Source organism: Nitratireductor luteus (assembly GCF_026162365.1).
GTDB lineage: Bacteria > Pseudomonadota > Alphaproteobacteria > Rhizobiales > Rhizobiaceae > Chelativorans > Chelativorans luteus.
In genome coordinates this window covers 55,443-112,419 of sequence record NZ_JAOANW010000015.1, presented here as the reverse complement: position 1 = coordinate 112,419, position 56,977 = coordinate 55,443, and the positions used below count along the sequence as shown (strand labels likewise).

General features: G+C 61.0%; 50 protein-coding genes and 5 pseudogenes (2 of these 55 only partly in view). 32 read left to right on the top strand and 23 right to left on the bottom strand.

The window, feature by feature from the left end; genetic code table 11:
- Positions 1 to 851, bottom strand: partial view of a zinc-dependent alcohol dehydrogenase family protein gene (locus N1058_RS19740; RefSeq protein WP_265519343.1) — the 5' portion only. The gene continues 136 nt to the left of window position 1, outside the view; 851 of the gene's 987 nt are visible here — the first part of the coding sequence; its start codon is at positions 849 to 851; its stop codon lies beyond the left edge, outside the window.
- A gap of 85 nt (positions 852 to 936) precedes the next feature.
- Entirely contained in the window at positions 937 to 1,587 is a 651-nt protein-coding gene (locus tag N1058_RS19735) for a BON domain-containing protein (RefSeq protein WP_265519304.1), read from the bottom strand.
- A gap of 208 nt (positions 1,588 to 1,795) precedes the next feature.
- Here N1058_RS19735 and N1058_RS24285 point away from each other — a divergent pair, with 208 nt between their 5' ends.
- From N1058_RS24285 to N1058_RS19690, 9 genes are all read left to right on the top strand, one after another.
- A complete protein-coding gene (locus N1058_RS24285) occupies positions 1,796 to 2,281 on the top strand; it encodes a host attachment protein (RefSeq protein WP_420848022.1) in 486 nt (161 codons plus the stop codon).
- A 168-nt stretch (positions 2,282 to 2,449) separates the two neighbouring features.
- Complete coding sequence (locus N1058_RS19725; protein WP_265519302.1) at positions 2,450 to 2,779, top strand: hypothetical protein; 330 nt, start codon at positions 2,450 to 2,452, stop codon at positions 2,777 to 2,779.
- 56 nt (positions 2,780 to 2,835) lie between these two features.
- Positions 2,836 to 3,141, top strand: a complete 306-nt coding sequence (locus tag N1058_RS19720; RefSeq protein ID WP_265519301.1) for an XRE family transcriptional regulator — start codon at positions 2,836 to 2,838, stop codon at positions 3,139 to 3,141.
- Between the two features lie 273 nt (positions 3,142 to 3,414).
- Positions 3,415 to 3,942, top strand: a complete 528-nt coding sequence (locus tag N1058_RS19715; protein WP_157016687.1) for an Hsp20/alpha crystallin family protein — start codon at positions 3,415 to 3,417, stop codon at positions 3,940 to 3,942.
- A gap of 52 nt (positions 3,943 to 3,994) precedes the next feature.
- On the top strand, positions 3,995 to 4,228 hold the full coding sequence (locus tag N1058_RS19710; RefSeq protein WP_265519300.1) for a hypothetical protein: 234 nt from the start codon (positions 3,995 to 3,997) through the stop codon (positions 4,226 to 4,228).
- A gap of 13 nt (positions 4,229 to 4,241) precedes the next feature.
- On the top strand, positions 4,242 to 4,709 hold the full coding sequence (locus N1058_RS19705) for an EF-hand domain-containing protein (protein ID WP_265519299.1): 468 nt from the start codon (positions 4,242 to 4,244) through the stop codon (positions 4,707 to 4,709).
- A 31-nt stretch (positions 4,710 to 4,740) separates the two neighbouring features.
- On the top strand, positions 4,741 to 5,109 hold the full coding sequence (locus tag N1058_RS19700; protein WP_265519298.1) for an SHOCT domain-containing protein: 369 nt from the start codon (positions 4,741 to 4,743) through the stop codon (positions 5,107 to 5,109).
- 216 nt (positions 5,110 to 5,325) lie between these two features.
- On the top strand, positions 5,326 to 6,102 hold the full coding sequence (locus N1058_RS19695; RefSeq protein ID WP_265519297.1) for a Crp/Fnr family transcriptional regulator: 777 nt from the start codon (positions 5,326 to 5,328) through the stop codon (positions 6,100 to 6,102).
- Between the two features lie 75 nt (positions 6,103 to 6,177).
- On the top strand, positions 6,178 to 6,606 hold the full coding sequence (locus tag N1058_RS19690) for a DUF2267 domain-containing protein (RefSeq protein WP_265519296.1): 429 nt from the start codon (positions 6,178 to 6,180) through the stop codon (positions 6,604 to 6,606).
- A gap of 389 nt (positions 6,607 to 6,995) precedes the next feature.
- Here the strand turns inward: N1058_RS19690 and N1058_RS19685 are convergent.
- From N1058_RS19685 to N1058_RS19675, 3 genes and pseudogenes are all read right to left on the bottom strand, one after another.
- Positions 6,996 to 7,244 (bottom strand): annotated as a pseudogene (locus tag N1058_RS19685) (SDR family oxidoreductase); the annotation flags it as partial.
- 37 nt (positions 7,245 to 7,281) lie between these two features.
- The gene (locus N1058_RS19680) at positions 7,282 to 15,627 is read right to left on the bottom strand and encodes a glycoside hydrolase family 94 protein (RefSeq protein ID WP_265519295.1); all 8,346 of its coding nucleotides are present in this window, start codon (positions 15,625 to 15,627) and stop codon (positions 7,282 to 7,284) included.
- A gap of 122 nt (positions 15,628 to 15,749) precedes the next feature.
- Positions 15,750 to 16,781 (bottom strand): universal stress protein, encoded by a 1,032-nt coding sequence (locus tag N1058_RS19675; protein ID WP_265519294.1) that lies wholly within the window; start codon positions 16,779 to 16,781, stop codon positions 15,750 to 15,752.
- Between the two features lie 508 nt (positions 16,782 to 17,289).
- Between N1058_RS19675 and N1058_RS19670 the strand changes: the two are divergent.
- The 7 genes and pseudogenes from N1058_RS19670 to N1058_RS19640 form a co-directional block, all read left to right on the top strand.
- A pseudogene (locus N1058_RS19670) lies at positions 17,290 to 17,670 on the top strand (NAD(P)-dependent oxidoreductase); the annotation flags it as partial.
- A gap of 37 nt (positions 17,671 to 17,707) precedes the next feature.
- Positions 17,708 to 18,094 (top strand): DUF302 domain-containing protein, encoded by a 387-nt coding sequence (locus N1058_RS19665; RefSeq protein ID WP_265519341.1) that lies wholly within the window; start codon positions 17,708 to 17,710, stop codon positions 18,092 to 18,094.
- Between the two features lie 148 nt (positions 18,095 to 18,242).
- Positions 18,243 to 19,838, top strand: a complete 1,596-nt coding sequence (locus N1058_RS19660; RefSeq protein ID WP_265519293.1) for a bifunctional aminoglycoside phosphotransferase/ATP-binding protein — start codon at positions 18,243 to 18,245, stop codon at positions 19,836 to 19,838.
- A 464-nt stretch (positions 19,839 to 20,302) separates the two neighbouring features.
- On the top strand, positions 20,303 to 21,010 hold the full coding sequence (locus tag N1058_RS19655) for an ABC transporter ATP-binding protein (RefSeq protein ID WP_265519292.1): 708 nt from the start codon (positions 20,303 to 20,305) through the stop codon (positions 21,008 to 21,010).
- Positions 21,011 to 21,015: 5 nt separating this feature from the next.
- Entirely contained in the window at positions 21,016 to 23,379 is a 2,364-nt protein-coding gene (locus N1058_RS19650; protein WP_265519340.1) for an ABC transporter permease, read from the top strand.
- A gap of 4 nt (positions 23,380 to 23,383) precedes the next feature.
- A complete protein-coding gene (locus N1058_RS19645; protein ID WP_265519291.1) occupies positions 23,384 to 24,580 on the top strand; it encodes an efflux RND transporter periplasmic adaptor subunit in 1,197 nt (398 codons plus the stop codon).
- Between the two features lie 94 nt (positions 24,581 to 24,674).
- Positions 24,675 to 25,121 (top strand): pyridoxamine 5'-phosphate oxidase family protein, encoded by a 447-nt coding sequence (locus tag N1058_RS19640; RefSeq protein ID WP_265519339.1) that lies wholly within the window; start codon positions 24,675 to 24,677, stop codon positions 25,119 to 25,121.
- 199 nt (positions 25,122 to 25,320) lie between these two features.
- Here N1058_RS19640 and N1058_RS19635 read toward each other — a convergent pair whose 3' ends face one another.
- Genes N1058_RS19635 through N1058_RS19620 form a run of 4 tightly spaced genes read right to left on the bottom strand, consistent with a single transcriptional unit; the run spans position 25,321 to position 31,119 of the window.
- A complete protein-coding gene (locus N1058_RS19635; RefSeq protein WP_265519290.1) occupies positions 25,321 to 28,590 on the bottom strand; it encodes an efflux RND transporter permease subunit in 3,270 nt (1,089 codons plus the stop codon).
- On the bottom strand, positions 28,587 to 29,585 hold the full coding sequence (locus N1058_RS19630; RefSeq protein ID WP_265519289.1) for an efflux RND transporter periplasmic adaptor subunit: 999 nt from the start codon (positions 29,583 to 29,585) through the stop codon (positions 28,587 to 28,589). Before N1058_RS19630 ends, N1058_RS19635 begins: the two co-directional genes overlap by 4 nt.
- An 8-nt stretch (positions 29,586 to 29,593) precedes the next feature.
- Positions 29,594 to 29,797: a YgaP family membrane protein gene (locus tag N1058_RS19625; protein ID WP_157016669.1), complete on the bottom strand. Its 204-nt coding sequence runs from the start codon at positions 29,795 to 29,797 to the stop codon at positions 29,594 to 29,596.
- Positions 29,798 to 29,829: 32 nt separating this feature from the next.
- Positions 29,830 to 31,119 carry an NAD(P)/FAD-dependent oxidoreductase gene (locus N1058_RS19620; RefSeq protein WP_265519288.1) on the bottom strand — a complete coding sequence of 430 codons (1,290 nt, stop codon included), beginning with the start codon at positions 31,117 to 31,119 and terminating at the stop codon, positions 29,830 to 29,832.
- Between the two features lie 244 nt (positions 31,120 to 31,363).
- Here N1058_RS19620 and N1058_RS19615 point away from each other — a divergent pair, with 244 nt between their 5' ends.
- Positions 31,364 to 31,615 (top strand): ArsR/SmtB family transcription factor, encoded by a 252-nt coding sequence (locus N1058_RS19615; RefSeq protein ID WP_235911859.1) that lies wholly within the window; start codon positions 31,364 to 31,366, stop codon positions 31,613 to 31,615.
- A 358-nt stretch (positions 31,616 to 31,973) separates the two neighbouring features.
- On the opposite strand, the gene N1058_RS19610 is transcribed toward N1058_RS19615, so the two are convergent.
- The gene (locus N1058_RS19610; protein WP_265519287.1) at positions 31,974 to 32,837 is read right to left on the bottom strand and encodes a nucleotidyl transferase AbiEii/AbiGii toxin family protein; all 864 of its coding nucleotides are present in this window, start codon (positions 32,835 to 32,837) and stop codon (positions 31,974 to 31,976) included.
- A complete protein-coding gene (locus tag N1058_RS19605; protein WP_265519286.1) occupies positions 32,834 to 33,661 on the bottom strand; it encodes a type IV toxin-antitoxin system AbiEi family antitoxin domain-containing protein in 828 nt (275 codons plus the stop codon). Before N1058_RS19605 ends, N1058_RS19610 begins: the two co-directional genes overlap by 4 nt.
- A 413-nt stretch (positions 33,662 to 34,074) precedes the next feature.
- Here N1058_RS19605 and N1058_RS19600 point away from each other — a divergent pair.
- Positions 34,075 to 34,378 (top strand): annotated as a pseudogene (locus tag N1058_RS19600) (ArdC-like ssDNA-binding domain-containing protein).
- A 277-nt stretch (positions 34,379 to 34,655) separates the two neighbouring features.
- On the opposite strand, the gene N1058_RS19595 reads toward N1058_RS19600, so the two are convergent.
- From N1058_RS19595 to N1058_RS19585, 3 genes are all read right to left on the bottom strand, one after another.
- Positions 34,656 to 34,778 carry a hypothetical protein gene (locus N1058_RS19595; protein WP_420848021.1) on the bottom strand — a complete coding sequence of 41 codons (123 nt, stop codon included), beginning with the start codon at positions 34,776 to 34,778 and terminating at the stop codon, positions 34,656 to 34,658.
- Between the two features lie 78 nt (positions 34,779 to 34,856).
- Entirely contained in the window at positions 34,857 to 34,997 is a 141-nt protein-coding gene (locus N1058_RS19590) for a hypothetical protein (protein WP_265519285.1), read from the bottom strand.
- Between the two features lie 53 nt (positions 34,998 to 35,050).
- Entirely contained in the window at positions 35,051 to 35,224 is a 174-nt protein-coding gene (locus tag N1058_RS19585; RefSeq protein ID WP_265519284.1) for a CsbD family protein, read from the bottom strand.
- A 208-nt stretch (positions 35,225 to 35,432) separates the two neighbouring features.
- Here N1058_RS19585 and N1058_RS19580 point away from each other — a divergent pair.
- The 3 genes and pseudogenes from N1058_RS19580 to N1058_RS19570 all read left to right on the top strand — a co-directional run.
- Positions 35,433 to 35,551, top strand: a pseudogene (locus N1058_RS19580) (VIT1/CCC1 transporter family protein); the annotation flags it as partial.
- A gap of 517 nt (positions 35,552 to 36,068) precedes the next feature.
- Positions 36,069 to 36,308: pseudogene (locus N1058_RS19575) on the top strand (ArdC-like ssDNA-binding domain-containing protein); the annotation flags it as partial.
- A gap of 634 nt (positions 36,309 to 36,942) precedes the next feature.
- A complete protein-coding gene (locus tag N1058_RS19570; protein ID WP_265519283.1) occupies positions 36,943 to 37,908 on the top strand; it encodes a helix-turn-helix domain-containing protein in 966 nt (321 codons plus the stop codon).
- Between the two features lie 260 nt (positions 37,909 to 38,168).
- Here the strand turns inward: N1058_RS19570 and N1058_RS19565 are convergent, their stop codons facing one another.
- The 6 genes from N1058_RS19565 to N1058_RS19540 all read right to left on the bottom strand — a co-directional run bounded on the left by N1058_RS19565 (position 38,169) and on the right by N1058_RS19540 (position 43,542).
- Positions 38,169 to 39,014 carry an intradiol ring-cleavage dioxygenase gene (locus N1058_RS19565; RefSeq protein WP_265519282.1) on the bottom strand — a complete coding sequence of 282 codons (846 nt, stop codon included), beginning with the start codon at positions 39,012 to 39,014 and terminating at the stop codon, positions 38,169 to 38,171.
- Between the two features lie 52 nt (positions 39,015 to 39,066).
- Positions 39,067 to 40,131: a maleylacetate reductase gene (locus N1058_RS19560; RefSeq protein ID WP_265519338.1), complete on the bottom strand. Its 1,065-nt coding sequence runs from the start codon at positions 40,129 to 40,131 to the stop codon at positions 39,067 to 39,069.
- Between the two features lie 124 nt (positions 40,132 to 40,255).
- On the bottom strand, positions 40,256 to 41,488 hold the full coding sequence (locus N1058_RS19555) for a flavin-dependent oxidoreductase (RefSeq protein ID WP_265519281.1): 1,233 nt from the start codon (positions 41,486 to 41,488) through the stop codon (positions 40,256 to 40,258).
- A gap of 250 nt (positions 41,489 to 41,738) precedes the next feature.
- On the bottom strand, positions 41,739 to 42,188 hold the full coding sequence (locus tag N1058_RS19550) for an SRPBCC family protein (protein WP_265519280.1): 450 nt from the start codon (positions 42,186 to 42,188) through the stop codon (positions 41,739 to 41,741).
- Between the two features lie 105 nt (positions 42,189 to 42,293).
- Entirely contained in the window at positions 42,294 to 43,076 is a 783-nt protein-coding gene (locus N1058_RS19545; RefSeq protein ID WP_265519279.1) for an FAD binding domain-containing protein, read from the bottom strand.
- On the bottom strand, positions 43,069 to 43,542 hold the full coding sequence (locus tag N1058_RS19540) for a (2Fe-2S)-binding protein (RefSeq protein ID WP_265519278.1): 474 nt from the start codon (positions 43,540 to 43,542) through the stop codon (positions 43,069 to 43,071). Before N1058_RS19540 ends, N1058_RS19545 begins: the two co-directional genes overlap by 8 nt.
- A gap of 321 nt (positions 43,543 to 43,863) precedes the next feature.
- Between N1058_RS19540 and N1058_RS19535 the strand changes: the two genes are divergently transcribed.
- The 11 genes from N1058_RS19535 to N1058_RS19485 all read left to right on the top strand — a co-directional run bounded on the left by N1058_RS19535 (position 43,864) and on the right by N1058_RS19485 (position 54,937).
- On the top strand, positions 43,864 to 44,538 hold the full coding sequence (locus N1058_RS19535) for a GntR family transcriptional regulator (protein ID WP_265519277.1): 675 nt from the start codon (positions 43,864 to 43,866) through the stop codon (positions 44,536 to 44,538).
- Positions 44,539 to 44,563: 25 nt separating this feature from the next.
- On the top strand, positions 44,564 to 45,460 hold the full coding sequence (locus tag N1058_RS19530) for a beta-keto acid cleavage family enzyme (RefSeq protein WP_265519276.1): 897 nt from the start codon (positions 44,564 to 44,566) through the stop codon (positions 45,458 to 45,460).
- Between the two features lie 59 nt (positions 45,461 to 45,519).
- Positions 45,520 to 45,942: an acyl-CoA thioesterase gene (locus N1058_RS19525; RefSeq protein WP_265519275.1), complete on the top strand. Its 423-nt coding sequence runs from the start codon at positions 45,520 to 45,522 to the stop codon at positions 45,940 to 45,942.
- Positions 45,942 to 46,739 (top strand): cyclase family protein, encoded by a 798-nt coding sequence (locus N1058_RS19520; protein WP_265519274.1) that lies wholly within the window; start codon positions 45,942 to 45,944, stop codon positions 46,737 to 46,739. Before N1058_RS19525 ends, N1058_RS19520 begins: the two co-directional genes overlap by 1 nt.
- Before the next feature lie 66 nt (positions 46,740 to 46,805).
- On the top strand, positions 46,806 to 47,873 hold the full coding sequence (locus N1058_RS19515) for a type 2 periplasmic-binding domain-containing protein (protein WP_265519273.1): 1,068 nt from the start codon (positions 46,806 to 46,808) through the stop codon (positions 47,871 to 47,873).
- 152 nt (positions 47,874 to 48,025) lie between these two features.
- Positions 48,026 to 48,496: a TRAP transporter small permease subunit gene (locus N1058_RS19510; RefSeq protein ID WP_265519272.1), complete on the top strand. Its 471-nt coding sequence runs from the start codon at positions 48,026 to 48,028 to the stop codon at positions 48,494 to 48,496.
- A complete protein-coding gene (locus tag N1058_RS19505; protein ID WP_265519271.1) occupies positions 48,496 to 49,818 on the top strand; it encodes a TRAP transporter large permease in 1,323 nt (440 codons plus the stop codon). Before N1058_RS19510 ends, N1058_RS19505 begins: the two co-directional genes overlap by 1 nt.
- Positions 49,819 to 49,854: 36 nt before the next feature.
- Positions 49,855 to 52,185, top strand: a complete 2,331-nt coding sequence (locus N1058_RS19500) for a xanthine dehydrogenase family protein molybdopterin-binding subunit (RefSeq protein WP_265519270.1) — start codon at positions 49,855 to 49,857, stop codon at positions 52,183 to 52,185.
- 291 nt (positions 52,186 to 52,476) lie between these two features.
- Positions 52,477 to 53,283, top strand: coding sequence for a helix-turn-helix transcriptional regulator (locus tag N1058_RS19495; RefSeq protein ID WP_338040703.1), 807 nt, complete (start codon positions 52,477 to 52,479; stop codon positions 53,281 to 53,283).
- A gap of 80 nt (positions 53,284 to 53,363) precedes the next feature.
- The gene (locus tag N1058_RS19490; RefSeq protein ID WP_265519269.1) at positions 53,364 to 53,963 is read left to right on the top strand and encodes an acyl-homoserine-lactone synthase; all 600 of its coding nucleotides are present in this window, start codon (positions 53,364 to 53,366) and stop codon (positions 53,961 to 53,963) included.
- Positions 53,964 to 54,058: 95 nt separating this feature from the next.
- Positions 54,059 to 54,937, top strand: coding sequence for a LysR family transcriptional regulator (locus tag N1058_RS19485; protein ID WP_265519268.1), 879 nt, complete (start codon positions 54,059 to 54,061; stop codon positions 54,935 to 54,937).
- Position 54,938: 1 nt separating this feature from the next.
- On the opposite strand, the gene N1058_RS19480 is transcribed toward N1058_RS19485, so the two are convergent.
- The 3 genes in view from N1058_RS19480 to trbG are tightly spaced (each overlapping or abutting the next) and all read right to left on the bottom strand, a layout consistent with a single transcriptional unit that may run on beyond the window.
- Positions 54,939 to 55,175: a DUF2274 domain-containing protein gene (locus tag N1058_RS19480; RefSeq protein ID WP_265519267.1), complete on the bottom strand. Its 237-nt coding sequence runs from the start codon at positions 55,173 to 55,175 to the stop codon at positions 54,939 to 54,941.
- Positions 55,175 to 56,308 carry a TraB/TrbI/VirB10 family type IV secretion system protein gene (locus tag N1058_RS19475; protein WP_265519266.1) on the bottom strand — a complete coding sequence of 378 codons (1,134 nt, stop codon included), beginning with the start codon at positions 56,306 to 56,308 and terminating at the stop codon, positions 55,175 to 55,177. The genes N1058_RS19480 and N1058_RS19475 overlap by 1 nt, the downstream gene beginning before the upstream one ends.
- Positions 56,305 to 56,977: the 3' portion of a P-type conjugative transfer protein TrbG gene (gene trbG / locus N1058_RS19470; protein WP_265519265.1), read on the bottom strand. Its footprint extends 353 nt past the window's final position; only the last 673 of its 1,026 coding nucleotides appear in the window; its start codon lies off the right edge, out of view; it ends in the stop codon at positions 56,305 to 56,307. Before trbG ends, N1058_RS19475 begins: the two co-directional genes overlap by 4 nt.

The window sequence follows — 56,977 nt, the reverse complement described above, 5'->3', positions numbered from 1 at the left end:
GTCGCGTCGATACGGGTCAGATTGGCCACAGTTACCAGCTGGCGCTCTTCCCACAGCAGGGAATACGGCATCGCGGGGATGTCGCTCATGTGAATGCCCCCGCACACGACGCGCCCACCCTTGCGCACGGCCCGGAGCGCGGCCGGCACGAGGTCTCCGACGGGAGCAAATATGATCGCAGCATCCATTAGATCAGGCGGCGCGGCGTCGGAGCCGCCAGCCCAGGCCGCACCGAGGCTCAGCGCAAAACGCTGCGCCTCCGTATCGCCTGACCGGGTAAAAGCGAACACATCCCGGCCCTGCCAGGCACAGATCTGAGCAATGATATGAGCGGCAGCACCGAAGCCGTAAATGCCGATCCGCCTTCCGTCACCGGCCATCTTAAGAGAGCGCCAGCCTATGAGCCCGGCGCAGAGTAGAGGCGACAGGGCCACCGGATCGCCCGGGGCATCGAGATCAAAGGCGAATTCGGCGTCGGCCACCACATGAGTGGCAAAGCCGCCATCGCGCGTGTAGCCGGTGAACTGCGGCTGATTACAAAGGTTCTCGGTGCCCGCAAGGCAGTAGGAGCATGCTCCGCAGGTATGGCCGAGCCAAGGCACCCCTGCCCGGCGACTGAGCCTTGCCTCGTCGACGCCTTCTCCGACCTTGTCGATGATGCCGACGATCTCGTGTCCCGGAATAAGCGGAAGCTTCGGGTCTTTCAGATCGCCGTCGACCACGTGAAGATCGGTCCGGCAGACCGCGCAGGCCTCCACCTTGAGCCTGATCTCGCCGCGTCCTGGCGTGGGATCCGGAAGGTTGCTCAAGACCAGCGGTCTCCGCACCTCCTCCAGCACCATCGCCTTCATGGCTGCCTCTCTCACTACCAGGCTGTCGACGGGAGGCGGAACGCTGCATCCGCCTCCCTCCACATGATGACGCAATGATTGGAACTCATCCAATGCTAATGCGGTCTTCGACAAGATTGACGCCCGGCGCGGACCATGCTGCGCGTTCGACGGCACTGCGCTCGGACCATGCATGGACACGGCCTTCGAGCCTTACCTTTCCGCCGTCGAGGACGTCGACGTGGATCGCCTTGGCCTCCACTTCCGCGTTGCGTTTCAGGGCATCCTCGATGCGCTTTTTGACGTCGGACACCGACGCATGCGCCTTTACCGCAATGTTGTTCTGTATACCGACGACACCCCCAAGGCCGCGAATCACGTCCGCGGCGGCGGTCTTCTGATACTGCCACTCGACCTTACCGGTCAGCGTTACCCAGCCCTTCTGCACCTTGACCTGGACGGCACCGTCGGGAATGGCCGTGTTCCAGTGGATCATGTTGATCGCACGTTTGGCGATTTCGTCGTCAGCCGTCTGGTTGCTCCCGTACGGGCGGACTTCGATTTCCTGAGCAATTCCCTTCACGCCCTTCACCCGACGAACCACCTCCTCGACGGTCGCTTTCTGTGCGTAGGTCGGGACATGTCCGGTCAGCGTTACAATGCCGTTCTCGACTGCCACGCCGATGTCGGCAGCATCAATGCTCGGTTCAAAATCGAGTTCGTCATTGATGTCCCGTTTCAGATCGATATCGCTCATAACTTCACCTCGCTGTTGCAGCGGGAACCACTCCCGCCTTTTGCGAGGCGAGTATCGGCGCAATGGCATCGCACGGCGTTGATCGGCGTCAACGCATCAGCACATCCTCTCGATAGTTGATGCGCGTCAAGGCGATCACTCTTGGACCGGCCCATGACTCCCATGAAGAAAGCTGCATGTGCAGTCTCTCGATCAACGGAGAAGTACGATGAAGAAGCCGAGAACCTGGATTCTCGTGGCGGATGGTGCAAAGGCGCGCATCGTGCGCAAGCTGGCGTGCGATACGGAAATCGGAGAGCGTCTCGACGATCTCATCTACGAAGTCGAGCACAAGCCGCTTCGGCAAATCATGTCCGACCGTCCGGGACGTAGCTTTGAATCGTGCGGCGCGCGACGGTCTGCGATAGAGTATCATTCCGATCCGGTCCGAGATCGCCAGGTACGGTTCGCGTTGATGTTGAGCGAGCATCTTCAGGACCGACACACCGCCGGCCAGTTCGATCGTCTGGCGATTGTCGCAGAGCCGCGAATGCTTGGCATTCTCCGACAATTGCTCCCTCAGACACTAAAGGAGCTGGTCGTCAGCGAGATAGGCAAAGACCTCACAAAACTTCCGGCCGATAAACTCCACACTGCTCTCGCCGGCCTACGTCCCTGCGTCAGCCATTCTCAGCTCGATCGAACGTCCCGTTGATCGGGATTTATGAAATCCGATGATTCGAGGTTAATGATAGCGGGCGCTCATCTCTTTAACGACAAGATCTATATCACTTCTCCCACACGGGGTTTCCTTGCGCAGCCTTGGGGCTAAGTTGACCTCCGTCAATGTCCAGCCCCGGCAAGTCCGATATTGGGGACTGACATGCAAAATCCGCCGAAGATCACTTTCCGCAATATGGAGCCGTCCGGCGCATTCGACGGCTACGTGTTGCGCCGTATCGGCGAGATCGAAAGTTCTTCGACCGCATCGTCAGCTGTGATGTCGCCATCGAGGCCGCGCAAAAGAGGAAGCTTTCAGGACGCACATTTAAAGTTCATGTCGCTCTGCGCGTTCCGGACCAGATATCATCGTGACGCGGCTCGTGGGACGAAGCAACGCGCCGCCGAAAACGTCAACCTCCCCATCCACGAGGCGCTCAGCGCCGCAAGACGGCTGCTCCTCGCACGTAAGAAACAGATGGTGGGCTATTGAGCGCGCCAGCCGATCACGGCGACGCCGAAGGAACTCATCCATTGGAGCCGAACCCCATGGCGATCACACCCGAACAGTGCCGGGCCGCACGAATCCTGACACAGGTCGATCGCGCCTTGCTAGCACACACAACAGGCGTCCCGCTGGAAAGGATCGCCGATTTCGAGACGTCCGGATTGATCGAGCCCCTTGACGACATGTCCCGATTGCAGGCCGGCCTTGAAAGGCTTGGCGCGAGGTTCATCGGTAACGACGCGGCTGGTGGGGTCGGTGTGCGCCTTCGGTTCGACGCGGACCAGACCCGTCGCATCTCTGCTTGGGAGAGCGAAGGCGGCAGGGCGGCTGAAGACGACGTTCCGTAAAGCCGGGCAATTCGGCGCGAAGTTGACGCGCATCAATGCCCTGCGGCTGCCTTTCCGGTTTGATGTAGCTCTTGTCAGGCTGAGCCGGTTCGGAGAAGCGGACGCAAGAAGCCGCCGCAAGGCGCATCTCGCGACGTGACGACCAGACCGGCGAAGACACCTGACAGGCGGGTCCGCTTGCCTCCGGCCCGCGCGCCTTCAGGGAGATCCCGATGGCCACGGACGGAGGCGGCGGCACCTGGTAGTTCCAGGAGAAACAAGGAGTATAGATCCATGGCCGAAGCTGCCACAAAACTGCCGGTGAAATCCGAAAAGTCCACTACGCCTGCTGAAGGATGGGCACCGTTTGAAAGCCTGCGGCGGGAAATCGATCGTCTCTTCGACGATTTCCATCCCTTGGGCTGGCGCCTGCCGTCCCGTGCAGTCCTCGACCTCGAGATGCCGAAGTTCAGCCGCGCCGCCTGGCAGGTCGCGCCGGCAATGGATCTCGTCGAGAAGGAGAAGGAATACGAAATCACGGCCGAGCTTCCCGGCATCGACGAAAAGAACGTCGAGATCAAGCTTTCCAACCACACGCTGACGATCAAGGGCGAGAAGAAGGAAGAGAAGGAGGAAAAAGAAAAGGACTACTACCTGTCCGAGCGCCGCTATGGCTCCTTCCAGCGCTCTTTCCGGGTCCCCGACGGGGTGGATGCAGACAGGATCGAGGCTACCTTCACCAAAGGTGTCCTGACTGTAAGACTGCCGAAGACAGCTCAGGCGCAGAAGGCCGACAAGAAGATCGAAGTCAAGGCCGCGTGAGACGGCGAAGCCAGCGCCGGAGCGGGCACACGTAAGAGTCGGGAAAAGAGACATGGCACGATCACAGCTACCCGATCTCCGCCAGGCCATGGAGCTCGCACTGTCCATCGCGGTCCTACGCGATCTCGGCGTCCCGGACGCGGCGATCCGACGGTATCTCGGATTGAGCATCTGGGAGCCGGACTTGGAGCATCTGGCACAAGCGGCTTTCCGCCCGCCCCGGCAGGGGGAAGACAATGGTGGCATAAGCGCGCGTCGCGCCTCGGCGCATATGTGCAATGAATGAGATGGAGGTTTCCATGCATGTCAATATCAGAACCGCATTTCCAACGACGCTAGTCCTGGCGGCGTTGGTGACAGCCGCCGCAACCTCGGCACCCGCCGCACAGACGGATACGTCCCATGATGCACATCATCCGGTTGTTGCTCAGGCCGCGCCATCTCCCCAGGCAGATGCCGAAGCGCCACAAGAAGAGCAGCCCGCCCGCCCCGGCATGATGGGGCAAGGGGGTCCTGGTATGATGGGTGGCGGCATGATGCCCAATATGATGGGTGCCATGCAGCCGGGGATGATGGGCGCCATGCCCATGCGGCCTGTGCGGCCGCACATGATGAAGATCATGTTTGCCATTGCGGATGCCAACGGTGACGGCGGCCTCTCCTTCGAGGAAGTTTCGGCCATTCACAAACGGATCTTCGATAGCATCGACGCGGACAAGGACGGAAACGTGACGCCGGACGAGATCCGCCAGTTCATCCAGGAATAGAGCGCGGCGGCCTGGCGCGATGGAGTTAAAAATGCTGAAGATGTTCACTCTCTTTGTGGTGGCAGGAAGTGCCATCACCGGCTTCCTTTCCGGCCCGGCGCTGGCGCAGGAGGTGACGGAACAAGGCCGATATGTCTACGGCCCCCACATGATGGACTGGGGGAGCGGTTTGTATGGCATGATGATCTTTGGACCGCTCACCGTCATTCTGGTGTTGGCGGCTTTGATTGCCGTCACGGTCCTGCTCGTCCGTTGGGCGGGAGGAGGTTGGCAGACCACCCCGGGGCTACAGCAATCAGCCGCAGGCTTGACGCCACTCGAAATCCTGAGGGAGCGTTTCGCCCGCGGCGAAATCGACAAGAAAGAGTTTGAGGATCGTCGGCAGGTGCTTGAGAAATAGGCGGCACCCCAATGTACCGCTGCCTGAAGGCCGGATCAAAGATCCGGCCTTTTCAATAACTGATCGTGAGCCACCGAATTCTTTGATCCTGAGCAAAGTTCAAAGCGGTCGACTCTGCCAATCTGGCATCTAAGAAGGAAACAGGACGCAGCCCGACCGCTGCTTGCCTCAACGACCAGCGGCGCGAAATTGCATCCTTGCCTGTCGAGGAAACCAATGACCGCGCTGTCCACCCTGCACACGCCCGCAGCCGATCAATCAACCACCCAGCGCTGTTCCATATGTCAGGGGATGGAACCGGAATTGCACCGGCAACTCCAGCGTCTCGGGCGGATCAAAAGATATGCTGCAGGCGAAATTATCGTCGGTGAGGAAGAGGAAGCTCCCTTCGTCGGCACCGTCACGAGTGGCGTGCTAAGAATGCAGAAGACGCTGTACGACGGACGACAGCTGATCGTTGGGCTCCTGATGCCTTCCGATATGTTCGGCCGCGTCTTCTCCTCCACCTCAAATGTTTCGATCGAAGCGGCAACGGACGTGACGCTATGCTGCTACAGTCGTGCCGGCTTCGAAATCTTGCTTTCGCAATTCCCTGCATTGGAGCACCGGATGCTGCTCTCGATGCTCGATGAGCTTGAGAGCGCGCAGAATTGGATGTTGCTACTGGGCTGCCAATCGGTGACTGAACGCATTGCCACCTTTCTCCTGATCCTTCGCCGCCGCTCGGCCAAATTGCAATCGGATACCGTTCAATGCCTGGGCAACTCGGTAACGATCCCGATCTCGCGCCGAGACATGGCCGCCTATCTTGGGACGACGGTCGAATCGATCAGCCGCTCTATTCAGGAGATGGCTCGCCAGCGTGTGTTGGGCATTATCGACCCCCAGCATTTCCGTATCCTGGACGAACGCCGGCTGGTCGAACTTTCTGGAAGCGACGATACCGAAATGAAGCTCAGCGTTCCCGTGGAACGGACGTTGCGCACCGCCTGATCGGCGCGAGACTTGATAAGGCTCAATGCGGCTGGCCGCCGACCGTGGGAATAAGTGCTTTTCAGGAGCACTGCCATGACACACACCACCATATCCAGCTTCACCCAGGCCGCGCAGCAGGCGCAGCAATGGGTGAACGAACTCGCGGCCGATCTGAATTGGAGCGAGCCACGCGCCTATCGTCTCCTCCGCTCGATCCTTCACGCGCTTCGCGACTGGCTTTCCCCGGAGGAAGCCGCCGATCTCTCCGCGCAACTTCCCGTCCTGGTCCGCGGCATCTTCTTCGAGGGCTGGCAACCCCAGGAAAGCCCGGTATGGGACCGCAAGAAGGACGACTTCGTCTTCCGTATCGCAAGCGATCTCGGTGACGACATGCCAAACGACGCCGATACGGCCATAGCCGCCGTGTTTCGGTTGCTCGACCGCCATATCTCGTCCGGCGAGATCCTCCAGGTCCGCAACTCCATGAAGAAGTCGCTACGCCAGCTGTGGCCGGCACACTAACGGACTGCTTTCGGGGGCGCGGCAAGCAGCCGTTTGTCGCGCATGGCGGACGAATGCCGCAGCCGCTTTCATGGATGGACCGGTTCTCTCCGCCCGACCTCGTGCGCTATACTCTACAAGACCTGGCCCAACTCAAGGGCCGCATTGCTACTACGTACAAGCCGGTCGGCACCTCTATGCCTTCTCGCTACCAGGCAGGAAGATCGACTTCATGCCCGATGAGATCGGCCACAAGCGTGAGCGCGATCACGCCTGGCTGCTGCTGAGTAAGCCCGCGGGCTGGTGGGAGCCGGGCTCAAGGCCCATACTTCCCGTATCCACATACGCACCGGAAATCTTCTTCCGTATTGTCGACTGGATGTCTAAGCGTGAGAGACCCGGGAGTAAGGCTACTGCGCGACGAATCCGCCGTCGACGGGGATATTTGCGCCAGTAACGAACGACGCGCGATCAGAGCATAGCCAAACGATCAGTTCCGCGACTTCCTCCGGTTTGCCGATGCGCCCGATGGGGTGCAGAGGATCCATCATTTCATGACTAGTCATCCTGCCGCTGCTCGACTGCACTGCCAGCGAATCCAGCATGCGCGTATCGATGCCGCCCGGGCAGATGGAATTCACGCGAATGCCCTGCTTGCCGTATTCAAGCGCGCCTTGACCGGTATCAAAGCACGGCTCAAATCCGTTCGGCCGCTTTTGCGCGCTGGGTCGCGACGGGCTTCAGGCGGACTTGGACCCGGAGCGTCTTCCCGTCTGTCGGCAGCGCGATGCCGCCCTCATGCCTTTTGCCGTCAACCGTGATCTCAGTGCGGCCGCGACCCATCCCTTGCGGGTCCTCAACCTCGATCTCCAGAGTACCGCCCGGCGCCCTGATCTTTGCCTTGAAGCCGACCCAGCCCTTGGGGAGCGCAGGGTCGATCACAAGCCGTCCCCGGCTGAGCTTCAGACCCAGGATCGCCTCGATGCCAAGTCGCCAGGTCCAGGCAGCCGCCCCCGTGTACCAGGTCCACCCGCCGCGACCGGTATGCGGTTCGACGCCGGCGATGTCGGCGGCCACCACATAGGGCTCGACACGGTAGTGCTCCGCATCGGGCCTGGCCGCTGCATGGGTAAGCGGATTGAGGCAGCCGAAGATTCCGGCCGCCCTGTCACCTTCGCCAAGACGGGCAAAGGCATGACCGAGCCACGCGCCTGCATGGGAATATTGCCCGCCATTCTCGCGTATCCCGGGCGGATAGGCCTTGATGTACCCAGGATCGAGCGGCGTCTTGTCGAAGGGCGGCCATAGCAAGCGTGCGAGCCGCGCCTCCTGCGAGACAAGCTCACTCTCGGCATTCTTCAGCGCGGTCCTCGCGCGGCGCGACGGCACCTCAAGCGCGAGAACCGCCCAAGATTGGGCGATGGAATCGATGCGGCACTCCTCGGCGCCCGACGTCCCCAGGGGATTGCCGTCGTCGTCGACCGCGCGCAGATACCAGCCGCCATCCCAGGCGGCAGCCTCGACCGCTTCTTCCATTTCCCGCGCGCGGCTTTCCCACCGCGCCGCGAGGTCGCCGCGCTTCATGATGCGGGCAAGCAGGTAGAAGCGCTTCATCGTGGCGATGGCGAACCAGGCGAGCCACACGCTCTCGCCGCGCCCTTCGCGACCGACCCGGTCCATGCCGTCGTTCCAGTCGCCGCTGCCCATCAGCGGCAGGCCGTGGGCGCCGCTGGTGATGCCGCGCTCCAGGGCGCGCTCGCAGTGCTCGAACAGTGTGCGTGGCTCGCTCAGCGTGTCGTAGCGCGCATAGCGGTCATCCTCCTTTTCCGTCAGCGGGGATGCTTGCAGGAACGGCACCTTCTCCTCCAGGATCGCCTCGTCGCCCGTGGCCTCGACATACGCCTCCGTCACGTGGGGAAGCCATAGAAGGTCGTCGGAGCAGCGCGTGCGCACGCCCCGATCACTCGGTGGATGCCACCAGTGCAGCACGTCGCCCTCCTCGAACTGATGCGCGGCGGCCTTCAGGATGTGCGCCCGTGCCCGCTCTGGCTCGCTCCACAAAAGCGCAAGCACGTCCTGCAACTGATCGCGGAAGCCGTAGGCTCCGCCCGCCTGGTAAAAGCCAGCGCGCGCCACAAGCCGTGAGGAATAGACCTGATAGAGGAGCCAGCGATTAAGCATCAGGTCCATGGCCGGATCTGGCGTCGAGACCTGCACGGCACCGAGCCGGCGGTCCCACAACTGTGCGAGGTCGTTAAAAGCGTCCTCACAGCGCGACGGGTCCTGCCAGCGTTGGGCGAGATCTGCGGCTTCGGCGAAATCGCTCCCCTGCCCCAGGATGAAGATGGCCTCGGCCCTGCCGTTCGCCTCAATGTCGAGATGCACCTGGAAAGCCGCACAAGCGTCTGCACCGGGTCGGGCGCGCTGTCCGAAGTCCCAGCGTGTCAGACCTGCCGGCAGCACCGGGTCGCCTTCCCGCCACAGGAAGTCCTCCCGATCGGTGGTGAAGCTGTGCGGCGGCAGGTTTGAGGTCAGGAATGCCACTCGGTCGGCGAAATCCGGATTCCATGGGTTGCGCGCATACAGCATGTGGCAGGAGGGATCGTAACCGCACACCACGAAGGGCCGTGCCATGCGGGGCAAGCTGCCCAGCAGCCACTCGGCATAGTAGGTGGCGGTTACTCTGCGGGCCCTCGGTTGCGGATTGTCGAGTTCGAGCCGGACGATCTTGACCGGGTCGTCCGGCGGCACGAAGACGGTCAGCCTTTGTTTGAGTCCACGAGCGGCGCTGCGCCAGACGGTGTAGCCGGCGCCGTGGCGGATTTCGTGCGCCCGATCGCCGCCTGCGGGCCGCGGGGTAGGCGTCCAGACCTCGGCGGTCTCCTCGTCGCGGAGATAGAGCGCCTCGGGGCCGGGATCCGCGACGGGATCGTTGGTCCAGGGCGTCAATCGGTTCTCGCCGCTGTTTACCGCCCAGGTAAAGCCGCCGCCGGCCTCGGTCACGAGCGTGCCGAAAACGTCGTTGGCCAGCACGTTGCACCACGGCGCCGGCGTTGCCTCTCCCGGCTTCAGATGGATCACATATTCACGGCCGTCCTCTGTGAAACCGCCATATCCGTTGTCGAACAAAAGACCCTCCTGCCGGGCGATGTCCGGTATCTCAGCGGGTCGAGGTGCCAAAGTCGGCTCGAAATGCGGCGCCTGAGGCCGCATCTCGGCCGCTGCAGCGAGCTGTTCGCCCAGCGTACCACGCGCCGTGTCGAGCACGGCGACAGCGCAGGCTTCGAGCAGCCGACGGTCCTCCTCCCCCACCTGGTCGCGCAGTACCAGATGCACTCCGCCTGCACGCCCCAGAAGCTCCTGCGCTTGCGCTTCCTGCAAAAGCGACAGAAGCTTCTCGCGCAAGGGTTCGATATAGCCCGAAATGCCCGGCCGCATGATTACGAGATCGGCCTGGATGCCGCGCCGGTGCCATGTCTTCAGGCCTGCGATCAGCACGCGCAGAAGATCGACGTTTTCGGGATCGCCCGCATGGACGAGTAGGATCGGATGATCGCCGGAAATGCCGAAGCTCCACAGCCTGGGCTGGCCCAGCCGGTTGGCCGCGACGACCTCGGGCGCGGCACGCAAGGCCGGATGGCGGCAGATCAGCAGCGACGACAGCGCCTGCAGTTCGGGCAGGTGCCCCGGCTCGAGGCCGAGCTGCCGCACCTCGCGTGCCGCCTCCGTCGCCGCATCGTCAAGCGCCCAGTCGAGCGCTGCCGGCGTTGTGTAGCGGTCGGCGAGGCGCAGCACCGCCTCGCGCGATTCCGCGACCATGGTGACGAGCGAAAACCGCCGGCGCTCGCCCGGCGCGAGCGTCATGTGCATGTCGAATGCCATGACGGGATCGAGCGTCCATCCGGACGTGTCCGTCAGCCCGTCACGCAACGCCCGCGGCCCGCGCAGGGTGCCGTTGCGCCCGATGAAGCGGTACCGGTCGGTTTCGAAACCCGCGATCTCTACCCCAGCGTCGTCCGGGACGATACGGTGAAGGAGGAAAGGCGGCTTTTCCTCCACCCTCCGCGGGCGGCGCGTGAAGAGAAGCCCTGTGAGGCCGGGGAGATATTCGCTGCCCACGAAGAGCTTGCTGAAGGCCGGATGGCGCTCGTGCTCCAGCGCCGGTGCGAGCACCACTTCGCCGTAGGAGACGAGGCGCAGGCGGCGTTCGGTGTCGCTTTCGTTGACGATGCCGATGCGCCTGATTTCCACGTCGTCGTCATGGGCGACGCCCATCTCCATCCGGAGGCCGATGCCACGGTCGCGGCGATGAAACTCTGCCAGGTGGGGGTGGAAGACGATCCTTTCCTCCTCGGCGGCGACGCCGGTTGGCTGCCGCGCAATCGACCATAGCGCGCCATCGTCTTCGTCTCTGACATAAAGCCACAGCCCTGCATCGTCGCGCGTGGGGTCAGGCTGCCAACGGGTCAACGCGTGGCCTCGCCAGGAGAGCCCTCCGCCCCCGCTCGTGCTGACGTGGCTCGAGAGGCTGCCATTTCCAAGCGCGTGGACCTGCGGCAGCGGGCTGTCCCCAGGCGGCTGCCAGGGAGACGGCGCAGGCAGCGCTCGCTTCTGCCGCTCCTCCTCCGGCTCCACCAGTTCGGATGCCTGAAACTCCGGCGGCAGCTCCCACGGAATGCGCTCCTGCACCAGAAGCGCGATGGCGCGCACATTGGCGTGGGCATTGAAGCGTCGCACCAGCGCGCCGGCGCAAAGCGCGTTGTCGAGGGCGGCGAGAATCATGCCCTGGTGGTGCGCCATGTAGCTACGGACGGGTACGAAGCGCCGTCCGGACGGTAGGCGCTCGGGCGTAAAGTCGGCGGCCTCGAACAGGCCGTAGAGCCCGCCAAGGCCGAGCTCTTCGAGCGTTCGCAAGTTCTGCACCGCCAAATCCGTCCGCACGGGCAAGGCGAGCGCCGTCGCATAAGGTGCGACGACCAGGTCTTGGGCGAGATCGCGGCGCAGTCCCAGTTCCGACACGCCGAAACCGCGGTAGCGGTAGTTGTGGTCGGCGTCGCGGGAAGCGAAGGAGGATTCCGAAATACCCCAGGGCACGCCGAGCCTTTCGGCATGGCGGCGCTGGATATCGACTGCTGTGCGCTCGCTCTCGCCCAAGAGCGTCTCGGGGGCGCTTCTCAAAAGCAGCGGCGGCATCAGATATTCGAACATGGAGCCGTTCCATGAGATCAGCGCCAGGCCGCCTTTTTCGCGCGCGAGCGGACGTCCGAGATGGAACCAGTGCTCGAAAGCGACATCGCCCTTGGCGATGGCGAAGAAGCTGGCAAGCCGAGCCTCACTTGCCAGAAGATCGTAGTGCGAGGGGTCCAGCCGGTCGGCGCTGACATTGTAGCCGATGTGGAAAAGCCGCGCCTCGCCGTCGAACAGCGGGCGGAAATCCATTGCGAAGGCCAGCTCCTCGCTCGTTCGTGCCAATTCCAGCAATTCCTGGTGGAGCGCATTCTGGCGCGTGCAGCCCTCTTCAAGTGCAGCTTCGAGGTCGTGCAGCCAAGCGGCGGCTTCACCCTTCGCTGTGGCTTTGGCTTCCGCGATCCCGGAGCGAACCTTGGAACAGCGCTCGCCGATATCAGGCGGAGAAACTGGTGTGCACAGCACCTGCCCCAGCTCCAGGGCCAGCGCCTCAAAGCCGGCAGGCACGTCGTCCAGAATGGGCAGCCAAGGGAAAAGCTCCCGAAAATCGCGCTGCATGCGCGTGAGATGGTGTCGTGTCCGTTCGAGCCAGACCTGAATGGAGTGCAAGTGCTCGGCCGTCTGGTCTTCACGCGAAGTCGATATCGCTTGCGCAAGGGCCTCCTCGAAACGAGGAAACGCTTGTGCCGTGATCTCGATCAACACCGGCCAGGACATAGTCACATCGTTGCGGGCTCGGGAAACGAGCGTCGACAGACGGGACCGCACGGTCTCGAGTGCGCCGCCGCCCTCATATGGCAAGGCGGCCGTCGCCTCGGTAAGAACCTCCAGCGTGTCGGCAAGCCCATCCCACGCTTGCGGTCTCAGAAAGGGTGCGGATGCCGCCTCCTCGCATCCCGCCTTTAACGCAACAAGGCAAACGGCGAGATTGCCACTGTCGACGGTCGAGACATAACGGGGCTCCAGCGGCTCGAGCGTGTGCGTATCGTACCAGTTGAGGACATGACCGCGATGCTTGGCGAGCCGGCCGAGCGTGTCGAACGTGTTGCGCAAACGCACCGCCAACTCACGGGAGTCCACATATCCAAGGTCCCAGGCGGTGAGCGCGGACAGGAACATCATGCCGATATTGGTCGGCGAGGTGCGATGCGCGATGGCCGAGTGCGGCTCCTCTTGGAAGTTATCCGGCGGCAGCCAGTTGTCGGCGGGGCCGACGAATGTCTCGAAATAAAGCCATGTCCGCCGCGCAAGCCGCCGCAGGAAAGCCAGGTCCTGCGACCGCACCTCCTCCACCGGCGGCTTCTTGCGACGGCTGATGAGCACGGCGATTTCCGGCGAGATCAACCACACGGCGAGCAGTGGTGCGGACGCAACAAGAGCGGCCGGATTTATAGACAGGACCGCAACCGCCGTCAGGACGGAGAACACTGGCGTGAACCACATGTAGCGCCAGGCCGCCAGGCGGGGGCCAGCTCCGTCGACGGCGGCGGCCGTATGGGCGGCGGACGTCCATTCGAGCAGATGCCGGCGCGAGACGCACAGGCGCCAGCATGTGCGCATTATCGCGTCGACGGCGACCGCCGCATCGTGAACCAGGAAGACAATGGCAAGCGCCCAGCGCCCGGAATGGTCTTTCACATTGTGAACGAGCCCTTGCATGGCGCCGCGTCGGGGGCCACGTGCCAGGCCCGTGACGAGATCCGTGAACAAATAGGCGCCAGGTGCGGCAACCGTCAGCAGGGTCCAGACCCACGGACTGCCCGGCAGCACCAGCCAGCCGGCTAGCGCAAGCAGCAGCAGCGACAGCGGCACGAGGCTGCGGCGGAAATTGTCCAGGATCTTCCAGCGGTCGAGCGTGGAAAGGTCGTTGGCACGCCGACCGCTTGCCCCTGGCACATGCCGCATCAGCCACGGCAGGAGCTGCCAGTCACCTCGCACCCAACGGTGCCAGCGGCGCGCATACTCGACATAGCCCGCCGGGAAATCCTCGTAGAGCACAATGTCGCTCACCAAGGCCGCGCGACCGTGCACGCCCTCGAAAAGGTCGTGGCTGACGAGCGCGTTTTCCGGCACGCGGCCTTCAAGGCTCTTCTGGAAGGAAGCGACCTCGTAGATGCCTTTTCCGACATAGATGCCTTCGCCGAAGAGGTCCTGATAGACGTCGGAGACCGCGCGCGAATAGATGTCGATCGCCGTATTGCCGGCATAAAGGCGCGCGAAGGGCGAGCGGTTGCCGCTCAGCGGCGAGATCTCCACGCGCGGCTGCAGGATAGTGTAGCCCGTACGCACGCGGCCCGAGCGTTCATCGAAGCGCGCCTCGTTGAGCGGATGCGCCAGCGCGCCGGCGAGTCGGTTCACGGCGCCCGGCGGCAGCACCGTATCCGCATCCACGGTGACGACGAAACGGACGCGGCGCAGACGCTCCGCATCGCCCTCGATCAGGCTGAAGCGTGACATGTCGCCTTCGAGCACAAGGCGATTGAACTCCTCGAGCTTGCCGCGCTTGCGCTCCCAGCCCATCCAGCAGCCCTCGCAGGGATTTAGCCGCCGCGGCCGGTGCAAGAGATAAAAGGGCCCGCTTTCGTCGGCGCCGTAGCGCGCGTTGAGCCGGTGGATACCAGCCACAAGCGCCGCCTCGATCTCCTCGTCGCCCGGCGCATGCTCCTGCAGCGCATCGGCGAAATCGCTCAGCAGCACGAAACGCAGGGACGGATCCGGGTTGGCAAGGCGGTGCGCTTCGAGCCTCTCCATCAGCCGCCCGATTTCGTCCGCCCTGCGTATGATGACGGGCACGGTCACCGCGGTCGCGCAGTCCTCAGGAATACCCTTCTCGAAATCCAGCTTGGGCATGACGCGCGGTGGGACCATAAGCGTGATGACCCAGTGAACGAAGGTGATGCCGAGCACCGACGCCGGCAGCAGCGCCAGCATTGCACCAATGGCCAGGCCGATTGTGCCCGCGCCCACGATCGCCAGATAGGCGACGGGCAGTATCAGCGCCGCCGCCGAGGCGGCCAGAAGCGCCGTTATGTAGAGCAGGCCCGGGTGACGGCGGAGCCAGCGGCTGCATGTGATCCGGAGCAGCATCTTGCAGCCCAGCAGATGCTCGAAGGAATACCGGCCGTCGCCGACAAGCCAGTGGCCGACATGGTCGCAAGGACCTTCGGACACGCCTCCAGCCCTCGCCACGGCCTGTCTTGCGACTTCCGACTCGTCGATATCGGTACCTGCCGCCAGTTCCTCGACCGCCTTGCGGTAGCGGTCCCGCGTCGCGAAATCCATGCGCGGATAGATGCCGGCAGGATCATCCCGCAGCGCGGCCTCCACAAGGCTCGTACGGTCAAAGAAGTCCTTCCAGGGAATGGATGCCATGCCGATGAGATTGGTGAGCACGCGGGCGACCCGGTCCGTGTCGTCGAACGCGTTAAAGAGCTTCACGTAACGCGTCGGCACGAAGGGCGGCCGCACCTCCGGAAACAGGTGGCCGCAAGCGTCCGCAAGAATTTCCAGGCAGGCAAGTCGCAGCATGGTCGGCAAAGCCCACAATTCACCGATCGTGAGCGGTGCGCTCTCCTGATAGGCGCGGATGTACTGCACAACCGACGTCAGCGAAAGCTGAAGATGCGACGCGTGCAAATATCCGAAGGCCAGCGCCAGAATGCGCGGGATTCCCACGTCTTCCTCGTTTTCCAGGCTGGGCAGCCTTTCGTAAAAATCCTCCGGCATGTCACGCGCAACCTGCCGGATCGCGCGTCGTATCTGGTAATCATTGTCCAGCAGCCACTCGGCAGCCTTGGCGCCCTGCGGCTCGGGATCGGCGGCAGCGATCCTCAATGACCGAAGCCACTCATCCATCTTGGCGAGCTTCCGCCAAGGCTCGACGCGGCGTGGCTTCAGCTTCGATGGGCGGTGGCATTCAGCCAGCGCCCGAGCTGTCGTGGTGAGCGGATCCCTCCCGCTTTCCGGCGCCGCCAGCATCACAACACGGGGCCGCGCAGCGGCCGGTTGTTTCTCTGATTGTTCGCCGCGTGATTGGCGTGATGCGCATGCGCACCCAGGACGACGAGAAGCGGTGCGCGTGCATGGGTGACCATATAGCCGGCGACGCTGCCGCAAGCCACGTCCGGCCGGCTGCTGCGACCATGAGCCGACATGACGAGCAGATCGATCTTCTCATCTTCGATCAGCCGTGCCAGGGCGCTGCGTACGTCGCCGTTGCGCACGACCAGGGCGCGCACGGCAAGCCCGGAACATGCGAGGCGGCTGCGAATCTGCTCGACATATTTTCGCGCCACGCGCTCGTTGCGTTCGCTCACCTGCTGACACAACCTGTGATCGTCAGTTTCAAGCGGACCGGTCTCGGTCAGCTCAGGCGCAGGAATGATGTGCGCGAGAAGCAATTCCGCGCCGGCGCCCCGTGAAATTCGCGCGGCCAGCGGCAGGACACTCTCCGCCGTGCGTGAGCCGTCGAGTGGGACCAGGACGCGCCCATAATGTACCTCAACCGCCGCTTCCGCAGACGGCGGTATAAGAAGCAGCGCGCCACCGGAGCGGTCAACGAGCTTCCGCGCTGTTTCGCCCAGTTCCCAGTCGGCTGCATTCTCGTCCGCCGTCGTGCCGACCACGACAATGCCGGCTTCGAGTTCGCGCACGGAGCGGCAAATCTGGTCGACGGGTCTACCTTCCGCGATCCTGATGTCCAGCTTTGGCGTATTTTTGCGCTCTTTTTCCGCCGCCCGCCGGACCTGACCATGGGCCTCCTGCCGGCGAATACTCCACTCCACCGGATCGGCTGGCCCTTCCGATTGCGGTGGCAGATCCAGCACGTGGAGAAGCGTCAAAGGCGCGTTCAACGCTTCCGCTATCGCCATGGCATGCGGAATGAGCTTGCGGGTCGACACCGAGGTGTCGACATAGGCCAGAACAGGCGAAGACACGCAGGATGGTGCTCGCTCGAAGACTTCCGTGGTGGATTCGTGAACATGGTTCGATACGGACGATGCCAGCATGCCGGCCTCCCAATTGGTGGCTCGCGTGGGACGAGATATGGCGCGGGTTGGTAAGCTTTCACCGAACCGGCGTTCCCAAGTCTGGCACTCGCCCCTGCGGAGCAGATCTGTTGCGTGTCGGACAATGATGCACCAGTACGCCGTCCAGCCGCGCCGGTCGTTGATCCGCGTCAAAGAACGCGGCAAAGGTGAGCTTTCATGTGGCGAGCACGGCGCAACGCCAAGTTGCCTGTTAAGGCGGATCAAGGCGGCGTGGGAGGCGCTGTCTTCATGCGTCTGAAACTGGATGAAGACCGCGAGAGGCATCATGAACCACCGCGACCGCCGGCACGGTGGCTGTCATGAGGCGCGGCACGGAACTGTGCCGGCGCGAGGACGTCGACGATCTCTACCGCTGCACCAAGGCGCCATGGCAAGCGTGCAAGATACTGCCAGCGGCGGGGTCCACTGAGGCAGTTATGTCAGTGGGCTCTCTCGACCGCTTGATCCATCGTGCAACAACCGCGTTCGCGAGAGAAACGTCGCGCTGGATGGACTCCTGAGTCTCAACCTTTACGGGAGAACCGTCGGTATTGTCGACACCGGCGAGATCGGGGCCGTGCTCGCGCGTATCCTGAAGGCCTTCGGTTGCAAGCTTCTCGGCGACGTCAGCCAGAACCCCGCTCGCGTGGAACTGAGTATGCGTTATGTGCCGCGGGAGGAACTTTGGCGAGGTGCGACATCGTTTCGCTGCATTGCGATACTGCAGCCCGCCAAGGCGATCCTTCCGCTGCATCAAATACCGGGGCGGCGGCGACCACAGGGACCGGCAGACCGCCTTGCTCTGGATCAAGGCGGAAGAGTGCCTTGCGGGGTACCCGACGGGCAACGAGTCCAACGATACCGGTGAACAGGTCCTTCGCCGGCATGCCAAGAAAGGGCACTCCGTGAGTTATTATTTCAGCAAGACGCTCGACATGACCTTCAACGAGGCGACAACTCATGTGACGAAGGCGCTCGCGGCCAAGGGCTTCGGCGTACTCACCACCATCGATGTGCGCGCCACCATGAAGGACAAGCTGGGCGAAGAGTTCAAGCCGTATACGATCCTGGGCGCATGCAACCCGCACTTCGCGTGGCGCGCACTGCAGCAGGAGGATAAGATCGGCACCATGCTGCCGTGCAATGTGATCGTCAGCAAGGTAACGCCAGGAAAAACCGAGGTCGCGGCGGTCGATCCGCTTGCGTCGATGGCCTCGGTGGACAATCCGGCGCTGACCGAAATCGCCGGTGAGGTCCAACATCTGCTGCGTGATATCGTCCGGGACCTTTGATGGGGAACACCTCGCACGAGTCCCGGTTTCAAAGCCGCTGAGTTTCCGTGATGAGACGCCAGACCTTCGCGGGCGCAATGCGGCGGAAGGGCCCGTTGAGCATGCCAACGCCCGTCGAGCCAATATCGCCTGGAGGAGGCAGAACCGGATGATCACCGACAACCAGGCAGCCGCGATCGCACTGCTGAGCAACCCGGCCTTTCACGGCGTCCGCGGGTCGGTCGATATCATCGAGACTCACATCTCACGCATATTTCTTGCAGGCGAGAGAGCGTGGAAAATGAAGCGCGCGGTAAAGCTGCCCTATGTCGACTTCTCCACGCCCGAGCTTCGCCTTGCAGCCTGTGCCAAGGAGGTGGAGCTGAATTCTAAGACCGCGCCGGGGCTGTATATCAGGTCCCATCAGATCACCGAGGAAGCCGATGGACGGCTTGCCTTGGATGGAACGGGACGTCTGGTTGATGCGGTGGTAGAGATGAAGCGATTCGAGCAGTCGAGCCTGCTCGATCGGTTGGCGCTCGCACGCAAACTCTCACCCGCCTTAATGAGCGAGACGGCGCAAGTGATCGCGCGCTTCCATCGCGATGCTCCCATCGCCCATGAGCGCAGCGGCGCCGAAATCATGGCCGGCGTGCTTGATATCAACGAAGCGGGATTAGCCGGCAGCCACGTGTTCCGTGAGGCGGAGACGGCAACCTTCAACAAGGCTTTTCGTTCCGCCCTGGCGCGTCACGCCACCCTCCTCGATCGGCGGGCGATGGAAGGCAAGGTTCGCCGCTGCCACGGCGACCTTCACCTGAGGAACATCTGTCTCTTCGACGGCGCGCCGCGGCTCTTCGACTGCATCGAGTTCAGCAAGGAGATCGCAACCGTCGATGTTCTTTACGACTTGGCATTCCTGCTGATGGACTTGTGGCACCACGGCTTTGCCGCATTGGCGAACCTCGTCATGAACCGCTATCTCGACGAGACTGATGAGGATGACGGCTTCTCACTTCTTCCCTTCTTCATGGCCATAAGGGCGGCCGTGCGGGCGCACGTCACGGCGACGCTCGTCGAGGAGGGAGGCACGGCGGCGGGGCTCATCGACGAGGCTCGAGCCTATTTTGACCTTGCTCTTGCCCTGCTTCGGGAGACTCCGCCGCGGCTGGTCGCCATTGCGGGCTTGAGCGGATCGGGCAAGACGAGTGTGGCGGAGATGCTCGCCGCAAACCTGGGCGTACCGCCGGGCGCACGGATCGTGGAAAGCGACAGGATCCGCAAGGCCCTTTACGGCGTCCCGGCTGAAACACATCTTCCAAGTGACGCCTATCGGCCGGAGGTGTCGCAGAAGGTCTACCAGGAGATGGTTCGCCGCGCCGGCCTTATTCTGCGCCAAGGCGGCTCGGTGATTGCCGATGCGGTGTTCGAGCGGGCGACCGACCGTATCAACATCGAAGCGGAAGCCCGCAAGATCGGCCTGCCCTTTCTGGGTTTCTGGCTCGATGCGGTTCCGGCGAGCCTCCGGCAACGGGTCGAAACGCGTCGGGGCGGGCCGTCCGACGCCACGGCCGACGTTCTGGCGCGCCAACTGCAGCGGCACATCGACTATTCCTACTGGACGAAGATCGACGCCGGACGCGACCTGGAAACGATCGTTGCGGACATCCTCGCACACCTTGAAGAGGCGCATACGCCTAGCGAGAGAAAAGAGGCTCGAGTTCGTTCTAGGGCTGGGTCTTCAGGACATCGGCGGCCTCGATAGGCACGGATAGGGAACGTTTGGGCGCCCTCTATCTCGAGGAGGTCCGCAATCCGATTGAAGAGCGCAGCTATGTCGGCGTTGTGCACGGCTGTCTGTTCAATTTGGCTTGAATGAAAGGCGTCGCGTTGATTGGCGTCAAGGCCGATATGTTTACGGCCCGACAGCAATCAGCCGCGGGATTGACACCACTCGAAATCCTGAGGGAGCGTTTCGCCCGCGACGAGGTTGATAAGCAAGAGTCGGCGGAACACCGGCACGTGCCCGACAAATAGGCCGCATCGATCACGATATCTCGCCCGGCGAGATTCTCCAAGTCCGTAACGCCATGAAGAAATCGCCGCCAGCCGTGGCAGCGGATTAACGAACTGCTTTCGGGATGGCAGCCAGAGCAGCGGCTTGATGCGCATCAAGGCAGTGCGGCCCCGACCTCCTATCAAAGGCGGACAAATGCCGAGGCCGCTTTCATGGACAATCCGATCTTCTCCGCCCATAACCTGACGAAGGTCTATCGCTCCGGCGAAGTCGAGGTCTTTGCGCTTCGCGGCGTGGATCTCGACCTTGAACAAGGTGAGATGGCGGTTCTGCTCGGTCCCTCGGGCAGCGGTAAGTCAACCCTCCTCAACATCATGGGCGGGCTCGATCGCGCGACCTCGGGTACGGTGCACTTTCGCGACCAGGATCTCACCGCCTTCTCCGAGCGGCAGCTCACCCGCTTCCGGCGCGACCATATCGGCTTTGTGTTCCAGTTCTACAACCTGATCCCCAGCCTCACGGCCTGGGAGAATGTCGCACTCGTCACGGAGATTTCACCGAATCCCATGGCGCCCGAGGAGGCGCTGGAGATGGTGGGCCTGAACGAGCGCATGACGCACTTCCCGGCCCAGCTCTCGGGCGGCGAGCAGCAGCGCGTGGCAATCGCCCGCGCCATCGCCAAGCGGCCGGAGGTGATGCTCTGCGACGAGCCGACCGGCGCGCTCGATTCCAAGACCGGCATCATCGTCCTCGAAGCGCTCTGGCGCATCAACGAAGAGCTGAAGACCACCATGGCGATCATCACCCACAACGCCGGAATCCGGGATATCGCCCACCGCGTCTTCACATTCAGGGATGGCCGGATCGCGGATGCCATGGTCAATGAAAAGCGGGCCCAGCCCGCGGAAGTGAGCTGGTGAAGGCGATGTCCGTTCTGGACAGGAAATTGCTGCGCGACCTCTTCCGCCTGTGGGCGCAGGTTCTGGCGATCGCGCTTGTCATGGCCTGCGGGGTTGCGACGATCATCCTTGCGATCGGCGCCTATCGGTCGCTGGAAGAAACGCGTTCGGCCTTCTATGACCGCTACCGCTTCGCGACCGTCTTTTCCGGGCTGACGCGCGCTCCCTTGCAGATGAAGAACGAACTCGCCTCGATCTCCGGCGTGAGCGGGATCGAGCTGCGCATCGTAAAGCCGGTCCTGCTCGACATGCCCGGAATGGCCGAGCCCGCCACCGGCATCGCCGTCTCGATCCCCGACCATGGCGAACCCGCCGTCAACCGGCTCTATCTGCGCTCAGGCCGACTGCCGGAGCCCGGCCGCACCGGCGAGATCGCCGTGACGGAGCCCTTTGCCCTCGCGCACCGAATGGCGGCCGGCAGCCGGTTCGACGCCATCATGAATGGCCGAAAGCGCACGCTGGTCGTCACGGGCATCGTTCTTTCGCCCGAATATATCTATGCCATCGGCCCCGGCGACATGATTCCGGACCAGCGCCGCTTCGGCGTCTTCTTCATGCCGCGCACGGCGCTGGCGGGCATCTTCGACATGGAAGGCGCGTTCAACGACGTCGCCCTACGCACGCACAGGAACGCCGACTTCAGCGAAATCATCGACACGCTCGATGCCGTCCTGACACCCTATGGCGGCACGGGCGCGCATGACCGGACCGACCAGATCTCGCATACATTCCTCGACGAGGAGCTGGCCCAGCTTCGCGCCATGGCAGCCGTCATCCCGCCTGTCTTCCTGTTCGTCTCGGCATTCCTCGTCAACATGATCCTGACGCGGCTCATCGCGCTCGAGCGCGAACAGGTGGGGCTCATGAAGGCGGTCGGCTACGGCTCCGCGGCAATCGCCTGGCACTACGCCAAACTCACGCTCGTCATCGCGCTCATCGGCATCGTCATCGGCTCCATTGCAGGTGACTGGCTGGGCCGAGGCATGACACGGCTCTATGCCCAATTCTATTCCTTCCCGTTCCTCATCTTCCGCCAGAGCCTCGATCTCTACGCGATCGCAGCGATCGTCAGTGCCGTTGCCGCGCTGGCGGGCAGCATGCGCGCGATCTGGAGCATCGCCAGCCTGCCGCCTGCCATCGCCATGCAGCCGCCAACACCGACGCGCTACCGCAGTTTCTTTTCCGGGGGCGCCCACCATCTGAAGATATTCTCGCAGCTGACGATCATGGCCTTGAGGCATCTGGTTCGTTGGCCGGTGCGCACGCTACTCACGGCTTTCGGTACCTCGCTTGCCGTGGCTCTCCTGATCATGGCGCTCTTCTCCTTCGATTCCGTCGCCTTCATGGTCGACACGGTGTTCTTCCGCACCGAGCGTCAGGATGCCACGATCGCATTTGCCAACGAACGGTCGCCACGGGCGCTGCAGTCCGTCGCCGCCATGCCGGGTGTCCTGCGTGCGGAAGGTTTTCGCGCGACACCGGTAATCCTGCGTTACGGACATCGCGAGCGGCGCCTGACGATCTCCGGCATGACGGAGAACCCGGATCTCGCGCGCATGCTGGACAAGGCGCTCGATCCCGTTGAGCCGGCGCCGGTCGGCCTGATGATCTCCGAATGGGTCGCCAAGCTGCTCCACCTCCAGGTGGGCGATATCGCCGAAGTGGAGCTTCTCGAACGGGCGCACCGCAAGGTGGCCGTTCCCGTCAGCGCCATCGTGGAAAGCTATATCGGGCTCGCCGTCTATATGCGCGCCGACGCCCTCGACCGCGTCATCGGCGATGGCCCGCGGCTATCCGGCGTCCGCGTGAAAGTCGATTCCTCCCGGCTCGACGACCTGTACAAGACGATCAAGGAGACGCCCGCCGTCGCGGCGATTGCCCTGCAGGGCCTGTCCCGCCAGCGCTTCCGCGAGACGATCGAGCAGAACATCACGATCATGACCAGCGTCTATACGGCGCTTGCGGTCATCATCACATTCGGCGTCGTCTACAACTCCGCCCGCATCCAGTTCTCCGAGCGGGCGCGGGAGCTGGCGAGCCTGCGCGTGTTCGGCTTCACCAATGGCGAGGTATCGAGCGTGCTCCTGATCGAGCTCGGCGCCATGGTGCTTCTCGCGCAGCCGCTCGGCTGGCTGCTCGGATATCTTCTTTCCTGGTCGGTCGTACGCGGTTTCGAGAGCGACCTGTTCCGCGTCCCCTTCGTCATCAACCGATCCACCTTCGCCATTGCAAGCCTCATCGTCGTAACCGTTGCGGCGATCTCGGCGCTGATCGTGCGCCGCCGCATCGACAGGCTCGATCTGGTGCGCGTTCTCAAGACAAGGGAATGATCCAATGAAATCCCCCTGGTTCAAACGCATTCTCTTCGGGCTTGCCGCCGTCGCGGTGATCGCCCTCTTGGCCTGGTCCCTGCGCGAACAGCCGGCCCTCGTCGACGTGGCTGAGGTGAAGCAGGGACCGATGAAGGTGACGATCCGTGAGGAAGGCGTCACCCGGGTTCGCGAGGTCTACGCCGTCTCCGCTCCGATCGCCGGGCAACTTTCGCGCACCCTGCTCAACGAGGGTGATCGCGTAAAGGCCGGAGAAACCGTGGTCGCGGCGATCCACCCGCTCGCCCCGCCGCTGATCGACAGGCGCACCGAGGCCGAACTGCTCGCCGCCCGCGATGCCGCGCGCTCCGGCGTGGGCATTGCCGAGAGTGAGCTGCAACGCGCCGAGACCGCCCTGCACCTTGCCGAGACGGAACTCGGCCGCGCGCTCAAGCTGGCGGTGCCAGGCGTCATTTCCGAGAGCGCTCTGCATCGCGCAACGAACGAATTCGAACTGCAGAAGGCGGCAGTGGAAGCAGCAAAGGCGACAGTCGGATTCCGCCGCGCGGAGCTTGCGAGCGCGGAGGCTCGCCTCATGCAGCCGGGGTCCGCAGCTTTGGCTGCCGAAGGCTGCTGTGTCGATGTTCTCGCGCCCGTGGACGGAGTCGTGCTCGCCGTGGCGGCCAAGAGCGAACAGGCTGTGGCGGCCGGGGCGCGCATCGCGGAAATCGGCAACACCACCGACCTCGAAATTGTGGCCGACCTTCTATCGGCCGATGCCGTCCGCATCGGCCCCGGAACCAAGGCGCTTGTGCGGGACTGGGGCGGTGAACGCAGCCTGGAGGCCACCGTCCGCCGCGTCGATCCCGCCGCCTTTACGAAAGTCTCCGCCCTCGGTATCGAGGAGCAGCGCGTCAACACCGTTCTCGATCTCGACCAAGGTGACGGCCGGCTGGGGCACGGCTACCGTGTTTTCGTGGAACTGGCCATCTGGGAATGTGCCGATTGCCTGCAGGTGCCCATCAGCGCCCTGTTCCGGAACGGGGGCGATTGGAGTGTCTTCGTTCTCGAGGACGACCGCCTGCGGCAAGCTACGTTGGAGATCGGGCAGTTGAATGACGAAGTCGCCCAAGTGCTCGGCGGCATCGAAGCCGGCGCCAGCGTGGTACTTCACCCAGCGGACACACTCGCCGAGGGGAGCCGCGTGGAGCGCCGCAACTGAGGGCCAGCGTGCAGGGGATCCGATCGGTTGACGGGAGTCAATGCTGGTTGTCCAACTGCGTTCGCCATCTGCATTGGAAACGGGAGATGGAATGATGTTGATACTTACCTTGAACAAGACCGAATGCGAGAACCTGTTGGCCGAGAACCGGGTCGGGCGACTGGCTTGTGCCAGGGACGGCCAGCCCTATCTCGTGCCGGTTTACTACGCTTACGCCAAGAACTACCTTTATGCGTTTTCCATGCCCGGCAAGAAGATCGACTGGATGAGGGCCAACCCGCGGGTTTCGGTCTTGATCGAGGATCAGGGGCAAGGGCGCGAATGGCGCAGCGTTATTGTCGACGGCACCTACGAGGAACTGCCGGACCGCATCGGTCGCAAGCGTGAACGCGAATACGCTTGGTCGCTCTTGAGCAAACATGCCAATTGGTGGGAGCCAGGTGGCCTCAAGCCGGTGACGCCACCCTTGTCGGATCATTCACCCCACGTCTTTTTCCGCATCTCTGTCGATAAGGTCTCGGGACGGGAGGCCAAGGAGTAGGACCTTATTGGCTGGCCTGGCTCGGGCTGCTGCACGCCGGCGCTTCCGGTCGCCTTACGATCCACCGTCACTCCATGGCGTGTGAGACAGGTGGCAACATCAGCTCCCGGTTCCGCCCGCGGCCGTTCTCGCTCTCAACAGGATCAACGAGGACAAGCCGGACCGCATCCGAAGCGGCATAAGCAACGACCGCAAGATGCTAGACGACCTTCAACTGGTTCCGGTTCGGGGGAGCCAGCTTGTCCAAACCCTCATCCGGCTCGAATGCGCCTGCGCGCTCGCCCCTGAGCGCCACATAGATCGCCGGGATGACCAGCACGGTGAGCGCGGTCGAAGATGCAAGCCCGAAGAGCAGTGAGATCGCCAGGCCCTGGAAGATTGGATCGGCGAGGATGACCGCCGCGCCGATCATCGCCGCGATCGCGGTGAGCAGGATCGGCTTGAACCGTATGGCACCAGCCTGCAGAAGCACACCGATCAGCGGCCGCTCGGGCGTATGCGCATGACGGATGAAGTCCACAAGCAGGATCGAGTTGCGCACGATGATACCGGCAAGCGCGATGAAGCCGATCATGGAAGTCGCCGAAAAAGGCGCGCCGAACAGCCAGTGCCCGAGCATGATGCCGATGAAGGTGAGCGGGATCGGTGTCAGGATGACCAGCGGCAGCTTGAAGGAGCCGAACTGGGCGACGACGAGGATGTAGATGCCCAGAATGGCGACCATGAAGGCCGCGCCCATGTCGCGGAACGTGACCCAGGTCACCTCCCACTCCCCATCCCACAGCAGGGTCGGATAAGACTCGTCGTCGGGCTGGCCATTAAGCGCGATCACGGGCTTCGGCACGTCGCCCCAATCGGCCTCTTCGATCGCATCGGCCACCGCCATCATCCCGTAGACCGGAGCCTCGAATTGCCCGGCAAGCTCTGCCGTCACCATCTCGGCGGCACGGCCGTTGTGCCGGAAAATCGGGAAGGATGCCGGCTCCCGCGTCACTGTGACGACATCCCCGAGTTCGACGATGCCTCGCCCGCCCGGCAGCGCGTTGGCCGGCACCGGCGTAGCCAGCGCCCTTTCATTGATCACTTTTTCGCTTTTGGGCAGCGCAATGCGGATCGGGATCGGCTGCCGCCCGCCTCCACGATGCGAATAGCCGACGGTCGAACCGGAGTAGAGCGCACGGATCGCGTCGAAGACGTCGGCCTGTTCGACCTTGTGGTATTCGAGATTGTCCTGATCGATGCCGAGCCGCACCCGTTCGTGCCGAACGCCGTAGGAATCGTCCACATCGACGATGAAGGGAACGCTCTCGAAGGTGTCACGCACCTTCGCCGCGACAGCGCGCCTGGTCTCCGGGTCGGGACCATAGATCTCGGCGAGCAGGGTCCCCATGACCGGCGGCCCCGGCGGCGGCTCGACGACCTTGATCGCCGTCCCGTCCGGCAAGCCGAGACCCGCCAGACGCTCTCGTAGCTCAAGTGCAATGTCGTGGCTGGCGCGATCACGCTCACCTTTCGGCAGGAGGTTGACCTGCACATCTCCCAGCTCCGGGGACGAACGCAGGTAGTAGTGGCGCACCAGGCCATTGAAGTTGAACGGGGCAGAGGTGCCCGCATAGCTCTGGAAAGAGACGACCTCCGGAACCGAAGCCAGGCGATTGACAATCTGCTGCAAGGCACGATCGGTATCCTCCACCGATGCGCCTTCGGGCAAGTCGACGACCACCTGCAGTTCCGTCTTGTTGTCGAAGGGAAGCAGCTTGACCGTCACGTCCTTGGTGTAGATGAGCACCAGGGACGCGAGCGTGGCGACGCCGACCAACAGCAGGAAGATCCAGGCGCGCAGACGCGATCTTAGGATCGGCCAGGCTATCGCCATATAAGCCTTCCCGAGCCGGCCGCCATGGTCGTCGCCATGTCCGTGGGCAGGGCCTTCACCGCCCTTCCCCGCAAATTTCAGCATCAGCCACGGCGTCAGCATGACGGCCACGAAGAAGGAAAACAGCATCGCGGCGGATGCGTTCGCCGGGATCGGGCTCATATAGGGCCCCATCATGCCCGACACGAACAGCATGGGCAGGAGGGCTGCGACCACCGTCAGCGTCGCCACGATGGTAGGGTTGCCGACCTCCGCGACAGCCTCTATCGCCGCCTGGGCGCGCGTGCGGCCGTCCTTCATCGCCCAATGGCGCGCGATGTTCTCGATCACCACGATGGCGTCGTCCACCAGGATGCCGATCGAGAAGATGAGCGCGAAGAGGCTCACGCGGTTGAGCGTGTAGCCCATGACGCGCGAGGCAAAGAGCGTGAGCAGGATCGTCGTGGGGATCACCACCGCGACGACCAGCGCCTCCCGCCAGCCGATCGCGAAAGCGACGAGGAGCACGATGGAGACCGTGGCCAGCCCCAGATGAAAGAGCAGCTCGTTTGCCTTCTCGTTGGCCGTCTCGCCATAGTCGCGCGTGACCGTCATCTCGACATCTTCGGGGAAGATCTGCCCGCGCACCTGCTCCAGCCGGTGGATGATGGTCTCGGCGATGACGACGGCATTGGTGCCGGGCCGCTTGGCGATTGCGAGGGAGACGGCGGGCAAGCGTTCAAGCCCCTCCTCCGTCTTGCGCACCTCCGTGACACGGCTTTCGTTCGGCTCGGTCGCAAGCACCACCTGGGCCACGTCGCGCACATAGACGGGCCGGCCATCGCGGGCCGTGACGAGAAGATTGCCGATCTCGCTTTGCGTCTGCAGCGTCTGGCCGGCGAGCAACGTGCGCTGCCCGCCTCCTTCACGCACGGTCGCCGCCTGGAACGAGCGATTGGCCCCCTCCACCTTGGCGGAAAGCTGCTGCAGCGTGACGCCATAGAGCGACAACTTTTCGGGATCGGGCTCGATGCGGATTTCCTCCGGCTGCTCGCCGACGATATAGGTGAGGCCGATATCGGGGAGCTTCGCCACCTCGACCTGCAACTCGCGGGCAAGGCGCGTCAGCCCGTTGGCCGTCCAGCGCTCGGCAGCCTCAGGGCTCGGTGTGAGGGTGACGACGACGATGGCGACGTCGTCTATGCCACGGCCGACGATTAACGGCTCGGGGATGCCGACGGGAATGCGATCCATATTGGCTCGCACCTTCTCGTGGACGCGCAGGATCGCGGCATCCGCACTCGTGCCGACCAGGAAGCGCGCCGTCACCAGCGCACCGTCATCCTGGGTCTGGGAATAGACATGCTCGACACCGTCGATGCTCTTGACGATGGCTTCCAGCGGTTCCGTCACGAGCTTGACCGCATCCTCCGCCTTCAGGCCGTTGGCCTGGACGTGGATGTCGACCATCGGCACGGAGATCTGTGGCTCCTCCTCGCGCGGGAGCGTGACCAGGGCCACGAGACCGAGCGCGAAAGCCGCAAGCAGAAAGAGCGGTGTGAGCGGCGAAGCGATGAAGGCGCGGGTGAGCCCGCCGGCGATGCCGAGCTTCATGGGACGAGCACCTTGTCGCCCGCCCGCAGGCCGCTCAGGATCTCGATCCGCTCTCCGGCGGCATCGGCGATGCTCTCGCCCAGAATGACGGCGATGTCCGTCGGCCCATCGGCTGTCGCCAGGCTGACATAGTCGATGCCGTGCCGCGTCGTTATCGCCTCGGGCGGCACGGCGACAACATCGCGGCTGCCGACAGGAATCCACACGAGCGTGCGCTCATTGACGAAATAGTCGCCGAGGCCCGCGACCTCGACATCGGCGATCACGCGGCCTTCCGAAATCTCCGGGTAGACCTTTGCGATGCGGCCTTCGAACTCCGTTTCCGCCGCAGCACTACCGCGAAGGCCGCGCTGGCCGAGACGCACAATGGCCCCTTCCCTGATCTCGGCGGCGTGTCGCTCCGGCAGGGAGAGGCGAAGATAATATTGACCGGAGGCAATGCGCGCCACCTCCTCGCCGGACAGGACAACGGAGCCGGGGGTGACCGGCACCGTGAGGACACGGCCGGTGGCCGGCGCAATGACCTCGCCCTCCCGGGCGCGCTGCTCCAGCACGGCCTTGCTCGCCTCCGCCGCCGCAAGCTGATTGCTGGCGACCTCGAACTGGGTCCTGGCCTGGTCCACACGTCCCTGAGAGACGACGCCGCGGGCGAGGAGCTGCTCGGCGCGATCGAGCTCGGTTCGAGCGTTGTCGAGCTGCGAAGTGATCTCCTTGATCCTCGCCTCCGCCGCATCCAACTCAAGCGCGATCTTGTCGTCGACGACGATGGCGACCACCTGCCCCTCTTCCACCTCACTACCCTCGGTGACATGGATGGCGCGGATGGTGCCGCCGGTGCGGGCGCGCGCCGGCACGACCGTGCGGCTTCGCACCTGGCCGAAAACGGCTTTCATCTCAGGCGTGACGATCGTGTTCACCGTGAATTCGCCGGCCAGGGCGGGATGAGCGGTGGCGGCCGCGAGCAGCAGGACAACGAGGAGGTTAAAGCGCGCCATGGATCCGCCTATTTGAAAGCCGTGCCCGGTTTTACGCCGAGCTTCTTGAAGACCATGGCGGCCGGGCAGAAGCCGGTAAGCGACGCCTGCATCAGGTTGAGCCCGACAAAGGCGGTCAGGAGATACCAATAGGGCGAGACGTAGAAGCCGAGTGCCAGCGAGGCGAGCACCATGAAGCCGGCAAACATCATGACGGTGCGGTCGAGGGTCATTGTCATTCTCCTTGGGGTTGGCCGTGCGTTCATTAGCCCGGCGCGATCTCGATTTCCTTGAGTTTCCGAATGCCGAGCATGTGCAGGGCGAGGTTCTCGTAGAAGGTCTCCGCCTTGCCTTGCCGAACTTTATGCAGGAAGTACTTCTCGAAGCCGATCTTGGCCGCGTGCACCCAGCGGCCCTGCGAGGACCAGTTGACGTTGCGCGGCGGAATCTGCGGCTGCGCCACGAAGGCGATACCCTCGTCGCCGAAATCAGCGAGGCAGACCGCGTTCCAGGAGGCGACCGCCCTCGGCTCCTCGCCCGTCAGCAGGGCGGCGATGTTCTCTGCCGTGGCCGTGACCATCGACTCGATCATGAAGCCGGTCTTCGGTACGCCGACTGGTAGCGGCGTCTTGCCGACTGCCGGAACGGCCACGCACACGCCAACGGCGAAAATATTGGGAAACGCCTCGTTGCGCTGGTGCTTGTCGACGGTGACAAAGCCGCGCGGATTCACGAGCCCTTCGATGCCGTAAACCGCCGGCACGCCCCGGAAGGCGGGCAGCATCATGGAAAAGGCGAAGGGAAGCTCGTGCTTGGCTGCGGTCTTGCCGGCCTCATCGACTTCCTCCACATACATCCGGTCAGGTGCCACCTTCGCCACCTTGGCGTTGGTGATCCACTTGATGTGGCGCTCGCGCATGGCGCTTTCGATGAGACCCTTGGTGTCGCCCACCCCGTCGAGGCCGAGATGGCCGATATAGGGCTCCGGCGTGACGAAGGTGATTGGCACCTGGTCACGCTTCCTTGCCTGCCGGAGCGCCGTGTCGAGGATGAAGGCGAACTCGTAGGCCGGGCCGAAGCAGGAGGCGCCCTGGACTGCGCCGACCACGACCGGCCCCGGCTCGTTCAGCAGCGTATCGAATGCGCGCTTCGCCTCCGCCGCATGATCGACCTGACAGATCGACTGGGTGTGGCCTTCCGGCCCCAGCCCCGGCACCTCATCGAAGGCGAGATCGGGGCCTGTGGCGACGATCAGATAGTCGTAGTCAATGAATGTGCCGTCGTTGAGCGCGATGCGATTTTCCGATGCCATCACCCGCCTGGCGCCTTCCGGCCTCAGGTTGATGCCTCGATGTTTGAAGATGGGCTCGAGGTCGACGGTGACCGCTTCGGGCTCACGCCAACCGACGGCCACCCAGGGATTGGAGGGAACGAAGGAGTAGGTAGACCCAAGATTGACTACAGTCAGTTCGTCCGAGGGACGCATCTTGTCCTTCATCTCGTAGGCCATGATGACGCCGCCCAGGCCGGCGCCGAGAACAACGATACGGGACATGCCATTTCTCCTTGGCGGGATTGCCGAAAGGCCGGGGTAGCCTGTCGTATCCGGCGACGCTTTGATCCGGCGCAAACCCAGTGGAAATGACGGAAGGACAGATCGTCCCTACTCGGTTAAATTCCAAACTGGCATTGCCCGCCGGCTGTCCGCTTCGCACTTGCATGTAACATTCAAACTTCATAAATTCAAGAATATGAATGTAAGAGAAATGATCCCCGCCTCACAGGAGGCCGCTGACCTGATGCGAAGCCTGTCGCACCCGCAGCGGCTTTTGGTGCTCTGCGCGCTTGGCGGTGAGGAGAAGTCGGTTGCTCAGCTTCGAACCGAACTCGGGATAGACCAGGTTCCGATGTCGCAGCAGTTGATGCGGCTCAGGTCGGACGGCTTGGTGGAGTCGCGCCGCGTGGGCACGACCGTCTATTACAGGATCGCCCGGCCGGAAGTGCTCACTGTCGTGGAAGCGCTCCACAAGGCATTCTGCACGTCGATATGATGCCGTCTTTGCCGTGGGCCGGGCAGCACGCAGGAGGAGAGCAGGCCGAGCGCGGAATACGCCAAGTCCACACGTGCCTCATCAGTGACCACCGCGATCCTCTCTCCCACTCAACTGTAGGGCGCGCCGCGTAACAACCGCGTCGTACTCGGCGACGACATGGGAAATGAGAGCTAATCAGCCGCCTGAATCCCGATGCAAATCGCGAGATCACATCCCTCTTCGACAACATCTGAGCCGCGATCCGTCAGGCATCTGCCTGTAGCCGTGGCCACGCCAGCAGATACTGCCAACAGCGGGATAACATGTAATCGGCCGAATGCATCGTGTTGGGACAGACATGGTCATGCCACCCAGTTCACCAAGAAAGCCCGAACCTTTCCTTCATGGCCGGCATCTTCGCCCAGGGCTCGCCCGGCAGCCGGTCGACAAAGGTCGTGAACACGCGGCGAAACGATTCCGCCGTCGACCCCTCGGTCAGCGCTTCAACCTGTGCCGCCGGCAGCAAAGGCCGCATGTCCAGAAGGAAATGCGGATTGGCCAGCTTGGCGAACATGCGCTCTTGCGCCTCGGCGCGTGAGATCGCCTGGCCGGTAAGGTCGAGATACAGCCCGAACATCTCGATGACACGATCGGCGTTAAGGCCCTCGAAGACCTCGAGCCCATGTGCCAGGTCATAGAGGTCGCGTCCCTTGTCGCGCTGCAGCAGCGCCCGCAGCTTGGTCGCCAGCATCTCCTCGCGGGAGAATGTCGGAATGGCAACCTCGCCGGAGAACCAAGGATTCGCGACCTCCAGCGGCAAAGCCGCCGGCGCATCGAACGCCTCGATCTCGCGGGTGTTGATCTCGATCTTCAGCCTGATCGGCACATCGCTGCCATCCTCGGCCTCGACCCGGAAGCGAAACTTTGGTGCGACTGGACTCTGGTCAAACCGCGCCTGTCCGAGCCATGGCTCCAGAACGGCACGCAACTGGTCGAGGATTGGACCGATCGGGCCGGCGGAGGTGCGGACGAGGTCAATATCCTCCGAATAGCGCAGCGGCGCTGGAAAATGCAGCTTGTTGAGCGCCGTGCCGCCGCGAAACCGCAACGCGTCGCGCAGCATGTCGTCCGAGAAGATTTCGACCAGGGCACGACTGATGATAAGATCCTGCTCGACCTGCCGTTGATCCGCCCACGGCACAACATTGCCCCAGGCAACGATGTTTTGGGCCGGGATCATTCGTCGAGCTCCGGTACGCGCCGCACGATGACACGCCAGCGGGAATCGCGCTCCTGCGGTTCGGGTGCGAAATCGGGATCCCGCGCCTCCTGCCGATCGAGCTCGGCCCATGGTGGCGATCCGCGCGCCTGCAGCACCTGCTGCATCGGCTCCGTCAGGGCTTCATGTCCGAGGCGATCCAGCAGGTGCCCGAGACGCTGCACGACCGGCCGCTCGACCGTCACCGACAGGGCGGCGAGTTGCTGGGGATCGATTTTCTCTGCGAGGTCGGAGAGCACCGTGGCCACATTGTCGAGACCGCCCGAAGCCTGCGGATAGCGCAGCAAGTCGAGAGCCGTCAGCGCAGGCGACGATATCTTCATCGTGCCGGTATCGGTCTTGCGGTCCTCGATCCCCGTCGCCACCGCCTCCATATCCTTGCGGAAGTAGAAGACGATCAGATTACGGCCGGCACGGATCTTTGGCAGGCGCTTGGCTGTCAGAACCTGGAATTCCATCACGGCCTGATGGGTCGAACCGTGCAACTCCGCCGCCTTCAAGAGCCCGACATAATAGGCTTGACCCTCATAGTGCATGAGCGCATCGATATACCAGGACGGTGGCGGCGCCCCCCACGACGCAAATTGCGGCGGGACGACGACGTAGAACCCCTGCCGCGGGTTCACCAGTGCCTTGCGGCGCTGCAGCCGCTCGGCGGCATCCAGCAACGCGCCGCGACCGACGTCGAGCGCTTGTTCGGCCTCATCGGCGGTGAAAACCGTCCGGCCCGCCGAGAGCAGGCCGCTGACATAGCCTGCCAAGCCGGATCGTTGATCGTGAATCATGCCTTATTATCCGCTTATAGTGCGGAAATATCAACATGGTTTCATTAGGGGAAGCGATTCGATCTCATAAATCCGCGCAATGCGCGGATATTTCGACATGATTGTTTCAACCAACCCGTACTGAGCCACCTGATTCCACATCCGGCAGACGCGACGCGTTGCTGGAAGCCTGGCCTGAAGAGATGTTTGTCATCATCCCTTCGGGCCGGGCTGCGGCGAAGCGGAAGCCCCTTACAGGTCTTCCCCCTTACCACGGCATCCATCCCTGACGCGGGAATACGCGTTTTCGTTTGGGCGCTTTTCCGGTTCTACGGCTCTGCAGAGGTCACCAGAGAGGAAGAGTGCGGACCGGTTTGCCGTGACGGGTTGGAAGCCGAGGGAGAGGCCCTCTGCGCCCGTCGCGGAGAACCGCGATGTCCAGACACAATCAAAAGACCGGCGCCAAGCGCGACCGGACCAATCTCTCCTCAGAAATCACCGACAAGATCATCACCGAGCTGGAGGCGGGCCGCGTGCCCTGGGTCCAACCCTGGGGCACGGCCGCAGAACGCCGCAACCGGCCGGCGCTATTCCGGGATCAACGTGCTCCTGCTCTGGGGCGCCGTCATCGAGCGCGGGTTCGGCGGCCAGAGTTGGCTCACCTTCCGCCAGGCGCTGTCGCTCGGCGGCAATGTCCGCAAGGGCGAGCGCGGCACGACGGTCGTCTATGCCGACTGATCCTGCAGAAAGACTCAGTCGCACAGATGCCTGCTCTCGCACCTGTACGAGACTGGTGCAGATTACTGCCTCGGACGGGGCGTGCCGGTGGTTCTTGGCGTCAATGCCGTTTGGAGGATCTGGGGCAGTCGTCAATGATCGCCACTATGCCCGCCTCGAGATCTGCGTCGAGCATCGACCCACCTGCGCCAAGTCCATCACCCAGCTAGTCGATCGCCTCCCGGCGTGCCGCCAGATCAGATTCGTCCAGTCAGAACCAGAATCAGAAGGATGATGATCAGAACGCCGATGACGCCGACCCGCCATCTCCGAATCCGTAGCCGTAGCCACCGATACGACCACTGAAGCCCCCCAAGAGGAAGATGATGAGAATGATGAGAAGAATGGTACCGAGCGACATGGAGTTTCCTTTCGCGGTAGGGTTGCCGACTATTGACCGTAACCCAGAACGCTGGTGCCTAGTACGGAATCGGATTGACTAGTTCCCGTCAATCGTTACGCCATGCTCGCCAATCTCGATGTCGATGCCACTCTGGCTTTCCTGATAGTAGAGGTAGCCCACAACAAGGACACCTACCGCGAGCAGGCCGATGACCAAATAAAGCACGTTGCGACTCATTACGTCTGCCCTTTCACACGCCCTGCGAAACCCCGCGCCATCAGGCCTTAAGCCTAGTCTCCGCGGATCGCATCTTTCAGTCCACCAGCGGCGTTCTGAATCTTGCCTTCGAACTTGTCGGCCTTCCCCTCTGTTTCGAGCTTGGCGTCGCCAATCGCCTCGCCCAAGGCCTCCTTGACCTTTCCCTTGACGATCTTCGCGGAACCGACGACCCGATCCTTGTCCATGCCGTTCTCCTTTCGAAACACAGCGAGCCGTATACACTGATAGCGATGTCTCCGAATGGTGCGTTGATCCAGGTCAATTACCTTCACTGTTCTCGCTGTCTTCGCAGTCCTGCCAGTTCCGTTTCGCATGAGTGTTGCTGTCTTAGCCATCCGCTCGGGTTTTCGGGCACAACCATTCCCGTTTCCTGAAGCCGCGACATGACAAACCAACACGCGCGACGAACTCGGCATCTCCGAGGTAACGGCTGCGCACCCATTCAGGCAGCACTCACATCAGTCGCGACCTTTGCCGTAGGCGCCGCGATGCCGCTGGCGATGGTCCTTCTGATGCGTCCCCCGCACCCCATGACAGAGCATACCGGGCCATAGCCGGCACCATGTCAGAGCCGTTGTCGATGAAAGCGATGGCGTTAATCGGGTCGGTGCGCTGATGCGCTTTCAGCTTCTTCGGCTTTCCGCAGCAGACATCGATGCGCGTTGCACCCGCCTCCATCGCATTGTCGACGATCTCGCGCGCCGCGGCAGCGGTATTGCGGTATCCACTCCGACGCTGCGACTCCAGCGCCTGCGCGCATTGGTTGCTGCGAGGCTTGTTCACGATGTCGCCCTGAGACGTTGCAGTGCGAGCGTCGCTTCGGCCAGCCAAGCGTCGACGGCAACCTTGATCAGGACTCGCCTCCCGGCCATCCGTCCTTGACGCGGAAATCCGTGGAGCCCTCTCGGCGCCGTTCCAGTTCTGCTTCTTGCGCAACCGCCGGGGATTAGAGTGAGAGTGCGGACCGGTCTGCCGTGACGGGTTGGAAGCCGAGGGAGAGGCCCTCGATGCCCGTCGCGGAGAACCGCGATATCCAGATACAGCCGCAACGCCGAGGCCAAGCGCGACCGGACCAATCTCTATTCCGAAATCACCGACAAGATCAACGCCGAGCTGGAGGCCGGCCGCGTGCCCTGGGTCCAGCCATGGGGCACGGCTGCGGCGAAGGCGCCGCTGGCCATGCCGCAGAACGCCACGACCGGCCGGCGCTATTCCGGCATCAACGCGCTCCTGCTCTGGGGCGCCGTGATCGAGCGCGGCTTTCGCGGCAATCTTGCCGGAGATATCAGCCCGCTTTTTCTGAACCGAAGCAAGGTCCTTCGATGCGCGTTCAATCTCCTTCATCTTTGTTCGGTGCGTGGAATCGTTTTTGGTACGGGATGCTGCAGTTTCCGCCTTGTTAATCTTGCCGATCAGATCAGCTTCTTTTTTTGCCTCTCGCGCATCGGCTTTTCGTAGGTCAGAAATTTCACGGTTAAGCCTGTCGATCTGGCTTTGATTGGCTGAACTCATACGCCCTCCTCCCCTGTATTCCGTGATTGTTATCGAAGGCGGGCCAACCTCGACTTCCTATACGCAGCGCAGCAAACGCTACTGCAATAGCTCGGGAAGGCTCTGGAACAGTTTCCTTGCTTCAGGCCAGCCCGCTTCCACAAAAAGCGCGATGCAATCGATCAGTTTTCGGCGCCTTGTTTCATCTTCAAAAATGGACCGGTGATCGGCTAGGTACATCCCGACCAGCTCCACACAAAGCCTATGACAGGCACCAAATGAGCTACTCCCATCTGGTGCAAAGATGACATAAAAAAGTATCCGGGGATCCCGCACGAGGGAACCGCAAGTCGACAAACATTCGATACGGGGCTATGAATCAAACTGTCACAAATCGAACGTGGCAGCGCCGATGACACAACCTGCCCGCACAACCTTTGACGATCACCTTTATGTTTCTGGCAGCGCTGCAGAACACGTTGGATTCTTGAACTGTGAGGCAATTTCAGAACGCCAGCACATCCATCATTGGAACGTCACCCCTCACCACCATGAGGGGCTTTCTCAACTGTTCTATTTCGTAGACGCGCGAGTAACCACCCAACTCGACGATGTGCACACGGTACTTGAAGGACCGACATTGGTCTGGGCGCCTGCGTTGAGCGTCCACGGTTTCCAATATCCGCCCGACATCGCGGGGTGGGTCGTGACAGTCGCCACTGCTGATCTATCGCGCATTGTGCGAGCTGCTCCTTGGCTCGCAAGCTGGATCGACTCTCCGCGCTATCTCGCTGGATGCCACCACGCAGATGTATTCCGTACGGCGGATTTCATTGTGCGCGAAATGGTTGAGGAGCACCGGAGCTGGAATGCAGACCGGAACTTTGTGCTTCAATCTCACTTTCAGGTTTTGCTCGCACACTTCTCCCGCGGGCTCGACAGGGAGGAAGAGCACACATCCCCATCTGTCCGGCGACCGATGTCGCTCATCCGGGAATTCCGCCGGCTCGTTGATGCGCGTTTCTGTGAAACGCATTCGGTTTCAGACTATGCCGACGTTCTAGCGGTAACGCCAACACACCTGTCACGGACCGTCAAAACGATCACAGGATCGACGGCTCTTGAAATCATACAGGAAAGGATCTTGCTGGAGGCGAAGAGGGACCTTCTGTTCTCCGAGCGCGCTATAAACCAGATTGGCTATTCGCTTGGCTTCTCGACGCCTTCCTATTTCTCCAGGTTTTTCCGCCGACGCACGGGAATTACACCAGTTGAGTTCCGGCGAATAGGCGCCGTGGTACCTACATCGACCACAACCAAAGAACTTCGGGACTTCGGAGTTCCTAGAAATGCCGACATATGTCGGCACAACTACTGAGGCGTTCAGCGCGACCCGTTCGACGGGGTTTCGGTAGCAATGGCGTTGAGGTTTTTGGGCAGATGTCCGCCCAAGAGCTCTATAATCGCACTTTCGGAAAGGGGAGTACTCAGCAGATTGCCCTGTATTCCGGTACAACCCTGCCGGCACGCTGGCCTTTAACTGGCTCTCTCTGTCCGCCCACAAAGCTTCATCGACTTCGATTTTCAGCAATGACGTTTCAGCCGCCTCTTCGCTTCAGGCCTTCGTTTTCCGGGTGCTCACGGGTGCGTTGGCGCAAGAACAAAATCAAACTTAGAGACCCATTCGGTCGGGCCTTCAGGGGTATGCGCAAAAGGAGCGACGAGTGATTGCTTCACACCGAACACTGTATCGGACTCGATGTAGTCGTCATCTCCAACAAAGGTGTGGGTGACCAGTTTCTGAAAGCCAGGCGCAGTCACAAGGAAGTGGGTGTGGGCAGGCCTGTAAGGGTGCCGACCGATGTGCTCCAGCATCTGGCCGACTGGACCATCGTCCGGAATGGGATACGAAACCGGTTTGATCCCCTTGAACTCGTATCGTCCATCCGCACCGGTCGTAAATATTCCGCGGTTGTTCCACTTCGGCTGAATGTTAGGCTGCTGTACATCGTAGAAGCCGTCGGCGTTATCCGACCACACATCGATCTTGGCCCCCGAAATGGGAGCGCCATTAAGATCAATCACTCGTCCAATGAACAGGCAGCTTTCGCCTTTCCCGTCCAACGAGATGTTGTCTCCCATCGTTCGCTCGGGAGCACCCGCGACATGAAACGGACCGAACACGGTGTTCTCTGTGGCACCGGCTGGGCGTCTATTGTTGATTGCGTCGACTAGCATCGAGAAGCCGAGAACGTCACTGAGAAGAATGAACTCCTGACGTTCCTCACTGCAGATCTGGCCAGTCTTGGTGAGAAAATCGATTGCGAATTCCCACTCCTCTTGGGTCAGTTCAACTTCCTTGGCAAAATCATGCAGATGCCGAACCAGAGACGACATTATTTCCCGGAAACGAGGATTGATGTCGCGGCCCATTCGTTCGTTTACGATCTCCGCTGATCGTTCTTCGTTAAAATAGCTCGCCATCGAAACCCCCTTTTTCGTCACGGACTTCGAACTTCAATCGCAGGCACCTCAGTCATGACTGAGGTGCCTGCCCCGCCCAGGCTCGCCGCAAAAGCCCCGCAATCGAGTTGCGATCGATCTCCCGAGGATTCCAATATGGGTTCTGAACAGCCACATCGGCTGCGCGTTCAATATCGGCTTCCTCCAAACCAAGTTCTTTTAGGGAGACGGGAGAACCGATGGATTTGGCAAATTCCCACAGACCTGCACCCAACCGACCTCCAAACAGGTTTGCGATCGGAGCAAGCTGATCGCTTGCCGCCAGCTCGTTGTAGGCCGCGGTATGGGGAATAAGGATTGCATGGGTTTCAGAGTGCGGAAGATCGAATGACCCGCCGAGCGTGTGGCATAGCTTGTGGTGCAGCGACATACCCACGGTGCCGAGAACCGTTCCGCATAGCCACGAGCCATAAAGTGCAAGGCCCCTGGCCGTTCTGTCATAAGGAACGCGGACTATCTGCGGTAATGCATCGCGAAGCGACCGAACGCCTTCGACGGCCATCAGGGACGAAATTGGGTTTCGATCCTGGGCATAAATCGCTTCGATCGCATGCGCCATAGCGTTGAGACCGCTGGTAACGCTCATTGCGACGGGGAGACCAAGGGTCAGGTCAGGATCGTAAATCACAACTTCGGGCAGAACGATGTTGCTGCGCAAGGTAGTTTTTTTGCCTTGCTCAGTCTGACCTAATATGGGGGTTACCTCGGAGCCGGCATATGTTGTCGGAACAGCAAACTGAATTGCATCAGTTCGATATGCGATAGCCTTTCCCAGCCCGATTGTAGAACCCCCTCCCAGTGAAACAACACCATCGGCCTGGCAAGAGCTATATTTAGCTACAGCCGCGTTGGTCACCGGAGTGGGCGTATGCATCGCAGCTTCAGAGAAGACGCCAGCTGTTAGTTCACCCAGATCGGACGCGAGACGCTCTGCATCGGGTTTTTGAAATGGCGTCGAAAGAATCAAGACGCGACGACAACCAGCGGCAGACACTTCGCGCGCGAGAGAAGCCAGCGTACCCGCGCCAAATACGATACGTGCGGGATTCACATTGTAGACAAAGGCCGGCGCCTCAATGCCGTTTCCCAAGTTTTGAACCATTCTTGCCACCTACGAATCCATTCCGTGCTTGATGTTAAGAGGAATAAAGAAGGTGCTCACGCCGACAAGGCACTGTCGAGCCGATTACCTGGAGGCGGACCTACTGGGCGTCGGTGGCCGGCATCACGGATTTCTTTTGAAATCCCGCAATCTCCCGATAGCTTGCCGCCACTTCCTCCAGCTCTTCGGGTGTAATCAAATCCTCAACACGATCATCCGGTCCAGTCACCCTGGCATCTGCAATGTCGAGTACTTTTTCAGGACCAGACTGCCTATTTGTCAGAACGACCTTGGTAGTGATCGGGCGCCGAATTTTCTCGTACTCGCGTAAACCAGCCGACTCAGGGGCTTCCGCAAGCTTCTCAGCCAAAACCTTCGCATCGATGATTGCTTGTGACGCTCCATTTGCGCCAATCGGATACATCGGATGAGCCGCATCACCTAACAACGTCACACGGCCGTCGGTCCAAACTTCAAGTGGATCCCGGTCGATCATCGGGAACTCCGTTATTGCTTCGGTGCTTTCCATGATGTCGACGACATTCATGTCGTGCATGACGAAATCATTGAAGCGTTGAATGAAGTCCCGCGTCCCTCGCCGCGTCCAGTCGGCATCCTTAATGTGTCGGGGTTGATCGACGCGCACCTCAGCTACCCAGTTGGTAAGCGCGCGCCCCTGTTTTCGAGCCTTTTCGCTGATCGGATAGGTGACGAATTTCACATCATGGTTTCCCGCAATAACCATGGTGCGCCCGTCGCCGATCTGCTCCATTTCGACTGCGCCGCGATACATCATCGTACCCTCGTAGTGGGGCGGACCTTCATCCGGATGCATCTGTCGGCGGACGTTCGATCGCAGTCCGTCGCCACCAATCAGGAAATCAAAATCGTAGCTGCGTCCGTTGGCGAAATGCACATTGACCTGATCTGAAGTTTGATCGTAGCTCTCAACCATCATGCCCGTTTCCACTGAATCGGCCCCTAGGCGAGACCTTACGGTGTCGAACAGAAGGAACTGACACTCGCCACGATGGATTGAGTATTGGGGGGAAGCAAACCCCGCTTCAACATTGCGCGGATCCGACTGGATGACATGTCCGTACTTTGTCCGATATTCGATACACCGGGTACGAACCGCGATGTCGTCCAGCGCTTCCGCAAGACCAAGTCCATGAAGCACCTCGGACGAATGCGGCATCAGATTGATGCCGACGCCCAAAGGCTGCAGCTCATCCACCGCCTCAAAGACTTTGACCTCAAATCCCATCTCGTGAAGCGACAATGCCGCCGTAAGCCCGCCAATACCGGCACCCGCAATCGCTACTCTCCGCATTCCTGCCTCCCAGCATTTCATTTTTCCGACCAAATTACCTTCAATGGTTCCGTGTCAGACTGCTTGATTTGGGGTGATTATCGAAGGGTTGCGGGGCGGCAACAATTCACACACGTGACAATAGATGTCACATTATCAACCTTGTGTGCCGATCGGCGAATTCGTGTGCCCCTGTGTATCTAGAGCTATCAGCTACCCGGCAGTCGATGCACTCTGCTCTCTTGGAACCTCCTCGATTCCGTATCCGTCATCAGGCAGCGGCTCGCTCTTGGGCGATCACATTCAGTTCGTCAAAGAACTGTGCCGCGAGTTTCTTCGACGTCGAAGCGATCAGACGGTTGCCCAATTGCGCCAGTTTACCGGCCACAGAAGCATCGACATCATAAAGGATGGCCGTTCCTTCCTCGCGCTCTTCAAGAAGCATTTTGGCGGAACCCTTGGCGAATCCCGCGACACCTCCGGATCCCTGCCCCATAAGCGTGTAGCCGTGGAACTCGGTCACATCCGTGAATGTCACGTCGCCCGAAAAGGTCGCTTTGACCGGACCGATGGCAACGCCCACTTTTGCCGAATAGCCATCATCCGTTTCGGTGAGTTCCTTGCAGCCTGGAATGGCCCGCTGGAGAACCTCGGGATCGTTGAGCATCGTCCAAACTTCTTGCCTGGACAACGGAACGACGAACTCGCCCTCTAACTTCATTTTGAACCTCTATGTGATCACTACTTGTCGGCACTGACGGTTGTCATGACCGATTGGATATCTGGCATTTCTGCGGGTTTGAACGAGGGGCGGATGTGCTGCAGATCAAGCCGCAGCAACAGCGCGCTTTGTTAGAACACCAACGAGGTGGGCGCGGTATTCCGGTGTACCGAACAGATCGCCCATCATTTGATCAGCAGGTGGCGAAAGCCCCGCAATCGCATCAGGCGAGAACGATCCTGACAGAAGTGCTTCCGCCTCCCGCCAGCGAAAGACACCGTCTTCGCCAGCGCCTGTTACGGCGACACGGACACCCGATTCAAACTGGGCCACGAAGACCCCGACCAGCGCAAAGCGCGACGCTGGTTGCTCAAATTTGAGATATGCAGCCCGCCGGGGAACGGGAAATTCCACAGCCGTAATAATCTCGCCCTCGGCAAGCGCGGTAGTGAATACGCCCTGGAAGAAATCGTCGGCCGCAATCTCATGGGAGTTCGTGATGATTGTGGCTGCCGACGCCAAAACTGCAGATGGATAACAAGCAGACGGATCATTGTTCGCTAGCGACCCGCCGATCGTTCCGCGGTTTCTAACTGCGGGATCTCCAATCCCACCCGCGAGCTTAGCAAGCGCTGGAAAGTCTTTCACATTCCGCGACACCTCAGCATGCGTCGTCGCCCCCCTAATTCGGATACAATTATTTTTACGCTGGACGCCCTTCATCTCATCGATTTCGGCAAGCGAAACCAGTCGGGTGGGAGCGGCAAGTCTCTGCTTCATTGTCGGAATAAGCGTTTGCCCACCGGACAATGGCTGAGAACCTTCCGCTCTAAGGGCGTCCACCGCTTCGGCAATGGTCTTTGGGCCAACAAACTCGAAGTCATACATTCCCGCTCTCCATTTGCTCAGCAGCAGCCTGTATGGCGGTGACGATGTTTTGATAGCCTGTGCAGCGACAGATACTGCCGGCTAGAAAAGCGCGTATTTCGTCTTCCGTGGGCTTCGTATTTTCCTGAAGCAGCGCAAGTGCCGCGATAATCATGCCGGGGGTGCAGAACCCACATTGAAGTCCGTGATAATCATGGAAGGCCCGTTGAATTGGATGAAGCGCGCCTCCGACCGCAACTCCCTCGATAGTCGTTACCGACCGCCCCTGCAGTTCGACAGCGAAAGCAGTGCAGGATTTGATCAGCTTTCCATCGACCAAGACATTGCACGCGCCACACTGACTGGTGTCGCATCCGACGTGGGTGCCGGTTAGGCCATTCGCTCTAAGGAATTCAACCAGAAGATTTCTGGGTTCTGCAGGGCCCGCTAACTCGGTCCCATTCACACTAATTGATACGAAGTCCATTTTGCTGTGGCCTCCACTGGATGAATGCTCTCCTGTTGCGACGGGAAATCGTGTTTCCATCAAAGTCCAGCACACTCTCTTTTTGACAGGGCTTCCGTTGACTCCCGGGTCAAACGCCAGCGTCTTTCGTACAATCTCATCCTCATTCTCCCTTTCATTCGAATGCCCAGCCACGGTAGAAGTCGTTTATTTTCAATGTCATGACCGAATAATGCATTCTTGCACGAACTTCATGTTTCTAAATTTATAATGTCATCTTGACTTGATAATCGATAATTTGCAACATTTAACATACGCTGTTCAGAGGAGGCTGCAAGCACCGTGAATCAAACATTTTTGGCAAAGACCCTGCTTCGCCGCGACATCATTGAAGGTCGCTGGCCTCCTTCGGAGTGGCTTCGGCTCCAGGAACTGAGAAAAGAATACAACCTGGGAAGCAGTCCCCTGCGGGAGGCGCTTACCGGGCTCGCCGGAGAGGGCCTTATCGAGTTTGCGGCAAACCGCGGCTTCCGACTTAAGCCCCTTACGAGAAGTGATCTGCTCGACATCGAATGGATGAGGGTAACGGTGGAAACCGCCGCGCTCCGCCAGTCGATTGCCAAAGGCGGCGTAGAGTGGAAGGCCGAGGTTGTCGGCGCGCTCTATCGCCTGAAGGACATCACGCTCAACACAGCGACCGATAAAGAAGGTCTCGACGCCTGGAACGACGAGCATGATGAATTCCACAAAGCTCTGATTTCGGCCTGCGGCAGCCCACGAGCCCTCGAAATCCAACGGCGCCTAGCAGATCAGCACCGCCGTTACCGCATCGCGCTCATGGATGAAAACATGAACCGCGAGGAGATCATCGAGCAGCATACCGCGATCGCAGACGCCACCGTATCCGGCAAGACCGAAGAAGCGGTCGAGCTGCTGGAAAGAAATCTCCGGACGACGACCGAGTTCTACTCGTCTGTCCTGGACGATCGGATGAGTGATTCCGAAAAGAAAAGCTAATTCAACGAGTTAATTGGAGAGTACTGTGACCTCAAAGCTGATTATTACGGTTGCGCCTACCGGCGGTATGGCATCGAAGGAATCCAATCCTGCATTGCCCACTCAACCAGAAGAGATCGCCGCATCCGTCGCTTTGTCACACAAGGAAGGCGCGGCCATTGCGGCATTGCATGCACGCCGTCCGGACGATCTGGCCACCTGCAATCCCGATATCTACCGCAACATGAACTCCCTAATTCGGGAGCGCTGCGACATCATCATCAACAATTCCACTGGGGGCGGTTCGAGCGGCGATATGTTGCTCGAGCGCCCGGATGGGATGTTCGAGAACAACTTCGATGAGCGGATTAAGGGTGCAGACGCAGGCGCGGAGATGGCCACTCTGGATGGCTTTACCGCGGTCGACACCTTTGGCGACAAAGAGATCCTAGTTATCACCTCGCCTAGCCGCAGCGAGAAGCTCGCGAAGCGCTTCCAGGAGCGCGGCGTCAAGCCGGAATGGGAGGTCTTCAATCCAGCCCATATCGCTCAGGACGTCTGCAGGCTGATCGAGAAAGGGTACGACAAGCCCCCCTACTACATCAACATCGTTCTCGGTGCACACCGGAATTTCCAAGGTGCAATGGCGTATAGCCACGACGTGCTGGAGTCGATGATCAAGCTCCTGCCGCCGCAGTCTGTCTTCTGCGTTTCCGGAATCGGTCCAGCCCAGTTGCCCGCAACGACCCAGGGAATTCTCTGGGGTGGTCACGTGCGCGTTGGTCTCGAAGACAACAACTACTATCGCAAGGGCGAACTTGCGACGAACGAAATGCTGGTCGCGCGGACAGTGCGGATCGCCAACGAACTCGGGCGCGAGGTCGCGTCGCCTTCCGAAGCCCGTGAGATGCTCGGGCTCGCCCAACTGAATGGCGGGCAATGATGAACGGGGCAGCAGATAGCCGGTCCGGGTCGTACCCACTTTATCGATTTGAGCGATCGATGATGGTCGAGTGGGGAGACTGCGACCCTGCCGGCATTGTTTACTATCCCCGCTACTTCGAATTCTTCGATGCAAACACCAATTCTCTACTGGCGGATGCATTGGGCATGCAGAAGCCGGACATTCTCCGTCGTTTCAAGGTGGCAGGTTGGCCGATGGTCGACTGCCAAGCGAAGTTCGCGACACCGATCTCGTTCGGGCAGCAAGTCACTATTGCCACGGATGTGGTTCGTATCGGGAGATCAAGCATTACGCTTTCCCATCGCGTGACGAGCCGGTCTGGCGCACTGGCGGTGGAAGGGAATGACACCCGGGTTTGGATCGGTCGGGACGAAAACGACCCGAGCAAAATCCACAGCATCCCCATCCCTTGCGAGGTTACCCAGAGGCTCGGTGCCAAAAGCCCAGGAGAGGTTTCGTGATGCGCATGATCGACCTCTCCGTTGACCTGCGCGCTGGTATCGCATCGGACCCTCCGAATATGCTGCCAACAATCGAGTATCTGGATCACGATGCGGGTGCCCACGATTTCGTGCAAATGTTTCCCGGCCTGTCGGTGAGCCAGCTTCCCGAGGGCAAAGGTGCCGCCTTGGAACGGGTAATATTGACCACCCACAACGGCACCCACATGGATGCTCCCTGGCATTTCCATCCGACCATGGATGGCGGCAAACCTGCCCTGACGATCGATGAAGTTCCATTGGAGTGGTGCTTCGCAGATGGCGTGAAGCTCGACATGACTGAGATGCCTGACGGCTATGTCTGTTCGGTCGACGACGTGAGGCGATCGCTCGACCTGATTGAATACAACCTCAAGCCATTTGACATCGTCATGGTCAACACATCGGCCGCCACGGCATACGGCACCGACCGTTTCTTGGACGCCGGATGTGGAATGGGCCGAGAAGCCACGCTTTATCTGTTGGAACAGGGCGTCAAGATTACCGGTACCGACGGATGGAGCTGGGATGCTCCATTCTCAGCCACCCGACGACGGTTCGAAGAGACGGGTGATCCCTCCGTTATCTGGGAGGGACACAAGGCAGGCAGCGAGAAGGGCTACTGCCATATGGAGAAGCTCACCAACCTCGACCGCCTTCCACCGCACGGTTTCAAGGTGTGCTGCTTTCCCGTGAAAATCGCGGGCGCCTCGGCTGGCTGGGTCCGGCCTGTTGCTTTCATTAGAGACAGCGAAGAGCAGGAGAATTTAGTCGAGTGATTTCAGTTTGTTAGAGATTCCACCGCCTCAAAGCACGGGTAGTGGATATCATGGGAGGATACCAGAATGAACTACAAATACACGATTGCTTTCGGCGTAGCCGGAGCTCTGCTCGCCTCTACGGCCTCGGCCGCAGAAACGATCAGCATAACTGTCGTCTCGGGCAACGCCCCGCAATTCTCGGCGGTAAGTGCAGTCACCACTGGGTTCATACCTACCGTCGATGAAATCCTTGCAGAGACGGGAAACTATAAGATCTCCTGGAACGAAGCCTATAGCGGGCAGATCGCAAAACCCCGTGCCGAACTCGAGGCGGTCTCATCGGGGCTTGGCGACGTCGGCGTTGTCATTTCCGCCTACACGCCCGACAAGCTTCCACTCCATCAGATCTCATTCTCCACGCCCTTCACAGCGCAGGACCTGAGCGTGGCAGTAGATGCGATCAACTACATGGTCGAGACCTATGAGCCTTACCAAGCAGAGTGGGATGCGTTCAATCAACATTATTTGCGCAATTCGGCGGTCGTAGACGCCTACACGCTCTATTCGAGCATCCCGATAAACTCGCTCAAGGATATGAAGGGCAAGAAGTTCGCCGCGGTCGGCGCAAATCTCCCCTGGATTCAGGCGGCAGGCGCCGGCGCAGTCACTGGGGAAATGGCAACGGCGTACAATTCCATCCAAACTGGTGTGTACGACGGAATGCTCCTTTGGCAGCAGATCGCCGCGGCATTGAAGATTTGCGAACCAGCTCCCTATGCGCTCGTGACAGGGGCAGGCGGCAGTGCCACCGTCATGTTGACGGTCAACAACGGGGTTTGGGACCGTCTTCCCGACGAAGTCAAATCTGCATTCGAGGAAGGCGCTGAAGTCTGGAACACCGTCAACCTGGATGCGCTGGTTGCAGGTTCAGAAGCTGGTCGCGCGTTATGCGAAACCGAATACGGACAACAGACCACCACGCTGCCCGAAGAAGACATGATTGCCTGGGCGCAGGTGATGCCAAGCCTGGGCAAACAGTGGGCTGATCGCGCGGAGTCAGACGGCAAGCCAGGACACGAGTTGCTTTCCGCCTATCTCGACTACCTTCGGTCGAACGGCCAGAAGTTGCTTCGGGATTGGGATCAGGAATGAGTTCCGCAGGAAACGACGACGTGAGGACGCCGGATAGCGGTGCCTTCACTTTCCCCCAATCAACTGCTCACGGATCCAAATCGGCGCCACGACGAGCGTTCGAGCATCTCACCTATGTATGCAACTGGCTGGGTTCGGTTTGGATATTCGCGATGATGATCATCGTCGTCGTCGATGTGGCTTTTCGTTACTTCAATGCGCCGATCAATGGCCCTACAGAAATTATCCAGGCCTCCATCGTGGTGATCGTCTACCTGCAGATCGCACACACCCTCAAAGAAGGCCGGGTTACGCGTTCCGATGCATTCTTCATGGGTTTGAGGCGGCGCTTCCCTTTGGTGGGAAGCGTGACGGGCGCGCTCATGCATGCTGCAGGCGCAGCATTGATGGCTGTGATCGCTTGGTTGGCCTGGCCCAAATGGCTCGATGCTTACGATCACGGCTATTTCATCGGCGCTCACGGGGTTTTCACCTTCCCCGAATGGCCGATCCGCTTTGCGATTTGGTTCGGTTGCGCGCTCTTGCTCGTACAGTTCCTCATCATGGCTGCCGACGAACTTGGCCTAGGGGCTGCGAACGAAAAACAATCGCCCGACGAGAGTATAGAAGAAGGTCAATCGTGATGACGGGGTTTGAAATCGGCATTGTATCTGCCGTCATAATGATAGCGCTGATCTACTTCGGCATGCATGTACCGATTGCGCTCGCCCTGACGTCGTTTGTCAGCGTTTGGGTCATGCGGGGAAGTTTCGATATTGCAGCGGCGCTGCTTTATGAATCCGCCGCACATACGATCAACGAATACATATTCGGGATCGTTCCGCTTTTCGTCCTAATGGGCTTCTTCGTCTCCGCGGCCGGCATGGGGCGCGATGCATATGAGATAGCGCACTACCTCTTGTCGCGTGTGCTGGGCGGGCTTGGTATCGCGACAGTCGCGGCCAACGCGCTGTTCGCCTCGGTTACCGGATCATCGATCGCCTCGGCGTCGGTCTTCACGAGAGTCGCAGTGCCTGAGATGGAACGCTTTGGCTATCGCACCCGCTTTGCGGTGGGCACAGTGGCGGGTTCCGCTATTTTGGGCATGCTCATTCCTCCAAGCATCCTTTTGATCTTCTATGCGATCCTGACGGAACAATCGGTCGGCGACCTTTTCCTGGCAGGGATTGGCCCCGGCTTGCTCCTGACATTGATGTTTGGTGTCACCATTGTCCTGATGGCCCGGTTTACGCCAAATTTGGTCTGGTCGAGCGGGTCGGAGCTAAGCCATGAAGACGCCGATTTAGATCGGCCTACCGGAGAACAAATTCTCTGGAAGACCGTCCCCCTGGCACTCCTGATCACGCTCGTCTTCGGCGGCATCTACGGAGGCGTATTCACGGCCATTGAAGCGGGCGGGATGGGCGCATTTGCGGCTTTCCTTATCGTGTTGATCCGTCGGCGGCTGACATGGAAAAAGCTTGGCGAAGTTCTGATCGACACAGGCCACATCACCGCGTCTTTGCTGTTCCTGATCATAGCGGCAAGCATGTTCAGCCGTATGCTGGGCATTTCCGGCCTGCCGACCCAGATGGGAGATTTGGTGATGGATTCAGGCCTTGGTTATGTCGCCCTCCTGCTCATTTACTTCGCCATCATTCTCGTTTTGGGGACTGTGATCGAATCCATCTCGATCATGGCGATCATGGTGCCGATCTTCCTTGCCGCTCTTCAGCCCTTCGGCATCGATCCTGTCTGGTTCGGCATCGTAACCGTTATCGCAGTCGAGATCGGGCTGTTGACCCCGCCCCTAGGGCTCTCGGTCTTTGTCGTACACGCGACACTCTCTCGTCGGGACGTGTCGCTGAAGGACATCTTCATAGGGTCGGCACCCCTGACACTCGCAATGTTATTCGTCCTATTGCTCGTCGTTTTGCTGCCGCAGATCGCAATCGGACTGCTTTGAGAGTGAAATGAAATGACCCGACCTAGGGAGGCAGAAATGGCAGAAAACGGAATAGGTCATTCGGTCAAGCGCGTTGAGGATGCGCGCTTCGTGACCGGTCGCGGCCGATATGTGGACGACATTCACCTTCCTCGAGAATGCTACGGGCATGTCGTGCTTTCACCCATGGCGCACGCCAGAATCAGTTCAATCGACACGTCTGCTGCTCTTCAGATACCCGGGGTGCTTTGCATCCTTACAGGAAAGGATATCGAGGCGGACCAGATCGGACCGATGCTACCGAACTTCATGCCCCAGGATTTCGGCCTGACCAAGGACGGATATCGCACAAAGCGCCCGGTTCTCGTGACCGACAAAGTCCGGTTTGTTGGTGACCGCGTTGCGTTCGTTGTAGCCGAAACACTGACGGCGGCGCGCAATGCCGCTGAATTGATCGAAGTCGACTTTGAGGAACTTGCGACTGTCCCGAACTCGCCGGCAGGCCTGGCTCCAGGTGCATCGGCTGTGTGGGACGACTGCACTGACAACGTCAGCTTCGCTATCAAGATGGGCGAAGAGAGTGTGGTCAACGAGGCATTCGAGAGCGCAACACATCGTGTCAGCGTGAAACTGAGGAACAATCGCGTTGCCGCAAACCCTCTCGAGCCTCGTGCGATAATCGGAAGCTACGATCCTTCAGACGACGGTTACACGCTCTACACGTCTTCCCAGAGCCCCCATGCTGTTCGTGAGCAGCTGGCGCGCGACGTCTTTGCAATACCCCAAACGAAACTGCGGGTGATATCGCCGGACGTCGGGGGAGGATTCGGCATGAAGACGGACGCATATCCGGAAGACGCATTGGTTCTTTGGGCGTCTCGCCGATGCGGCAGACCAGTGCGCTGGCTGTCTACACGATCGGATATGCTGGTGGCCGACTTTCACGGCAGGGACGAGGTTGTCGAGGGTGAACTTGCATTGAATTCTCAAGGCAAGATCCTCGCTCTACGAGCCAACTCCATCCATTGGATAGGTGCCTATGTCGCGCCGACCGGCGCCATCGCTCCCTGGTTTACGATACGCTATTCGCCGGGCATCTACGACATTCAAAAGGTGTCGATTACCGCGACGGCAGCATTCTCGAATACCGCGCCCACCCATGTTTATCGCGGGCCGGGGCGAGCAGAAGGCAACTTTCTGATCGAAAGGCTCTTGGACGAAGCTGCCAACCAGATCGGGCTCGAGCGCGACGAGATACGCAGGATAAACGCCATTCCTCCCGAGGCGATGCCATATACAACGCCCACCGGATCGACTTACGACAGCGGCGAATTCATGCAGTTGATGGAACGGTGCAAGAAGCTTGCCGACTGGGATGGATACGAGGGCCGGCGCCAAGCCTCTTCAGACCGCGGGTTGCTCCGTGGGCGGTCGCTCATCTTCTATATCGAACACGCGGGCATTTTTAACGATCGTATGGAGTTGAATTTCGATCCGAGCGGCGCAGTAACGATCGTCTCAGGCCTTCATTCTCATGGGCAAAGTCATGCGACAACCTTTGCCCAGATGGTCAGTGAGTGGCTCGGCATTCCCTTCGAAGATATACGCTTTATCCAGGGCGATACCGAGAAGGTGACGTTCGGCAGAGGCACCTACTCCGCGCGCAGCTCTCTTCTCGCAAGCAAAGCGTTGAAATCAGCGTGCCAGGCGATCATTGAGAAGGCTCGCATTCGAGCAGCAGAAATGCTTGAGACAGAGCCTGAAGAAGTTGACTTTGCGGAGGGCATTTTCAGAAGCCGGTCGTCAAATCGAACACTTCCAATCACCGATGTCGCCAGATCTCTTTTTCAACCGGTCCATCTGGACGAAAAATACTCACTCGGCCTCGAGGCGGTAGGAACAGCGTCGGCGGACATTCCCAATTATCCCAACGGCTGTCACATCTGCGAAGTTGAGATCGACCCCGAGACCGGGCGGATTTCCATCGATCGCTATGCCGTTGTCGATGATGTGGGTCACGCCATAAACCCGATGATCTGCGAAGGACAAATCCTAGGTGGTATCGCCCAAGGGGTAGGACAGGCTCTGCTTGAGGAGATTGTCTACGACGACGATGGGCAGATCATGACCGGCAGCCTAATGGACTACAGCCTGCCACGCGCGGACAACTTCTGCTCAATCAAGACCGAGCTCGCCGAGTATCCGACAGCGACTAATCCCCTTGGACTGAAAGGAGTGGGAGAATCCGGAACGATTGGCGCGCCGCCGGCGATTGCAAATGCGGTTATCGATGCAGTTCGCTCCCTTGGGATCGACAACATCGACATGCCGTTTGTGCCGCATCGAGTGTGGCAGGCCATCCGCGATTCACAACATGAGACCATTTGAAATCCGGTGAACGCGCCAACGATCATACCGTCAGAAGAGTGCGAACTGCCGGACAAGCCGGCCCTGCTAGCCATGCGGGATTGGATTGAACACGGTGAGAAGTGTGCGTTGCCTACCGTTACCGCCATCGATCGGTGCTCAGATGGTGGTGGGGAAAAGCGGCAGAATGCATGGTTGAGCCGTGCCGCGTCTGCCGGAGACCAGTTCGCTTGAGTCAGGCTGTGTCAGCAGTTCTTCTTGTTAAGCCCAAAGTGTGCAGCAGCAGGTGAGGCGCGTGACAGCAGAGGCGACATGTCAGGTCAAAAGAAGGTTGTGGAAACGGATAACCAGCAAGATCGCCACCTTGCGCGACATCGCAATGGGCGTTGGCGCTTCCGTCTGGAGCAGACGTATAGCGTAACGGAAGATATGAGGGACTGTCGCACGACTGATGAAGTCAGCCGTTGTCTCTTGAACTTCCTTCAACACTACGGCGCCACTAACCTTCTCGCAGGGATGATCCCACCACCGAATTCGTCAAGGCGGGAGCAACGGTCACACGTTCTCCTCGAGAGATGGCCCGCAGAATGGTCACACCGATATTTCTCGCTTGGCTATCTCTACCGCGATCCGGCGATACGTCTTGTTCAGCGAGGGTGCCCTCATTTCCACTGGGATGAGATACGGGAGCTCTGCTCGGTCTGCCCGATCGGCCGGCGCATCATAAATGAAGCTGGGGAGTTCCGCCTTCGCGAGGGGATCACCTTTTCCTTTCCGACTCTGGAAAGTGGCATGTTTGGATTCTCCGTAGCTGCGGAGCAGCTTGAACTCGCTGAGTCGGATCGATTCGCGCTGCAGTTTGTCGCCGCATACGGGCTCGGCTGCGCGCTCGCGCTGGCCGGTGGGCAGATTGACCGCAACACAGTCCATCTTTCACGCCGGCAACGTGAGGCCGTGGCGTGGGCCTCAGAGGGACTTACTACCGACGAGATCGCCGAACGGTTGAACGTCAGCATCCATACCGCCGACATGCATATGCGGGCCGTCCGCGCAAAACTGGGCGTGGCGAACACCGTTCATGCCGTCGCAGAAGCGTTGCGGCTCGGGCTGATTTCCTGATTACCTACGGATATCCGTAATTCCTGAAACCTTGCCAAATGAAACATCATTGGTTGACTTCGAAACCCGGAGGCCAACCGATGCTTCTTGTCGTAGATTCGCAGAACACTCACCGTCATCGCAAGGAACTGGATCAGGCCTTTCGCCTGCGCCACACGATCTTTGTCGACGAGAAGGGTTGGACAGACCTTCGCAGCGACGATGGCCGGGAGACGGATCGCTTTGACGACGAGCACGCGGTTCACATGCTCTACATCACCGATGATCGCGTTGTCGGCTATCAGCGCATGCTGCCGACTACCCGCCCTCATATCCTTTCGGACGTGCTCCCTGATCTGTGCGAGGGCGAGCGACCGGCCGGACCCAAAATCTGGGAATGGACGCGCTATTGCGTCGAGCCAGGCTGCCGCGAGCGGGGCCGGATGTTGAGCCCGGTGGCGAATGCCCTTCTTTCCGGCATTGTCGAATGGGGCCTCGAGACCGACGTTTCGACGATCCTGATCGAGATGAATCCGCTCTGGCTGTTGCGCTTGGTTCAGCTTCATTTCAGAGTTGTGCCACTTGGAATACCCAGGACGATCGGCGGCGAGGAAACGCTCGCGGTAGCCGCGAGCTTCGACCGCCGCACGCTTGCGCGGCTGCTGGAAATGCGGAATTCCGGCAAGCCCGCGTCCGTGTGATGAGGCGCCGTCCACCCAAACAGAACGTTGGCCAGGTCGAGGGTAGTGTCCATGCGCGGTCACCCTTGGGATACCGCATCCCGCTCGTGGCGTTGATGCAGGCGGCGGCCGTCGCCGAACACCTCAACTTCCGGCACGCCGCAACCGCGCTTGGCGTTAGCCAGTCCGGCCTCAGCCAGCGCATCAAGCAACTGGAAGAAGATCTCGGCGTGCTTCTTTTCGAACGGCGGCATCGCGGCGTGGCCGTTACCGATTCGGGCGAGCGCTTCCTCAGGCATATCGCGGCCGGCATTGATCAACTCGATCATGCCGTGAAAGTGGCAGGTATGATGGCTGGCGGGGAACTCGGTCGTCTTCGCATCGGACTCGGCGGTGTTCTGATCTCCCCTGCCCTCGCTGATCTCCTTGGGCGCTTTCGAGAGTCCTATCCTCGCATTGCCGTCGATATCACCGATGGGCAGCGCTGCAGCCTGCTGCGCCAGATCCGCGAGGGCCAACTCGATATTGCCTTCGTGGTCGGCGGCGCAATCATCCCTGACTGCCACTCGAAACAGCTCTGGGTGGAGCGGCTTGTTGCAGCTCTGCCCGCGCTCCACGACCTTGCCAAGGCGCAGGAACTGGAATGGGTGGACCTCGCGTCCGAGACCATTCTTGTGTGCCACGACGGGATCGAGCCGCAGGTGCTGGATCGCGTGTTGCACCGCTTCAGTGAACGCAGACTCCAACCGGCTATCCATCGTTTCGATGTCGGGCGCGACACGCTCATCCGGTTGGTTGCAGAGGGATACGGTATTGCACCGGTGCCGGAATCGGCGACGGCGATCGCGATGCCAGGAGTCGAATTCCGATGCCTCGACGATGAGCCGCCGGACTCAATTCCCGTCACAGCAATCTGGTCTCCCTTCAACCGGAACGTTCCTCACCGCAACTTTCTCGAGATGATGCTTCGACGCAGCCGAAATGGCGCGGCGTGAGTCAGGAGGTAGCTGGGCCGGCACGATTCCTTCGAGCCTTCGCAAAGGCTCGATCGGTCGCCATGAAGCGTTCCAGCATTGGAACAATCAGATTTGCCGGGTCCGGAGCAGGCTGTCCCGTCGTTTGGCCGAGCACCTCGGCATAGGCGACAAGGTCGCGATGCACGGCGGCCGGAATCTCGATCGTGAGCTTGACCGGCTTGTCGTCCATGATCGCGCCGAGTTTCAGCTTGGTCATCAATCAGCGCCCGTAGGTTCGAGTACGAGATCTCGCGTGACAACGATGCGGACGGGAAAGCCGGGCCGGATGGTCAGCGTCGGTTCGACCTGCAACTGGCGCTGGACGATCTGCTGGCCGGCATCGTTGATGGCGTCCTGGGCACCATTGCGGATGGCACTGAGCAGACGATCTTCGTCGTCGATCGCCAGTTCGGCGCCGACCGCGAGCAGCGTCGAAAGGCCGGCGGCTTTGGCCAGGTCCCACCAGTGATAATCGACACCGTCCTCGAGCCCAGCGTAGCCCTGGCTGTCGGCGCCCGGCTGGCGCTCCAGCACGATGGAGCGACCGTCGGGGAAGATCAGCCGGTTCCAGACGAGCAGCACCCTGCGCTGACCGAATCCGACATCACTGCTGTATTCGCCGATGATGCGCGTGCCCTGCGGAATCAGGAGCAGCGAGCCGGTCGGGCTGTCATAGACGTTCTCGGTCACCTGCGCGGCGATCTGTCCAGGCAGATCGGAGCGGATGCCGGTGATGAGCGCTGCGGGGATCACCGAACCGGCCTGCAGGATATAGGGCGACGCCGGCGGCATGACGCGATCCGCCGCGACGGTGCGCCGGTCCACCGGGCCGTTGAGGAAGGTAAGCTCACTGTTCTGCCCCGCCGGCGCGCCGGCCTGTCCGGCAAGGTCCAGCCCGCCGACATCTGGCATCGGTGTCCCGCCCGCCGCGTTCGGGCCGGACTGAAAGAACACCTGGCTGGTGCGCGCGGCTTCTTCCTCGGCGCGACGACGCTCCTCTTCGGGATCGACCGCAGGGGTCGTGATGGCGGGCGGCGCGACGGGCTGCCCGCGCTCCTGGGCGTCGAGGATCGGCCGACCGAGATCGCCGGGCAATGCCGGTCCAAGGACAGGACCGGTATAGTCTGACGGCAGGCTGGTGAGACCGTCGGCCGTCGGGCGGTTTTCGGTCGAATAGAGTTCTTCCCCTCCCGGTCCCGCCTCGCGGGTCTGAAGGGCGTAGATAAGCGCGCCGCCGATGCCGAGCAATGCGACGGCGCCGACGCCCGCGAGCATCTTGCGGGACAGGCGTGTGACGCGCGGCGGCTCGGCACGCAGCCGCATGGGCGCCGCGGTTTCGGTCTCGCTCATGACGCTTCTCCATCGTTCGCGCCGCTCTTAGCGGAGGTTTCGGCCTGCCGTTCCTCGACCCGCACGATCCTGACCACCTGCTGTCGGTTGCCGCTGCCAAGGCGCAACTCGGCGGCACCGAACAGACGGTCCACGATCAGGATGTTGCGCCAGATGCGACTGTTGACGATTTGCGGTTCACCGTCGGAGCCCAGCACGAAGAGCGGCGGCATCTCGCCCTGCACGATGCCGGCTGGGAAGACGACATAGACACGGCGGCCGTCGTCGAAGACCGAGACCGGCCGCCAGGGCGGGCTGTCACCGTGCACTTGCAACCCATAACGGTGATTGCGGGCGGAAGGAGCCGGAATGGTGGGCCGCGCCGGTGTGGACTGCTGCGCTGCGGGCGGCTGCGGATAGGCCCAGGCCACGGCCGGCATGTAGGGTTCCTCGCGGGCACGCAGCTCGATCATGTAGATGCGTCGGTCGGTGGTGATGACGAGATTGGTCGAGATGTCCGGCCGCGTCGGCTTCACCAGCACATGCACGCGGCGGTTCGTGCCCGAACCGCTTGTCGTATCGCCGATGATCCAGCGGGTGGTGTCACCTGCCGCGATCGGCCCCGTCCCGGTCAGGCTCTCGCCGGGCTCCAGCGCGATATTGGTGATCTGACCTGGCGCGGCATAGACC

What these genes read in the sequence shown, in the direction of transcription:
- N1058_RS19510 (WP_265519272.1), top strand. Translation starts at nt 48,026, where the DNA reads ATGATGATCATCGTCGTCGTCGATGTGGCTTTTCGTTACTTCAATGCG.
- N1058_RS19540 (WP_265519278.1), bottom strand. Translation starts at nt 43,542, where the DNA reads ATGGACTTCGTATCAATTAGTGTGAATGGGACCGAGTTAGCGGGCCCT.
- N1058_RS19585 (WP_265519284.1), bottom strand. Translation starts at nt 35,224, where the DNA reads ATGGACAAGGATCGGGTCGTCGGTTCCGCGAAGATCGTCAAGGGAAAG.
- N1058_RS19505 (WP_265519271.1), top strand. Translation starts at nt 48,496, where the DNA reads ATGACGGGGTTTGAAATCGGCATTGTATCTGCCGTCATAATGATAGCG.
- N1058_RS19495 (WP_338040703.1), top strand. Translation starts at nt 52,477, where the DNA reads ATGTCAGGTCAAAAGAAGGTTGTGGAAACGGATAACCAGCAAGATCGC.
- N1058_RS19515 (WP_265519273.1), top strand. Translation starts at nt 46,806, where the DNA reads ATGAACTACAAATACACGATTGCTTTCGGCGTAGCCGGAGCTCTGCTC.
- N1058_RS19550 (WP_265519280.1), bottom strand. Translation starts at nt 42,188, where the DNA reads ATGAAGTTAGAGGGCGAGTTCGTCGTTCCGTTGTCCAGGCAAGAAGTT.
- N1058_RS19645 (WP_265519291.1), top strand. Translation starts at nt 23,384, where the DNA reads ATGAAATCCCCCTGGTTCAAACGCATTCTCTTCGGGCTTGCCGCCGTC.
- N1058_RS19625 (WP_157016669.1), bottom strand. Translation starts at nt 29,797, where the DNA reads ATGACCCTCGACCGCACCGTCATGATGTTTGCCGGCTTCATGGTGCTC.
- N1058_RS19700 (WP_265519298.1), top strand. Translation starts at nt 4,741, where the DNA reads ATGCTGAAGATGTTCACTCTCTTTGTGGTGGCAGGAAGTGCCATCACC.
- N1058_RS19630 (WP_265519289.1), bottom strand. Translation starts at nt 29,585, where the DNA reads ATGGCGCGCTTTAACCTCCTCGTTGTCCTGCTGCTCGCGGCCGCCACC.
- N1058_RS19480 (WP_265519267.1), bottom strand. Translation starts at nt 55,175, where the DNA reads ATGACCAAGCTGAAACTCGGCGCGATCATGGACGACAAGCCGGTCAAG.
- N1058_RS19720 (WP_265519301.1), top strand. Translation starts at nt 2,836, where the DNA reads ATGGCGATCACACCCGAACAGTGCCGGGCCGCACGAATCCTGACACAG.
- N1058_RS19725 (WP_265519302.1), top strand. Translation starts at nt 2,450, where the DNA reads ATGCAAAATCCGCCGAAGATCACTTTCCGCAATATGGAGCCGTCCGGC.
- N1058_RS19695 (WP_265519297.1), top strand. Translation starts at nt 5,326, where the DNA reads ATGACCGCGCTGTCCACCCTGCACACGCCCGCAGCCGATCAATCAACC.
- N1058_RS19675 (WP_265519294.1), bottom strand. Translation starts at nt 16,781, where the DNA reads ATGCTGGCATCGTCCGTATCGAACCATGTTCACGAATCCACCACGGAA.
- N1058_RS19735 (WP_265519304.1), bottom strand. Translation starts at nt 1,587, where the DNA reads ATGAGCGATATCGATCTGAAACGGGACATCAATGACGAACTCGATTTT.
- N1058_RS19610 (WP_265519287.1), bottom strand. Translation starts at nt 32,837, where the DNA reads ATGATCCCGGCCCAAAACATCGTTGCCTGGGGCAATGTTGTGCCGTGG.
- N1058_RS19655 (WP_265519292.1), top strand. Translation starts at nt 20,303, where the DNA reads ATGGACAATCCGATCTTCTCCGCCCATAACCTGACGAAGGTCTATCGC.
- N1058_RS24285 (WP_420848022.1), top strand. Translation starts at nt 1,796, where the DNA reads ATGAAGAAGCCGAGAACCTGGATTCTCGTGGCGGATGGTGCAAAGGCG.
- N1058_RS19640 (WP_265519339.1), top strand. Translation starts at nt 24,675, where the DNA reads ATGTTGATACTTACCTTGAACAAGACCGAATGCGAGAACCTGTTGGCC.
- N1058_RS19500 (WP_265519270.1), top strand. Translation starts at nt 49,855, where the DNA reads ATGGCAGAAAACGGAATAGGTCATTCGGTCAAGCGCGTTGAGGATGCG.
- N1058_RS19565 (WP_265519282.1), bottom strand. Translation starts at nt 39,014, where the DNA reads ATGGCGAGCTATTTTAACGAAGAACGATCAGCGGAGATCGTAAACGAA.
- N1058_RS19620 (WP_265519288.1), bottom strand. Translation starts at nt 31,119, where the DNA reads ATGTCCCGTATCGTTGTTCTCGGCGCCGGCCTGGGCGGCGTCATCATG.
- N1058_RS19485 (WP_265519268.1), top strand. Translation starts at nt 54,059, where the DNA reads ATGCAGGCGGCGGCCGTCGCCGAACACCTCAACTTCCGGCACGCCGCA.
- N1058_RS19680 (WP_265519295.1), bottom strand. Translation starts at nt 15,627, where the DNA reads ATGGATGAGTGGCTTCGGTCATTGAGGATCGCTGCCGCCGATCCCGAG.
- N1058_RS19595 (WP_420848021.1), bottom strand. Translation starts at nt 34,778, where the DNA reads ATGTCGCTCGGTACCATTCTTCTCATCATTCTCATCATCTTCCTCTTG.
- N1058_RS19555 (WP_265519281.1), bottom strand. Translation starts at nt 41,488, where the DNA reads ATGCGGAGAGTAGCGATTGCGGGTGCCGGTATTGGCGGGCTTACGGCG.
- N1058_RS19520 (WP_265519274.1), top strand. Translation starts at nt 45,942, where the DNA reads ATGCGCATGATCGACCTCTCCGTTGACCTGCGCGCTGGTATCGCATCG.
- N1058_RS19475 (WP_265519266.1), bottom strand. Translation starts at nt 56,308, where the DNA reads ATGAGCGAGACCGAAACCGCGGCGCCCATGCGGCTGCGTGCCGAGCCG.
- N1058_RS19615 (WP_235911859.1), top strand. Translation starts at nt 31,364, where the DNA reads ATGCGAAGCCTGTCGCACCCGCAGCGGCTTTTGGTGCTCTGCGCGCTT.
- N1058_RS19525 (WP_265519275.1), top strand. Translation starts at nt 45,520, where the DNA reads ATGATGGTCGAGTGGGGAGACTGCGACCCTGCCGGCATTGTTTACTAT.
- N1058_RS19490 (WP_265519269.1), top strand. Translation starts at nt 53,364, where the DNA reads ATGCTTCTTGTCGTAGATTCGCAGAACACTCACCGTCATCGCAAGGAA.
- N1058_RS19715 (WP_157016687.1), top strand. Translation starts at nt 3,415, where the DNA reads ATGGCCGAAGCTGCCACAAAACTGCCGGTGAAATCCGAAAAGTCCACT.
- N1058_RS19710 (WP_265519300.1), top strand. Translation starts at nt 3,995, where the DNA reads ATGGCACGATCACAGCTACCCGATCTCCGCCAGGCCATGGAGCTCGCA.
- N1058_RS19545 (WP_265519279.1), bottom strand. Translation starts at nt 43,076, where the DNA reads ATGTATGACTTCGAGTTTGTTGGCCCAAAGACCATTGCCGAAGCGGTG.
- N1058_RS19570 (WP_265519283.1), top strand. Translation starts at nt 36,943, where the DNA reads ATGACACAACCTGCCCGCACAACCTTTGACGATCACCTTTATGTTTCT.
- N1058_RS19605 (WP_265519286.1), bottom strand. Translation starts at nt 33,661, where the DNA reads ATGATTCACGATCAACGATCCGGCTTGGCAGGCTATGTCAGCGGCCTG.
- N1058_RS19590 (WP_265519285.1), bottom strand. Translation starts at nt 34,997, where the DNA reads ATGAGTCGCAACGTGCTTTATTTGGTCATCGGCCTGCTCGCGGTAGGT.
- N1058_RS19690 (WP_265519296.1), top strand. Translation starts at nt 6,178, where the DNA reads ATGACACACACCACCATATCCAGCTTCACCCAGGCCGCGCAGCAGGCG.
- N1058_RS19635 (WP_265519290.1), bottom strand. Translation starts at nt 28,590, where the DNA reads ATGAAGCTCGGCATCGCCGGCGGGCTCACCCGCGCCTTCATCGCTTCG.
- N1058_RS19705 (WP_265519299.1), top strand. Translation starts at nt 4,242, where the DNA reads ATGCATGTCAATATCAGAACCGCATTTCCAACGACGCTAGTCCTGGCG.
- N1058_RS19650 (WP_265519340.1), top strand. Translation starts at nt 21,016, where the DNA reads ATGTCCGTTCTGGACAGGAAATTGCTGCGCGACCTCTTCCGCCTGTGG.
- N1058_RS19660 (WP_265519293.1), top strand. Translation starts at nt 18,243, where the DNA reads ATGATCACCGACAACCAGGCAGCCGCGATCGCACTGCTGAGCAACCCG.